The organism is Bdellovibrio sp. KM01 (assembly GCF_013752535.1).
GTDB lineage: Bacteria > Bdellovibrionota > Bdellovibrionia > Bdellovibrionales > Bdellovibrionaceae > Bdellovibrio.
On record NZ_CP058348.1, the window covers coordinates 1,720,670 to 1,778,340 of the forward strand.

The 57,671-nt window shown below is 43.1% G+C and carries 54 protein-coding genes (2 of these 54 running past the window's edge); 25 read left to right on the forward strand and 29 right to left on the reverse strand.

Annotated elements, in window-relative coordinates:
• A protein-coding gene (locus HW988_RS08385) for an AarF/ABC1/UbiB kinase family protein (protein ID WP_181607168.1) crosses the window boundary here: on the reverse strand, nt 1-454 show its beginning. 977 nt of this gene lie to the left of the window's left edge; only the first 454 of its 1,431 coding nucleotides appear in the window; it begins with the start codon at nt 452-454; its stop codon lies beyond the left edge, outside the window.
• Nucleotides 455-542: 88 nt separating this feature from the next.
• Between HW988_RS08385 and HW988_RS08390 the strand changes: the two genes are divergently transcribed.
• The 3 genes from HW988_RS08390 to HW988_RS08400 all read left to right on the forward strand — a co-directional run bounded on the left by HW988_RS08390 (nt 543) and on the right by HW988_RS08400 (nt 4,263).
• Nucleotides 543-1,841, forward strand: coding sequence for a deoxyribodipyrimidine photo-lyase (locus tag HW988_RS08390; RefSeq protein WP_220128833.1), 1,299 nt, complete (start codon nt 543-545; stop codon nt 1,839-1,841).
• A gap of 12 nt (nt 1,842-1,853) precedes the next feature.
• Nucleotides 1,854-3,218: a TIGR01777 family oxidoreductase gene (locus tag HW988_RS08395; RefSeq protein ID WP_181607172.1), complete on the forward strand. Its 1,365-nt coding sequence runs from the start codon at nt 1,854-1,856 to the stop codon at nt 3,216-3,218.
• A 379-nt stretch (nt 3,219-3,597) separates the two neighbouring features.
• The gene (locus tag HW988_RS08400; protein WP_181607173.1) at nt 3,598-4,263 is read left to right on the forward strand and encodes a hypothetical protein; all 666 of its coding nucleotides are present in this window, start codon (nt 3,598-3,600) and stop codon (nt 4,261-4,263) included.
• An 87-nt stretch (nt 4,264-4,350) separates the two neighbouring features.
• Here the strand turns inward: HW988_RS08400 and adeD are convergent, their stop codons facing one another.
• The 5 genes from adeD to HW988_RS08425 all read right to left on the reverse strand — a co-directional run bounded on the left by adeD (nt 4,351) and on the right by HW988_RS08425 (nt 11,362).
• Complete coding sequence (adeD, locus tag HW988_RS08405; protein WP_181607174.1) at nt 4,351-6,111, reverse strand: adenine deaminase; 1,761 nt, start codon at nt 6,109-6,111, stop codon at nt 4,351-4,353.
• 13 nt (nt 6,112-6,124) lie between these two features.
• On the reverse strand, nt 6,125-6,928 hold the full coding sequence (xdhC, locus tag HW988_RS08410; protein WP_181607176.1) for a xanthine dehydrogenase accessory protein XdhC: 804 nt from the start codon (nt 6,926-6,928) through the stop codon (nt 6,125-6,127).
• Complete coding sequence (locus HW988_RS08415) at nt 6,915-9,248, reverse strand: xanthine dehydrogenase molybdopterin binding subunit (protein ID WP_181607177.1); 2,334 nt, start codon at nt 9,246-9,248, stop codon at nt 6,915-6,917. Before HW988_RS08415 ends, xdhC begins: the two co-directional genes overlap by 14 nt.
• The gene (locus tag HW988_RS08420; RefSeq protein ID WP_181607178.1) at nt 9,239-10,717 is read right to left on the reverse strand and encodes a xanthine dehydrogenase small subunit; all 1,479 of its coding nucleotides are present in this window, start codon (nt 10,715-10,717) and stop codon (nt 9,239-9,241) included. The genes HW988_RS08415 and HW988_RS08420 overlap by 10 nt, the downstream gene beginning before the upstream one ends.
• A gap of 126 nt (nt 10,718-10,843) precedes the next feature.
• Nucleotides 10,844-11,362 carry a hypothetical protein gene (locus HW988_RS08425; protein ID WP_142700040.1) on the reverse strand — a complete coding sequence of 173 codons (519 nt, stop codon included), beginning with the start codon at nt 11,360-11,362 and terminating at the stop codon, nt 10,844-10,846.
• Here HW988_RS08425 and HW988_RS08430 point away from each other — a divergent pair.
• A complete protein-coding gene (locus tag HW988_RS08430; protein WP_181607179.1) occupies nt 11,361-13,745 on the forward strand; it encodes a fatty acid cis/trans isomerase in 2,385 nt (794 codons plus the stop codon). The genes HW988_RS08425 and HW988_RS08430 overlap by 2 nt on opposite strands.
• Nucleotides 13,746-13,779: 34 nt before the next feature.
• On the opposite strand, the gene HW988_RS08435 is transcribed toward HW988_RS08430, so the two are convergent.
• Nucleotides 13,780-14,259, reverse strand: a complete 480-nt coding sequence (locus HW988_RS08435; protein ID WP_255490278.1) for a Fur family transcriptional regulator — start codon at nt 14,257-14,259, stop codon at nt 13,780-13,782.
• Nucleotides 14,260-14,284: 25 nt separating this feature from the next.
• On the reverse strand, nt 14,285-15,010 hold the full coding sequence (locus tag HW988_RS08440; RefSeq protein ID WP_181607181.1) for an EI24 domain-containing protein: 726 nt from the start codon (nt 15,008-15,010) through the stop codon (nt 14,285-14,287).
• A 54-nt stretch (nt 15,011-15,064) separates the two neighbouring features.
• Between HW988_RS08440 and HW988_RS08445 the strand changes: the two genes are divergently transcribed.
• Nucleotides 15,065-15,655, forward strand: coding sequence for a histidine phosphatase family protein (locus HW988_RS08445; protein WP_181607182.1), 591 nt, complete (start codon nt 15,065-15,067; stop codon nt 15,653-15,655).
• A 1-nt stretch (nt 15,656) separates the two neighbouring features.
• On the opposite strand, the gene HW988_RS08450 is transcribed toward HW988_RS08445, so the two are convergent.
• Nucleotides 15,657-17,150, reverse strand: coding sequence for a PAS domain-containing protein (locus HW988_RS08450; protein ID WP_255490279.1), 1,494 nt, complete (start codon nt 17,148-17,150; stop codon nt 15,657-15,659).
• 131 nt (nt 17,151-17,281) lie between these two features.
• Here HW988_RS08450 and HW988_RS08455 point away from each other — a divergent pair, with 131 nt between their 5' ends.
• The 4 genes from HW988_RS08455 (at nt 17,282) to pstB (ending at nt 21,021) form a co-directional block, all read left to right on the forward strand.
• Nucleotides 17,282-18,298, forward strand: a complete 1,017-nt coding sequence (locus tag HW988_RS08455) for a PstS family phosphate ABC transporter substrate-binding protein (protein WP_181607185.1) — start codon at nt 17,282-17,284, stop codon at nt 18,296-18,298.
• Between the two features lie 74 nt (nt 18,299-18,372).
• A complete protein-coding gene (gene pstC / locus HW988_RS08460; protein ID WP_181607680.1) occupies nt 18,373-19,248 on the forward strand; it encodes a phosphate ABC transporter permease subunit PstC in 876 nt (291 codons plus the stop codon).
• A complete protein-coding gene (gene pstA / locus HW988_RS08465; protein ID WP_142700046.1) occupies nt 19,249-20,166 on the forward strand; it encodes a phosphate ABC transporter permease PstA in 918 nt (305 codons plus the stop codon).
• A gap of 81 nt (nt 20,167-20,247) precedes the next feature.
• Nucleotides 20,248-21,021: a phosphate ABC transporter ATP-binding protein PstB gene (pstB, locus tag HW988_RS08470; protein WP_142700047.1), complete on the forward strand. Its 774-nt coding sequence runs from the start codon at nt 20,248-20,250 to the stop codon at nt 21,019-21,021.
• A 235-nt stretch (nt 21,022-21,256) separates the two neighbouring features.
• Here pstB and HW988_RS08475 read toward each other — a convergent pair whose 3' ends face one another.
• A complete protein-coding gene (locus HW988_RS08475) occupies nt 21,257-22,138 on the reverse strand; it encodes an HNH endonuclease (protein WP_181607187.1) in 882 nt (293 codons plus the stop codon).
• A 45-nt stretch (nt 22,139-22,183) separates the two neighbouring features.
• Nucleotides 22,184-22,558: a hypothetical protein gene (locus tag HW988_RS08480; RefSeq protein WP_181607189.1), complete on the reverse strand. Its 375-nt coding sequence runs from the start codon at nt 22,556-22,558 to the stop codon at nt 22,184-22,186.
• 200 nt (nt 22,559-22,758) lie between these two features.
• Between HW988_RS08480 and HW988_RS08485 the strand changes: the two genes are divergently transcribed.
• The 5 genes from HW988_RS08485 to HW988_RS08505 are packed head-to-tail and all read left to right on the forward strand — an operon-like array spanning nt 22,759 to nt 27,008.
• Complete coding sequence (locus HW988_RS08485; RefSeq protein ID WP_181607190.1) at nt 22,759-23,580, forward strand: hypothetical protein; 822 nt, start codon at nt 22,759-22,761, stop codon at nt 23,578-23,580.
• Complete coding sequence (locus tag HW988_RS08490; RefSeq protein WP_181607192.1) at nt 23,580-24,980, forward strand: glycosyltransferase; 1,401 nt, start codon at nt 23,580-23,582, stop codon at nt 24,978-24,980. The genes HW988_RS08485 and HW988_RS08490 overlap by 1 nt, the downstream gene beginning before the upstream one ends.
• Complete coding sequence (locus tag HW988_RS08495) at nt 24,977-25,663, forward strand: hypothetical protein (protein ID WP_220128834.1); 687 nt, start codon at nt 24,977-24,979, stop codon at nt 25,661-25,663. The genes HW988_RS08490 and HW988_RS08495 overlap by 4 nt, the downstream gene beginning before the upstream one ends.
• A gap of 41 nt (nt 25,664-25,704) precedes the next feature.
• On the forward strand, nt 25,705-26,010 hold the full coding sequence (locus HW988_RS08500; protein WP_142700052.1) for a hypothetical protein: 306 nt from the start codon (nt 25,705-25,707) through the stop codon (nt 26,008-26,010).
• Nucleotides 26,007-27,008 carry an NAD-dependent epimerase/dehydratase family protein gene (locus HW988_RS08505; protein WP_181607196.1) on the forward strand — a complete coding sequence of 334 codons (1,002 nt, stop codon included), beginning with the start codon at nt 26,007-26,009 and terminating at the stop codon, nt 27,006-27,008. The genes HW988_RS08500 and HW988_RS08505 overlap by 4 nt, the downstream gene beginning before the upstream one ends.
• A gap of 77 nt (nt 27,009-27,085) precedes the next feature.
• On the opposite strand, the gene HW988_RS08510 is transcribed toward HW988_RS08505, so the two are convergent.
• Both HW988_RS08510 and HW988_RS08515 read right to left on the reverse strand, forming a co-directional pair.
• Entirely contained in the window at nt 27,086-27,391 is a 306-nt protein-coding gene (locus HW988_RS08510) for a helix-turn-helix transcriptional regulator (RefSeq protein WP_181607198.1), read from the reverse strand.
• A 438-nt stretch (nt 27,392-27,829) separates the two neighbouring features.
• Nucleotides 27,830-28,540: a glycosyltransferase gene (locus tag HW988_RS08515; protein ID WP_181607199.1), complete on the reverse strand. Its 711-nt coding sequence runs from the start codon at nt 28,538-28,540 to the stop codon at nt 27,830-27,832.
• A gap of 178 nt (nt 28,541-28,718) precedes the next feature.
• On the opposite strand from HW988_RS08515, the gene HW988_RS08520 reads away from it, so the two are divergent.
• Entirely contained in the window at nt 28,719-29,876 is a 1,158-nt protein-coding gene (locus tag HW988_RS08520; protein WP_181607201.1) for an acyltransferase, read from the forward strand.
• A gap of 4 nt (nt 29,877-29,880) precedes the next feature.
• Here the strand turns inward: HW988_RS08520 and HW988_RS08525 are convergent, their stop codons facing one another.
• Both HW988_RS08525 and HW988_RS08530 read right to left on the reverse strand, forming a co-directional pair.
• Complete coding sequence (locus HW988_RS08525) at nt 29,881-31,344, reverse strand: glycosyltransferase family 39 protein (RefSeq protein WP_181607203.1); 1,464 nt, start codon at nt 31,342-31,344, stop codon at nt 29,881-29,883.
• Nucleotides 31,345-31,400: 56 nt separating this feature from the next.
• Complete coding sequence (locus tag HW988_RS08530) at nt 31,401-32,387, reverse strand: glycosyltransferase family 1 protein (protein WP_220128835.1); 987 nt, start codon at nt 32,385-32,387, stop codon at nt 31,401-31,403.
• Between the two features lie 239 nt (nt 32,388-32,626).
• Here HW988_RS08530 and rfbB point away from each other — a divergent pair, with 239 nt between their 5' ends.
• The 6 genes from rfbB to HW988_RS08560 are packed head-to-tail and all read left to right on the forward strand — an operon-like array spanning nt 32,627 to nt 39,400.
• Nucleotides 32,627-33,691, forward strand: coding sequence for a dTDP-glucose 4,6-dehydratase (rfbB, locus tag HW988_RS08535; protein ID WP_181607207.1), 1,065 nt, complete (start codon nt 32,627-32,629; stop codon nt 33,689-33,691).
• The gene (gene rfbA, locus HW988_RS08540; protein WP_181607209.1) at nt 33,691-34,563 is read left to right on the forward strand and encodes a glucose-1-phosphate thymidylyltransferase RfbA; all 873 of its coding nucleotides are present in this window, start codon (nt 33,691-33,693) and stop codon (nt 34,561-34,563) included. The genes rfbB and rfbA overlap by 1 nt, the downstream gene beginning before the upstream one ends.
• Nucleotides 34,563-36,113 (forward strand): glycosyltransferase family 39 protein, encoded by a 1,551-nt coding sequence (locus HW988_RS08545; protein WP_181607210.1) that lies wholly within the window; start codon nt 34,563-34,565, stop codon nt 36,111-36,113. The genes rfbA and HW988_RS08545 overlap by 1 nt, the downstream gene beginning before the upstream one ends.
• A gap of 57 nt (nt 36,114-36,170) precedes the next feature.
• A complete protein-coding gene (locus HW988_RS08550; protein WP_181607212.1) occupies nt 36,171-36,998 on the forward strand; it encodes an N-acetylglucosaminyltransferase in 828 nt (275 codons plus the stop codon).
• Between the two features lie 59 nt (nt 36,999-37,057).
• Complete coding sequence (locus HW988_RS08555) at nt 37,058-38,224, forward strand: glycosyltransferase (protein ID WP_181607215.1); 1,167 nt, start codon at nt 37,058-37,060, stop codon at nt 38,222-38,224.
• Between the two features lie 12 nt (nt 38,225-38,236).
• Nucleotides 38,237-39,400: a glycosyltransferase 87 family protein gene (locus HW988_RS08560; protein ID WP_181607217.1), complete on the forward strand. Its 1,164-nt coding sequence runs from the start codon at nt 38,237-38,239 to the stop codon at nt 39,398-39,400.
• Here HW988_RS08560 and HW988_RS08565 read toward each other — a convergent pair.
• The 6 genes from HW988_RS08565 to HW988_RS08590 form a co-directional block, all read right to left on the reverse strand.
• Nucleotides 39,339-40,487, reverse strand: coding sequence for a hypothetical protein (locus tag HW988_RS08565; RefSeq protein WP_181607219.1), 1,149 nt, complete (start codon nt 40,485-40,487; stop codon nt 39,339-39,341). The genes HW988_RS08560 and HW988_RS08565 overlap by 62 nt on opposite strands.
• Entirely contained in the window at nt 40,465-41,715 is a 1,251-nt protein-coding gene (locus tag HW988_RS08570; RefSeq protein WP_181607221.1) for an O-antigen ligase, read from the reverse strand. The genes HW988_RS08565 and HW988_RS08570 overlap by 23 nt, the downstream gene beginning before the upstream one ends.
• Nucleotides 41,716-41,725: 10 nt before the next feature.
• The gene (locus HW988_RS08575; RefSeq protein ID WP_181607223.1) at nt 41,726-42,463 is read right to left on the reverse strand and encodes an SDR family oxidoreductase; all 738 of its coding nucleotides are present in this window, start codon (nt 42,461-42,463) and stop codon (nt 41,726-41,728) included.
• Entirely contained in the window at nt 42,460-43,764 is a 1,305-nt protein-coding gene (locus tag HW988_RS08580) for an FAD-binding oxidoreductase (protein ID WP_181607226.1), read from the reverse strand. The genes HW988_RS08575 and HW988_RS08580 overlap by 4 nt, the downstream gene beginning before the upstream one ends.
• Nucleotides 43,761-45,173, reverse strand: a complete 1,413-nt coding sequence (locus tag HW988_RS08585) for a UbiA family prenyltransferase (RefSeq protein ID WP_181607228.1) — start codon at nt 45,171-45,173, stop codon at nt 43,761-43,763. The genes HW988_RS08580 and HW988_RS08585 overlap by 4 nt, the downstream gene beginning before the upstream one ends.
• A gap of 72 nt (nt 45,174-45,245) precedes the next feature.
• On the reverse strand, nt 45,246-45,971 hold the full coding sequence (locus tag HW988_RS08590) for a hypothetical protein (protein WP_181607230.1): 726 nt from the start codon (nt 45,969-45,971) through the stop codon (nt 45,246-45,248).
• 88 nt (nt 45,972-46,059) lie between these two features.
• Here HW988_RS08590 and HW988_RS08595 point away from each other — a divergent pair, with 88 nt between their 5' ends.
• From HW988_RS08595 to HW988_RS08610, 4 genes are read left to right on the forward strand one after another with little or no spacing between them, the layout of a single operon-like run.
• Nucleotides 46,060-46,842, forward strand: coding sequence for a hypothetical protein (locus tag HW988_RS08595; RefSeq protein WP_220128836.1), 783 nt, complete (start codon nt 46,060-46,062; stop codon nt 46,840-46,842).
• A 34-nt stretch (nt 46,843-46,876) separates the two neighbouring features.
• Complete coding sequence (locus HW988_RS08600) at nt 46,877-47,761, forward strand: methionyl-tRNA formyltransferase (protein ID WP_181607233.1); 885 nt, start codon at nt 46,877-46,879, stop codon at nt 47,759-47,761.
• 35 nt (nt 47,762-47,796) lie between these two features.
• Nucleotides 47,797-48,996 carry a glycosyltransferase family 4 protein gene (locus tag HW988_RS08605; protein ID WP_181607235.1) on the forward strand — a complete coding sequence of 400 codons (1,200 nt, stop codon included), beginning with the start codon at nt 47,797-47,799 and terminating at the stop codon, nt 48,994-48,996.
• Nucleotides 48,993-50,435: a polysaccharide biosynthesis C-terminal domain-containing protein gene (locus HW988_RS08610; RefSeq protein WP_181607237.1), complete on the forward strand. Its 1,443-nt coding sequence runs from the start codon at nt 48,993-48,995 to the stop codon at nt 50,433-50,435. The genes HW988_RS08605 and HW988_RS08610 overlap by 4 nt, the downstream gene beginning before the upstream one ends.
• Here the strand turns inward: HW988_RS08610 and HW988_RS08615 are convergent.
• The 8 genes from HW988_RS08615 to HW988_RS08650 all read right to left on the reverse strand — a co-directional run.
• Complete coding sequence (locus HW988_RS08615; RefSeq protein ID WP_181607239.1) at nt 50,422-51,648, reverse strand: hypothetical protein; 1,227 nt, start codon at nt 51,646-51,648, stop codon at nt 50,422-50,424. The genes HW988_RS08610 and HW988_RS08615 overlap by 14 nt on opposite strands.
• A 12-nt stretch (nt 51,649-51,660) precedes the next feature.
• A complete protein-coding gene (locus HW988_RS08620) occupies nt 51,661-53,241 on the reverse strand; it encodes a hypothetical protein (protein WP_181607240.1) in 1,581 nt (526 codons plus the stop codon).
• Nucleotides 53,242-53,246: 5 nt separating this feature from the next.
• Complete coding sequence (locus tag HW988_RS08625; RefSeq protein ID WP_181607241.1) at nt 53,247-53,948, reverse strand: hypothetical protein; 702 nt, start codon at nt 53,946-53,948, stop codon at nt 53,247-53,249.
• On the reverse strand, nt 53,948-54,676 hold the full coding sequence (locus HW988_RS08630; RefSeq protein ID WP_181607681.1) for a glycosyltransferase family 2 protein: 729 nt from the start codon (nt 54,674-54,676) through the stop codon (nt 53,948-53,950). The genes HW988_RS08625 and HW988_RS08630 overlap by 1 nt, the downstream gene beginning before the upstream one ends.
• A 6-nt stretch (nt 54,677-54,682) precedes the next feature.
• Nucleotides 54,683-55,405, reverse strand: a complete 723-nt coding sequence (locus tag HW988_RS08635; protein WP_181607242.1) for a glycosyltransferase family 2 protein — start codon at nt 55,403-55,405, stop codon at nt 54,683-54,685.
• A gap of 1 nt (nt 55,406) precedes the next feature.
• Complete coding sequence (locus HW988_RS08640; RefSeq protein WP_181607244.1) at nt 55,407-56,042, reverse strand: HAD family phosphatase; 636 nt, start codon at nt 56,040-56,042, stop codon at nt 55,407-55,409.
• Between the two features lie 11 nt (nt 56,043-56,053).
• Nucleotides 56,054-56,626 carry a hypothetical protein gene (locus HW988_RS08645; RefSeq protein ID WP_220128838.1) on the reverse strand — a complete coding sequence of 191 codons (573 nt, stop codon included), beginning with the start codon at nt 56,624-56,626 and terminating at the stop codon, nt 56,054-56,056.
• Between the two features lie 149 nt (nt 56,627-56,775).
• Nucleotides 56,776-57,671 carry the 3' portion of a glycosyltransferase gene (locus tag HW988_RS08650; protein ID WP_181607247.1) on the reverse strand. 97 nt of this gene lie beyond the right edge of the window, so the window shows 896 of its 993 coding nt (coding positions 98-993); its start codon lies beyond the right edge, outside the window; its stop codon occupies nt 56,776-56,778.

The window sequence follows — 57,671 nt, forward strand, 5'->3', positions numbered from 1 at the left end:
CCAGGGCTTCTTTTTCGATTTCAAGCTGTGCCAATTTCTCAGGTGGCAAAAGTTCCTTTAGGCGCTTCTCGATGGCGGCCCAATTCAGTGAAGGGGAGTCCGACTGCAAGGACTTCAGAAACTCATTCGCCTCCGGCGGCAGAAAGTGCTCCCCATACATGGAAAGCATTTGCCCGGCCTTCATCAGGCTGCCTTTAAGCTGACCCAATTCGGTGCTGATATTGGAGGCTTGGGTTTCTAAGAGCTTTTTCCAATTGGCTTCTTTAAATTCTTTGGATTTTAAAACCGTTGTGACTCCATGCTGCGCCACGGATGCCCCGGTCTGTAGGGTGAGCTTCGCGATAGAAAGACCTCGAGAGAAAACTGAGGACTTAATTTTATGAAGCCCCAGATCTTCTTTCTTGGATGCCTGCGCATCATTATTTTGTTTTTTAGCAGACTTTTTCTCATCCATGCTTCAGAATTTTACCCGTAACTTGATCAATGTTAAACCTTAAATGTCCACGCGCCGCATGAGTGTGTTACTGGGCAAAGAGGATCCCATGGTTATTTTCTGGTTTCGTCGCGATTTAAGGCTGAATGACAATGCAGGCCTCTATCACGCCTTAAAAGAGAACACGGCCGTTCAACCGCTTTTCATTTTTGATTCAGATATCTTAGATAAAATCGAAGATAAGGCCGACGCCCGGGTGTCGTTTATTTACGACACCGTGTCGGATATTAAAGCCTCCCTCCAAGAAAAAGGATCGGACCTTTGGGTGCGCCATGGGAAGCCGCAAGATATCTTTAAAGAGCTCTTTGAAAAAAACAAAATCACGGCAATTTATACGAATGGTGATTATGAACCCTATGCCCGAAAAAGAGATAAAGAGATCGCAAATATTTCTAAATCCTTCGGTGCTGAATTTAAATCGTACAAGGATCAAACTCTTTTTGAAAAAGATGAAATTCTAACTGGTCAAGGTAAGCCCTATACGGTCTATACTCCCTATAAGAATAACGTGTTAAAAAGTCTGACGCCTTTTTACTTGAAGTCTTATCCGAATGATAAGTACGAGTCAGCGTATCTAAAAAGTAAAATGGCAGAAAAGCTTCCGAGTCTAAAAGACCTGGGATTTAAAAGAACTGCTATTCAGTTTCCACCTCTCCAGATTTCGGCAAAGACTCTCAAGAACTATGCAAAAAACAGAGATCTTCCTGCTATGGAAGGTGGAACATCGCACTTGGGCCTGCATCTAAGATTTGGAACGGTCAGTGTTCGCGAACTTGCAAGGGAGGGAAATAAATTTTCCCCAGTGTGGCTCAGCGAATTGATCTGGCGGGATTTCTTTATGCAGATACTTTGGCATTTTCCGGAAGTTGAAAAACGCAGCTTCCGTCCTGAATACGATAAGATCGCTTGGCGCAATTCCAAAGCTGATTTTAAAAAGTGGAGCGAAGGCCAGACCGGGTATCCGCTGGTGGATGCCGGTATGCGCGAGCTCAATGCCACGGGTTTTATGCACAATCGCGTGCGCATGGTGGTCGCAAGCTTTTTATGCAAGCATCTTTTAATTCATTGGTCGGAAGGCGAGAGATACTTTGCCAAAAAGCTTTTAGATTATGATTTGGCTGCCAACAATGGCAACTGGCAATGGGCGGCGGGCTCGGGTTGTGATGCGGCTCCTTATTTCCGAATTTTTAACCCTGAAACCCAGGCGAAAAAGTTTGATCCTGATAATGAGTATATAAAAAAATGGGTGCCGGAGTTTGAAACAGAACAGTATCCTAAACCCATGATTGATCACAACGAAGCTCGTGGTCGTTGTCTGCAGGAATTTACGAAAGCGCTTAAAAAATAAAGGACGTGCCCAGTGAAAATATTGATGACCGGAGCTACAGGCCTGATTGGTAAAGAACTTGGAAAAAAACTTGCAAGCGAAGGACATGAAATCACGGTGATCAGTCGCAGTCTTGCGAAAGCTCGTGAAGTCCTCCCTTTCCCCTGCGAAGTCGTGGTGGGAGATTTAGTTCATGGGAAAATCGAAGATAAACGCCTCGAGCACATCGAAGCAGTGATCAATCTTGTGGGCGAACCCGTGGTCGGCATGCGCTGGTCTGAGGATAAGAAAAAAGCGATCTACCAATCCCGAGTTCTTGCGACCGAAAACCTCATTAAAAGTATCCCGCAAGATGTTCGTGTCTTTGTGGCAGGTTCCGCCATCGGCTATTACGGGAGCTGTGCTGATGCGATTTTAAAAGAAGATCATCCTGCCGGTATGGATTTCCTAAGCGAAGTTTGTAAAGAGTGGGAGCGCGCCTCCAGTCACGCTCCAGGTCGAAAAGTTTTTATTCGCACCAGTATCGTACTGTCAAAGCATGGCGGTGCCTTGGATGAAATGCTCTTCCCTTTTAGGGCGGGTGTTGGCGGTGTTTTAGGTGATGGAAAGCACTGGATGAGCTGGATTCATATCGACGACATTGTTGCGATGTTTGCCGAGGCATTGACGAACAATAGCTACGTCGGTCCTATTAACGGCAGTACTCCGCATCCGGTTACGAACCGGGAGTTTTCTCAAACCTTGGTAGATGCTCTGGGTAAATCGCTAGGCCCAGCCGTACCACCCTTGGCGCTAAAAGCTCTCTTTGGAGAAGCTGCAGAAGTGGTTTTATCTTCTATTCGCGGCAGTGCTGAAAAAGCCATGAGTTTGGGGTTTACATTTCAATATCCCAATCTGCGTAATGCTTTAGAGGAGATCTGTGCTCCCTATAAAGAGGGTGAAGAAATCTTTTACGCAGAACAATTTATTCCGCAACCGCCTGATGAAATCTTTCACTTCTTTAAAGATCCAGGAAACCTGGAAACAATCACACCGCCGAGTTTGAATTTTCATATCGAATCGGTTTCAACCCCGGAAATCGAGCAGGGAACAGTGATTGATTATAAATTAAAGATTCACGGTTTTCCCGCTAAATGGAAAACAGAAATTGACGAATGGAAGCCACCATTTCGCTTCGTGGATAATCAAAAAAAAGGTCCTTATCAGCTATGGCATCACACGCATGAGTTCAGACCGTTTTTAGGCGGCACTCTGATGGTGGACCGAGTCCGCTACCGTTTGCCATTGGGATATATCGGGTGGCTGACTGCAAGTAAGTTTGTCAGAAAAGACGTCGAGGAGATCTTTAAGTACCGCCGCAGTTATATTTCGCGAATGGACACGCCAAGAAAGCCTTAGAAGAATAAAAAAATGCCACCTTCAACGAAGTTCGCCCCAGAAAATCCGGACGGAAAAATGAAAATCCGTCGCGGCGTTTGGGCTATTCTGTGTAAACCTAAAAAATACCTGGTAGCCAGGAAACGTAGCATTGCTTAAAGATATTTAAGAATAATTTGTTTGACCAGAGTTGGTGCTTTCATAGAGCGACCTGGTTGAATTAATTTACGCCGAATCAGCAGCGTCTCGTTTGTTTGAAGATCACGCCTTGGTAGGCCCCTAACGCTCTTTTATATGTTGTTTTTTGCAACTTACACATCTTATTTTATCGGTGAAAAACACCAGAAAATAGAAAAATAAAACCCATGTTATAACTCCTTCATAAAAAGGAGTTTCCTCTATGGATCTATCAAAATTCTCAAACAATGAGCTTGTCGGTCGACTTGAAAGTCTTTGCCACAGTGAACGTAAAATCACGCATTTAATTTTGTGGCATATCGTAGAAATTGAAACTCGAAAACTTTATTTGGAAATGGCGTACGATTCGATGTTTTCTTATCTGACGAAAAAACTTGGTTACAGTGAAGATGCGGCTTATCGTCGAATAAGTGCAGCCCGAGTCTTAAAGAAAGCTCCGGAGATATCTAAAAAAGTGGAAGAAGGTTCGGTGACATTGACTCAATTGGCGCAAGTTCAAAAGTGTCTTAAACAAGAAAAGAAATATGGTGGCGAAGTCACAGAAGCCCGCACCTTGGAAATCGTCGAGCAGATCCAGAATAAATCCAATTTTGAAACTCAAAAAGTTTTGGCAGTTGAATTCAATCAACCGGTTCAAGCGCGTGAAACCTTAAAACCGCAGAAGGATGATTCTGCTCGCTTAGAACTCACTTTTAATTCAGAACAGATGGCGTCGCTTAAACAAGTTAAAGATCTCCTATCTCATGTACTGCCAGATCCGACTTGGGCTGAGCTGATCTCTCACTTAGCGAATAAGCAAATCCAGAAAATATTAGGCAAACAAGATGCGACCGACGCGAAGCTTCTTGGTAGCCAGGTTGCTGTGTAGTCAAAAAAATTTGCAAAAGGCGGAAAAGTCTTTGAATTCCTTTTCCGCCTTTTGAGATTCCGATTAAGAAAAAGGTGTCGATCTTATTTAAACCGTCGCTTCCAGCGGAATGAATTTAAACTGAGTCACATCGACCAAGCCCTTATCCGTAAGTTTCAAGGTCGGAATCACTGGTAGTGCCAAAAATGCCATTTGAATAAAAGGTTCTTCTAAAACCACACCCTGACTTTTAAAGGCAACTTTCAATTTCTCGATACCAGCTTTGATGTTATCTGCACTTTGCAGACTTAAAAGACCCGCGATTGGAAGTTCGACGGATGCCTTCACTTGTCCCTGATCCGCAACGACAAAACCGCCACCTGTGCGAATGATCTCGTTCACGGCCACGCACATATCGCGAAGATTGGTTCCGATCACCATAATATTATGGGAATCGTGGGCTACGGAACTTGCCAGCGCCCCGGATTTTAAACCCGTTCCCTTAACGAATCCCAGTCCCGGTGGAAGGTTTTGACCATAGCGTTCGATATTTGCCATATACAAAACATCATTTTGATCGAACTGCACACCATCATAAAAGCTCTTTACATGCTTCGTTATGATTTCGTTGTGCACGATCTCGATCACGTTATAGTGACCTTGTTTAGTTGGATATTTCAATTGGCTCTCTTTCAAAAGAGAGCGTTTAATCGTATTTTCCATTGGAGGCTGTGAAGCCTGCAATTTTGCCGGAACTTCGTCGTGTAAACGCAGCTCAGAAACAAAGCGACCGCCAATCATCACATCCGTGATTTTCACTTGCGACAGATCACTCAAAAGAACCAAGTCCGCTTTTTTGCCCGGCGCTACAAGTCCCAGACGTTTCAAACCAAAATGTTTCGCAGCGGAATAAGTGGCTAACCGATAAGCGACATGAATCGGCACTTTGTGGGTGTTGATTAATTCCTTAATGATATAATTGATATGACCTTCATGCGCGATCTCAAAGGGGTTGCGATCATCCGTGCAAAGAAGACATTGAGGAGAGGAGAAATCACTCACCAGTGGCGCCAGTGTCTTGAGGTTTTTAGCCACACTGCCTTCGCGAATGATCAGGCCCATTCCTTTTTGCAGTTTTTCTCGGCCCTCTTCCAAGGTGACGGTTTCATGACAATTTTGAATTCCCGCAAGTAAATAAGCATTTAATGCTTTTCCGCGAAGCAGGGGAGCGTGACCATCCAGATTCAGATCAGAAAAGGCTTCCACCTTGTCTAAAACATCTTTGTCGGCATTGATCACGCCTGGAAAATTCATCATTTCAGCCAGTCCCAAAACGGCTGGATGGTCTTTGAGGTGTTTCATCTCGCTTAAAGTAAAATCAGATCCCGTGGTTTCAAATCCAGGTAAAGCTGGCACGCAAGAAGACATCTGCACGAAAAGATTTTGCTTCGTCAGTTCCGCGCACCTTAAAAACCACTCAAAACCACGAGCGCCCAGGACATTCGTGATTTCGTGGGGATCACAGATAGCAGTCGTCGTACCCAGAGGCAAAGTGGCGGCTTCAAATTCAAAAGGCGACATCATCGAAGATTCAATATGCAAATGCCCATCGATAAAACCAGGTGTGATAAAGGCCCCGGCACCATCAATCACGCGCTTTGCTTTCGCATCCTGGTAATCAAGACCGACGCCGACGATATATTCCCCGCCAATGGCGATAGCACTGGGATATGTTTCGCCCGTGATGACGTCTAGAATTTGGATGTTCCGGATTAACACATCCAAAGTTTCATCACCCCGAGCCTGGGCCAGTCTTGTCGGTAATTCAGTGCGGGAAATATTTTGCGTTCTTTTGTTTTGCAAAGACACGGGGAGAGATCTCCTAGTTTTTAGAATTTAATATGGCATCTCGGGTTTTTAAAATTTGCGCAACAATACTAAAGGATATTTCCGCTGGATTATTGCCACCAAAAGTTTCACCCATAGGACAGTAAAATTCTTTGAGCAGGTTTTCAGAAATACCTGCAGACAAAAGATCACTCTCCAGGCGTTTTCGCTTCTGATCGCTCCCGACATTCCCGACATAACTAAAGCGACTGCGATTTTTCATAACCTCAACTAAGACGGGTAAATCCGAAGAATGCCCCATGGTCATGAGTGTGACATAAGAGTTGTCTGGAAGTTTTGCGACTTCGTCTGACAGTTTATCCGTCACCACAGTTTTCAATTTTGAAGATTGGGGCAGGCGGGAAATCCATTCCTCGCGTTGATCAAAGCAAGTGACGTGGCAGTCCAGGAATAAAAGCATTCGAACAAATTCCTGCGAGATATGTCCGGCTCCGAATACGGCGATATGAAAAGGATTTTGCGATTTATGAAGTTCAAAAAAGAAACTTACGACTCCACCGCAGGTCATGCCGATGTCTTTTTGTAAATTCCAATCCACAAAGTGATTCTTATGGTCTTCACGGATCATACGTTGAGCTTCTTTGATGGCAGCAGCTTCTACTTTGCCACCACCCACGGTACCAAACTCCAGTCCATCAAGACTCACCAGGGCTTTTGCACCCACATCCTGAGGAGCAGACCCAATTTGTTTAACCATGGTGACCGCGACAAAGTTTTTTCCTGCTTCTTGCAGTTTTTTATAAGCGCTCAGGAAGGTTTCAAAATTAGGCCCGGTCATAGCGTGAAAGCTCCATCAAAACCACTTCTGGAGTAGCTGGTGAAATGATCTGCGGGATTTTCCCCTGAGCTTTATAGCGAAGAGCATCCTTAATCGCGGTCCAAGCACTAATTCCCAACAAAAATGGTGGCTCGCCCACAGCCTTAGAGCCGTGAATATTTGCCGTATTTCCATTGTTCTCGATGAATTCGACATTAAATACGCGAGGCGTATCTTGCACATTCGGAATTTTATAAGTCGTTGGCGAATGGCTTAATAGTCTTCCGTCTTTATTGTGGTAAAGCTTTTCAGAAGTGACCCAGCCCATGCCTTGCACAAAAGCACCGGTCACTTGCCCGCGATCAATACCGGGATTTAAAGGTCTCCCCAAATCCATCAAGATATCCGTGCGAAGCATTTTGTATTCGCCAGTATAGGTATCGATCTCAACTTCAGTTGCTGCGACCCCATTCGTGAAATACTTAAAAGGTGTGCCTTTGCCCGTGGCTTTGGAATAACCCAAACCTTCGGTTTTAAAGTGAGCATACTCACCCAAACTTACGCGGTTAAAGTAAGCTTTTAAAAGCAATTCCACCCACGAATGCTGCGTCTTAGTCGGCAAATGGGTGACGGTACTGTCTTTGAATTCAAAGTCATCAAATTTAAGAGTCGCCTCATCAAACGCCGGGCACTCCGCGATATCGTCCATCGGAGCCTTGGCCAATACTTGTTGAAAGACCCAAGCTAAACGCTTGCGAATCCCCATGGCCGCTTTTAAGGCGGCGGCCCCATTGATATCGGCACCACTGGATGCAGCCGTCGGTGAAGTATTGTGATTTTTCTCAGTCGAGGTCGCCATCACGCGCACTTGCTCTGCGGGAATTCCAAAGCAGTGTGCAACGATTTGTTGGATCTTGGTGTTTACACCCTGACCCATTTCGGTCGCACCCGTTGAAACCTGCACGGTTCCATCTTTGTGTACATTCACCGAAGCGTTGCCTTGATTTAAGAAGCGCGCAGTAAAGGCAATCCCAAACTTAGTCGCTGAAACAGACAGGCCGCGAATTTTCCCTTGAGAGTTTTTATTAAACTCATCAATCGCCAGACGTCTCTTATCGTAATCACAGTCTTTACGCAGACGAGTGAAGAGCTCTGTGAGGGGAGTGTTTTCAAGCTTTTGTCCATAGTGAGTGGTATTGCGAGTGTGTTCCTGGTAACAATTTCTCTCGCGAATTAACAGGGCATCAATCTTTAAGTGAGCGGCCATTTCCTCAATAATGCTTTCAATGGTCATCGTTCCTTGCGGACCACCGAAACCACGGAAGGCGGTATTAGAGTACATGTTGGTGCGAACGACATGACCTTCAATGAAAGCATTGGGCAAATAGTAAGCGCCATCGATGTGAAACAAAGCGCGATCTAAAATAGAACTAGACAGATCGGCATAGGCTCCACCATCCGCATAAAGATGACATTTAAGTCCCAAGATCATTCCTTGGTCATCAAAAGCCACATCCCAAAAGTTTTTAAACGGATGACGTTTGCCAGTCATCGCCATGTCGTCGTCTTTTGACAATATTAAGCGCGCAGGACGATTCATTTTTTGCGCGACTAAAGCAGCCATTGCTGCAAAAGGAGCGGCCTGACTTTCCTTGCCACCAAAGCCTCCACCCATGCGTTTCACCACGCAGACGACTTGATGAAGTGAAAGTCCCAAGGCTTCCGCCACCAGATGTTGAGTTTCCGTGGGATGTTGAGAACTGGAATGAACTTCGATCTGGCCATCCTCTAATGGGTAAGCGATACAAGCCTGAGATTCCAAATAGAAATGCTCCTGGCCACCACACTCAAAAATTCCACTTAATCTGTGGGGCGCTGAAGTCATCGCTGTATCCACGTCGCCGCATTTCATCGGTCCCGCGTGATACATGAAATCTTTCTTTTCAATACCAGCATCAATGGTTAAAACCGCATCGGCGTTTTCAATATCAAAAGTGATCAACTGACGGGCTTGTAAAAGTTGGTCGTAATTTGTTCCGACCAAAATCATTGCCGGCTCTTCGTAATAACCAATTTTGCTTTCAACCAAAATAGGTTGCTCGACGACGATCGTGCCCCAGGTATTGTGATGCAAATCCTTAGCTGTAAAAGCCGCAAGAACTCCCGGGGATTTCAAAGCTTTTTCATAATGGATGGCTTTAAGTGTTCCCGCCGCAGCAGGCACACCCACGGGCAGGACCAAGACCTCTCCGTGTTGCATAAGTCGATCATCAATAAAAACACTGGTGCCACTGACATGGCCTAAAGAGGAATCATGCGGGATGTTTTTTCCTATGGACATAAAACCTCCAGTGGTGACGACAACTCGGTCTTCATTTCATGGAAACATTTTTTAAACAGATTTTCCGTCACCAGGTGGCGATACTCGGCACTGGCGCGCAGATCTGAAATCGGCTTAATCGATCCGGAAGCCAAAGCCCCCGCCGCAGCAAAGGTCATTTCGTTAAAGGATTTGCCGAGAAAATGAGCTTCAACGGAAGGCATACGCGTAACGGTAGGGCCCACGCCCCCCATCGCGACACGAGCTTCAGAAATATGAGATCCATCTAACTTTAAAACCACAGCACAAGTAACCGCGGAAATATCCAAATCTTTACGCAACGAAACTTTGAAATAGCGATGCAGATAGTTGCCTTTAAGGGTTGGAACGAAAATGCCTGTGGCGATTTCATCTTCTGCTTTATCAAAGACCTTATAGCCCTGGTAGTAGTCATTTAGTTTTACCGTGCGTGCGCCACGAGTCGACTGCAGTTGGATTTCCGCATCCAACACCATCAGTGCCGGAATACTATCACCAATCGGGGAGCCATTCAGAATATTGCCCAGCAACGTGCCCTGGTTTTTGATCTGCGGAGATGCAAAGATATGCAAAAGACGTTTTAGTTCCGGGTGAGCGGATTTAACAAAATTCTCAACATCGGTCAGTGAAGCCATGGCGCCAATCAAGATTCCATGGGTCGAGCCGTTAACTGTATGGACGCCTGAAATTTTATTAAGAACCAAAATCTCCTGCAAAAAGGTTCTAGCCTTATTTACTAAAACACCCAGATCTGTGGCGCCAGCGACCAAGCGCACTTGTTTGGACATAGCTTTAATCTGCAAGGCCTCAGACAGCGTCGCAGGCATATAAAGTTTTTTATTTTCGGAAGTAATCTCAACTCCAGCGTCGATTTCAGATTGGAAGTGAGTCGTTAAGGCTGAAGTTAAATAGCGGGTCGTCAAAGACTCCCATTTATTTAAATCCAAATTCGTTGCTGCTTTTAAGATCGGCTCATAGCCCGTGCAACGACATAAATTTCCAGTCAGGTAATTGCGTGCCTTTTTCTCGGTGACTTCTTGTTTGGACTCTTTGCAGTCCTCTGCCAGTTGAGCCATCGAGCACACCATTCCCGGTGTACAAAAGCCACACTGGCCCCCATGGAATTCGCGCATTTTATTTTGCACTTCACTTAAAGACTCCGCATGCTTCATGCCTTCAACAGTCACGATGCAAGAAAGATCAAAAAGATAAACGGGAGCGATACAGGAATTAATTGCGCGCAAGGGAGTCCAACCGTCTTGACGTAAAGTCGCAGTGACAACGGTGCAGGCCCCGCAGTCGCCTTCAGCGCAAACAACCTTCGTTCCGGGCTTATGAAGAGTATTACGTAAGAATTGAGCAAGGGGCTGAAAAGCCTCTTCGCCGGAGACTTTTATCGTCTCGCCATTGACGTTTACTATAAGATGATTTCTTTTTGCTATTTGACCCATCCTATAGGCGTCTCATGGATTTTGTGAGGTAGCAAGTAGTCTGAAGTATCTAACGAGGCAGAGCGTAAAGAAAAAGGCCCTCCATGGGAGAGCCTTTTTTAATTTATTGCAATAGTGGGGACTAAATTAGTGGCGAACGATATCTGTCGCAGTTTCTTTAGCCACTTCATTCAAGCAATCAGCAAAGAATTTGCAAACCATGAACAGGTGAATTTGTTCATCTTGCTCAAGGGCTGGTTCCAAATCTGGAGACATGAAAAGCTCTTCGATCATATAGTTTACAAGCTCAGGTTGGCCTTCGGCTTTTGCGCGCTCTTGAATTTGCGTGATCATCTCGTCGTTCATTTGCAGGTAAGATTCCATTTCTGGTTCTGCTTTTTCAAAACGAGCCACAACTTCATCTTCAGTGATCGGGCGAAGTTTTTTATATTTTTCTTCAAAGGCGCGGTTCAAGATCAACGCCATCATGAAACCCAAGTCTTGAGCGCTCTCAGACATGTCTTCGATGAATTCCATGAAAAACCCACCCAAATCTGGTTGCACGTCAAATAGGTGCTCGGACGCTTTTTCCAAATCTGCTTCAGTGGTCATGCCGCAGATCACGTCGATAGAATCTTGTACAACTTCAAATGGGATTTTTTCCATGCTATTCCTCTTACTTGTGTTTACTATGGCAGAGGATACAGGGGAGATCGGCACGATGCAATTCTTTAAGACATTAGTTATGATGCTGTTTACGACGCTGGGCTTCTGCTTTTACACTGGGGCATTGGCCGCAGAGACGCTTTCTGAAGACCTTTTCACTCACAAAATTCAGCCCCTTTTTGACAATCGCTGCCTGGCTTGTCACAGCTGTTTCAATGCCCCTTGTCAGCTGAATCTTCAAAACTTTGATGGCTTTGCCCGGGGAGCAAATAAATTCAACGTCTATGATGGCACTCGCAGTAAGAGCGTTGAGCCCTCGCGCATCTGGATCGATGCAAAATCCACCAAAGAGTGGCGTGCGAAGGGGTTTTTCACGGTTCATAATTCCATCGAACCTGAGAAAAATATCTTTTTTCAAGTGCTGAATTTGCGAGCAATTAATACGTCTTCTGTTAAAGCGCAGGTGCATGAGAGCCAAGTCTGCGCAGCCAACAGCGAAGAGTTAAATGCCATGAAATCGGCCCAACCGCAGCTGGGGATGCCTTATGGTCTGCCGGCTTTGCACGAAGGGGAGCTTGAAACTATCAAAGCTTGGATTTCCAAAGGGGCCCCGGGGCCAAGTATGGATGCGGATAAAAAAGCCCATTCCATTCCTACGAAACTGCAGCCTCAGGTGGAAATTTGGGAAAAGTATTTCAATCAAAATGAACTGAAGCAAAAACTGGTCAGTCGTTATCTTTTCGAACATCTTTTCTTGGCCCACATTTACTTTCCAGAGGAACCGCGAACATTTTTACGCCTGATTCGTTCTAAAAATCCGTGTAATAAACCCGACGAAATTGCCACGCGCAGACCCAATGACGATCCGGGCGTTAAAAAATTTTATTACTGTTTCGTGAAATTTCCGGGCACGATCGTTTCAAAAACGCATTTACCTTACGAATTATCCCACCAAAAGCTGGCGCGCTTTAAAGAGCTATTTGATCAAAAGTGGGATGTGCAAACCTTGCCGTCCTATGAATCCGGAGTGGCGGAAAATCCTTTCGTCGCCTTTCAAGATATTCCTGTGAAGCTTCGTTATCAGTTTTTACTTGACGATGCTCAATACCACGTTGCGACCTTTATTAAAGGGCCTGTATGTAATGGCACCATGGCTGTTAATTCCATTCAAGAGCAGTTCTATACGTTTTTCTTAAATCCTGATTCTGACAATATGGTTCTTTCCAGGGACTATGAAAAGCAAGCCGCCCCTCTGTTGGCACTCCCTGGAAAATTTGGCTCTGATGTGGAGTTTACGTCGGCGCCAATAGACTTAAAACGTATCACTGATTATCGTGAGGCCTATCGACTGCTTCGCAGTAAAGAGCTTATTAAAAATCGTCCAGACGGTTATACCCTGAATGATATCTGGAATGGTGATGAGAAAAATAATAACGCCGCATTGACTATTTTCCGTCATGACCAAAATGCCGTGGTGATGAAGGGGGCGGTTGGTGATCTTTCAAAAACTGTTTTCGTTCTGGATTATCCACTTTTTGAAAGATTGGTTTATAACCTGGTCGTGAATTTTGATGTTTTCGGAAATCTCGGGCACCAGCTTCTGACTCGAGTATACATGGATATGATTCGAATGGAGGCCGAAGAGTTGTTCTTAAGATTTTTACCTCCCGAAGAGCGACTTCAATACCGTCGCACCTGGTATCAAGGAATTTTGACTAGCGCAAAAATGGAATATATTTTTCCTCCGGTAGGGGCTGGGGAGCCCACGGGAGTTCGCTTCACCAAGGGCACGCAAACCAAGCGGCAAATGGTTGAAAAAATACTTTTTTATCGTATGAATGAAAAAGTGCGAGGTGAGATTGATGACATTAACTGGAAGAAAGTCACTCCGCCAGCAAGTTCAGGTCTTAAAGTAAATGCCACGGGACTCAACAAAGAATTCCGGAAAATATCTTCCATCGCTGCAGAAAGCAGCTCTCCCTTTGCGCGCTATTTTCCTGATGTGGCCTTTGTGATGGTTAAAGGAAAAGACCAAACTCGAGTCTTTTCACTCATTCATAATAAAGAGCATGAAAATGTCTCTTGGATCACAGCCGAGTCCTTACGCATGTCTCCGAAAGAAGATACTCTCACTGTGCGAGAGGGTTACTGGGCTTATTATCCGAATATGATTTTCCAAGTGCCAGAAAAGGAATTGCCGGCATTTACATCTTTCATCACGCGTATAAAAAATGAACAAGGCTATGAAGCCCTGGTAGACAAGTGGGGAGTGCGTCGACAAAATCCTCATTTCTGGAGTGCCTACGATGAACTACAAAAAGTGTATCTGGATTACGACAGAATAAACGCCGGCTACATCGACCTAACCCGCTACTCCCTCTAGGGTGCCAGGTCCTGTTTCTGTATGCGCTGCAGAACTACTGGCACTTAGAACACAGCCCGAAAAAATCCAAGCGGTGAGAGACTTGTTTGTAACCCATTTTCTCCACCATTTGGATGTGCTGATCCAAATCGCAGATATGCAAAGGTTCCACGCGCTGGCAGTTACGGCAAATCACGTGATGATGATGATGGCCCGATTCCAGTGTCAGCTCAAAACGAGCCACGCCGTCGCCAAACTCCAAACGTGAAACGAGCAAAGTCTCTTCGAATTTTTTTAGAATGCGATAAATTGTAACCAGATCTACACCGGCGTCTTTGCCGCCCAGTTTTTTAAAGATCTCGTCCGCAGAAATAGGTTCAGGATGATGCAAAAGAATTTTAAGCATCTGACTGCGTTGCTGGGTCAGTTTCATGCCCGCTTTGCGCACTCTTTCTTCAAGAGTATCGATATCGATATTTTTACGTTCCTGACTGCATTTATTCACCGGGCCAAGATAGCTGATTTGTGTCCACAAAGCCAGCCCGGTGTTGTGAATATACTTAGGTTTTCTTAGATCTCAGCACTGTAAGTGCGTTTAATGCGTAATAGGTGTAGCAGATGGCTGCGAAGACGGGAATAAAGAACAAAGCAAACGGAATATAGGCGCAAAACCCCAGGATCAGGCCCATGCCAAAAAGAGCTTTTCCCTCTTTTTCCTCAATCAACTGGCGTTCTTCCTCGCTCGCATAATCCTGTAAAACGTCGTACAAAAAGACCCTTTTGTTGAGCCAGGAAGTCAGACTTAACGGCACCAGGACCGGCCCCATAGGCAGCAACCACAGCGGCAAAGTCACTGTGAACCAAAAAATAAATAAAGCCGTCGCATACAGAGTATTCCAAAGACTTCCAATAAAAGTGCCACCACGTTTTTTCTCAAGGTGAGGGAAATCTTTTTCAGCAATCCATTTTAAAGCCAGTGGTAAGACAAAAATCGAAACGAGAATAAGAGCCGACAAAAAGCACGCAGGTACAAAAAGCAGCACTAACAAAATTGCCGCAATCGCATCAATGTAACCCTCTGCCCCCGTGAAATTATGAATCCATTGAAAGGGCCACAATCCCTGTAAGAAACCTTCAAGCCCCACTGTCCAACTGCCCCAGAAAAAAAAGAAAACAGCAAAAACCGCGATGACGGCAAGAATGGGAGGTAAGAATGTCAGAAGCAAAAGGCGGGAGCTAAACAAGGATTCAAAAGACTGTCTGAAAGTTTTGATTATCTTGTGCATGAAAACATTTTTCCTCTTTTAAATTCAGCTTGCAAGTGTTTCAATGAGTCGATCATGAGAAAAACGATTTATCTTTTCAGACACGGACAAACTGACTGGAATCTGGTGCGCAGACTCCAAGGACATTCCGATATTCCTTTGAATGAGGAAGGCCGCAGGCAGGCACAATGCCTGCAAAGTTTTTTCAGCGAAAACCCGGTTGAAATCATGGCAAGCAGTGATCTTTCCCGCGCACAGCAGACAGCTGCTATTGCCAATGAAACCCTCAATGCGCCCACATTTTTCTCTGAAAATTTCCGCGAAGTATTTCTAGGAGATGCTGAAGGTATGTCTCAAGATGAAATCCTAGAGAAACACGGCGAAGACAACTGGAAACGATGGACCTCTCATGAAACCAAACATTTTGATTTTACGTATCTAAACGGGGAGTCAGGTGTTGAAGCTGTTGAGCGATTTAAAAAGGGCTTATTAGATTTCTGTGAAGGCGAAGACTTCACTGTTGCCGGTCTTTGCACTCATGGATTGATGCTGAAAAGATTTTTGCACTCGCTTCGTCCTGATTTACAAGAGCCCCTGCCGATTCCAAACTGTGTCGTTTACAGAATCGAATGGAGCCCGGAAGCAGGCTTCGAATTTAAACTTTAATTTACTGCAGTCGTGGAAGTCGCATCACGAAAGTGGTGTTCGCGGCACCGCGGTCCAAAAACAGACTTCCTTTGTGATTTTTCATAATCCCCGAGGAAATGCTTAGTCCCAAACCGGTTCCTTTACCAAGTTCCTTGGTTGTGAAAAAGGGTTGCATGATTTTTTCAGCCACATCATCAGGGATTCTTGGTCCGGAGTCGACCACGCGAATATCGATATAGTCTCCATACTCGACCGCGTCGACACGGATCCATTTTTCCTCTGACTTTTGTGCTGCATCGAATGAGTTATTTAAAAGGTTTAAAAGCACTTGCTCCACTTGAATAACACGGCATTCGATTTCGAAATCTTCGTCGATAGGGGAAACTTCAAGTTCCACACCGTAATTGTAAAAACGCGTTTTACAGAATTCCAAAGTTTCTTCAACCATCGCTTTGGCCGAAACAAACTCAAACGGATCTTGTTCGCCTTCACGGGAAAAGGAACGTAAGGATTTAATGATTCTAGCGATTTTATCGGCGGTCTTGCTGATGCTTTCAGCGGCCTGTTTTATTTTTTCAGGATCTAGTTTTCCTTGCTCCACCATTTGAGCCAGTTGAAAGGAACGCGCCTGAATAACGGTCAAAGGGTTGTTGATTTCGTGAGCGATGCCCCCGGACATTTCACCAAGTGCTGCCATTTTCGCTGCGGAAATCATTTTCGCTTGGGTTTCCGCAATTTGTGTTTCGTTTTGAATTTCACGTGTTGAATCCCAGGCTACGCCATAAAATCGAGTGCCCATCTGTGATTCTTGTTTTCGGCCATACATGTTGATGTGATGAACCGAGCCATCATCGTGGCGAACTCGATAGCGAACATAGATTTCGGGATCGTTGCGATTATAAGCATCCATAAATGATGTATAGGAAGGCTCACGGTCTTCCGGCAATACCCGACGTCGGAAGGTCTCTAAAGGATCGTCATTGGGTTCTTCTCCGTGAAGCTCAAACATGCGTTTGTCCCAAACACCAATCGGGCCCACCGGGTCGTACTCAAATGTCGCCATCTTTGCAGCTGACAACGAGAGATTTAGTTTCTCCAAAGTTTGCGAAAGCTGCATTTCGTGTGCTTTTTGATCGTCAATGACCGCTGCAATTCCGACAACGCTGATCGGAACACCTTTATCATCGCGCTTAAAAACAGAGATACGATCATCAATCCAATGATACTGCCCCCATACATCTTTAAAGCGATACTCAAAGTGCATGACTTGGCCATCGACCATTTTGTTTAAAACATAATCACGGGTTTTCTCCAGTGTTCCCAAATCGTCAGGATGCATCACTGTGGGCCAATAATTTTGGCCCATGGCTCGAAGCTGTTCTTGAGTCCAACCAAAGCGACTGGCGACATTTTCGTTAAACCACGCCATGGTTCCTGCTTGTAAATCAAACAGATAGACCGCACTCGGCAGGAATTCGAAAACCTGCTCCACAAGATTTTTTTGATTCTTCAAAATTTCTTCAGCCATATGGCTTAAAATGATAGCTTGAACCACCTCATAACGCAAAATGGCTAAATCATAATCAAACCTTAACAATACACAAAAAATACCCCGTGCTAGATTCCGTTCGAATGGGAAAGTGTATGAAATACCTTCAGTTACTGTCAGCTTTGCTTATATTTGCAGCATCTTTGATTTTTAGTTCGCGCGCGCACGCTCAAGTGCCAGTGATTCGTATTGATGGATCCAGCACTGTGTTCCCAATTACTGAAGCCATGGCCGAGGAGTATCAAACTTCCAAGCGCGGTAAAGTCCGTGTGACAGTGGGAATCTCCGGTACCGGGGGTGGTTTTAAAAAATTCTGCCGTGGTGAAACGGATATTCAAAATGCCTCTCGTCCGATTCAAACCGCTGAAATTGAAAAGTGTCGTGCAAAAGGTGTGACGTTTATCGAGCTTCCGATTGCGTATGATGCGACAGCCATTATCGTCAGTCCTAAAAACACATGGCTTAAATCCATCACAGTCGAAGAGCTTAAAAAAATGTGGCAACCAACAGCACAGGGCAAAGTGATGCTGTGGTCTGATGTGAATCCAGCTTGGCCGAAAGAAAAAATGAAACTTTACGGTGCGGGTTCAGATTCAGGGACATTCGATTACTTCACGGAAGCGATCGTGGGTAAAGCCAAAGCTTCCCGCGGTGATTACACGGCGAGCGAAGACGATAATACGTTGGTCACGGGAGTTGCAAACGACCCCAATGCGTTGGGATATATTCCTTTAGCCTATGCCGAAGAGAATGTTTCAAAACTTCGCATGGTGCCAGTTGTGGGGGGCGAGAAGTCGCCGAAGAAAATGGAAGCCGTCATCCCGGCTCGCAAAACTGTTGAAACCGGGGAGTACTTTCCGCTTTCAAGACCGGTTTTCATTTACGTTAATGCAAAATCTTTAGCTAAGCCGGAAATTTTGGAATTCGCTAATTTCTTTCTGCAACAATGTCCAACCATCGTGCCTGAAGTTAAGTATGTTCCACTTCCAGGTGCTGCTTATGCGATCGGGCAAGACCATATCAAAATCAAAAAAGTGGGAACCGTATTTGGTGGTCACACTGAGATCGGGATTAAGATCGAAGACCTGATGAAGCGTGAAAGCGCACAGTAAGAAGTCACACCGTGAGTAAAAAACAACTTAAGAAACTTTCTGAATTTACCTCTGCGGACCATCCTGTCCGCCGCATGCGCCGCTTGAAGGAACGCCTGATTGAGGGCGTTTTGTTCCTGGCGGCGGCAAGCTCTGTTTTTGTGACCTTGGGGATTGTCGGCATCCTGATTACAGAAAGTATTCCGTTTTTCCAGCACGTGAGCATTTGGGATTTCCTGACAGACCGTGAGTGGACTCCGTTATTTGAGAATGCCCATTATGGTATTTTGCCCCTTCTTTGCGGCACGTTCTTAACGACAATCATCGCCTTGATCATCGCAATTCCCTTGGGAACAGTGGCAGCAGCATTCTTAAGTGAATATGTACGTCCGAATGTGCGTGAAGTTTTAAAGCCGGTTTTAGAGCTATTAGCCGCGGTGCCAACGGTCGTTTATGGTTACTTCGCACTTTTGTTTGTTACTCCACTTTTACAAAAAGTTTTCCCTTCCATGGGGGGCTTTAACGTATTAAGTGCGGGTCTGGTGATGGGCGTGATGATTATTCCATACATCAGCAGCTTAAGTGAAGATGCCATGCGTGCAGTACCTGGGCATTTGCGTGAAGCTTCGTTTGCAGTGGGTGCTTCCCGTATGCAGACGGCATTTCGTGTGGTTATTCCTGCGGCTTTCTCGGGGATCACTTCCGCTTACATCCTGGGGATTTCCCGCGCGCTGGGCGAGACGATGGTCGTTGCGATCGCAGCCGGCATGCAGCCAAATCTAACTTTAAATCCTCTTGAGCCCTCAGCTACCATCACAGCCTTTATCGTGCAAGTCAGTCTGGGAGATCTTCCGCACGGATCGATTGGATATCAGTCGATCTATGTCGCGGGATTAAGTCTTCTGTGCTTAACTTTGTGCTTTAACGTGATTGGCTTGTGGCTTCGTAAAAAGTTTCAGGAGAAGGAATAGATGGAATCCAGACAAGACCTTCTTGCCAATATTAAACGTCGTCAGCTGTGGGATTTTTTCTTTGCGCTGGCGGGACTATTGGCTTTGTTGTTTGCCTTGGTGACGTTGCTTGCGTTGATTGTCGATCTGGCGATGACAGGTGTTCCGCGTATCAACTTTGATTTCTTCACAAACTTCCCATCACGTTTCCCGGAAAAAGCAGGGATTTTGTCTGCGTGGGTAGGCTCTTTTTGTATCATGCTGACCACGGCATTCTGTGCGATTCCCTTGGGAGTGGCGGCCGCCGTTTACCTTGAAGAGTACGCCAAAAAGAACTGGGTTTCCTCTCTTATTGAACTCAATATCGTGAACCTGGCGGGGATCCCATCTATCACTTACGGTTTGATGGCGCTGGGACTTTTTGTCTACAAATTAAAATTAGGTCAAAGCATTCTGACGGCAGGTCTAACTTTAGGATTATTGGTGTTGCCAATTATCATCGTAACCACTCGGGAAGCAATCAGATCCATTCCTAATATCATCCGTGAAGCAAGTTACGCGATGGGTGCCAGTAAATGGCAAACTATCCGCTATCACATTTTGCCGTACTCTTCGGGTGGTATTTTAACTGGTGTGATTATTTCCCTTTCGCGTGCGATCGGTGAAACAGCTCCCTTGATCACCATCGGTGCCTTGACGTTTATCGCATTTTTGCCAACGTCACCGGTGGATACGCACTTACCTTATTTAAATTTTAAATGGCTGATGGATCCGTTCACAGTCATGCCGATTCAAATGTTTAACTGGTTGTCTCGTCCTCAAGCCGCGTTCCACACGAACGCCGCAGCCACAGGGGTGGTGCTCCTGTTGATGACGTTGATTATGAATGGTGGGGCTATCTGGCTTCGTTCACGCTTCCGTAAAAAGATGAAGTGGTAAAAGGTACGGACACACTTTCTCCATTTGTTTTTACAAAGGAAAATGTCCGAAGAAGTTTAGTTTTAGAGTTTAGGAAGTTTTATGAGTAACGAATTAGTACTAAGAGCCGAAGTGAAAGATCTAGTTTTCTCTTATGGAGAGAAAAAGGTTTTAAACGGTATTACTTTGCCCATTTACGAAAACCGCGTGACGGCACTGATTGGACCTTCCGGTTGCGGTAAGACGACGCTTCTTCGCTGTTTTAACCGCATGCATGACTTGTACGCCAATGCTCACTATCAAGGTGAAATCACGCTACACCCTGATGGCATCAACATCCTGGGTAAAGACATTGATCCGATGGAAGTGCGCATGCGTATCGGGATGGTTTTTCAAAAACCAAATCCGTTTCCAAAAAGCATTTACGAAAACGTGGCTTACGGTCTAAAAGTTCGCGGTGTGAAAAAGAAAGCCTTCATCGAAGAGCGCGTTGAAAAGTCCCTTCAACAAGCCGGTCTTTGGACGGAAGTTAAAGATCGCTTGAGTTCTTCAGCAACGGCATTATCCGGCGGTCAGCAGCAACGTCTGTGCATCGCTCGCGCATTAGCAACAGAGCCAGAAATCTTGCTACTAGATGAACCAACTTCAGCCCTGGATCCGATTTCCACTCGTCACATCGAAGAACTTATTCAAGAGCTTCGTAAAGACGTGACGATCGCCATCGTCACTCACAGTCTGCATCAGGCAGCCCGTGTTTCAGATTATACGGCGTTTATGTACCTGGGTGATTTGATTGAATTCGGTGGAAGTGATCAGGTCTTTACAAATCCTAAAGATCAAAAGACAGAAAATTACATCACTGGCCGTTTTGGCTAATGAAAAAGGAAGCTTTAAGCTTCCTTTTTTTATGAATAAAAAAGGAACTCCATGGCGCACCAAATACCAGCCATCGATGCTTCTTGTGAAAAAAAATAGGATCGACTTTTATCTGTCCGTTGGCGCAATGCGGAACCGCAGCGGAAATAACATTACAAAGTGATTATCGGAGGCTGATGCTCACGAATGAGCTTACCCTCAGTCCCCGGATCGGCACCCTCAGATTGCTCCTTCTTCAATGTTTCTTTATTCCACTCTCAATCTGATATTTGAACTTATTATGAGCCGAGCAAAACGCCTGCAAGTTGTTAAGTTCATGATTTCCTCCTGCCCATCGGGGAACCCGATGATCAGCTTCCAGGCCATAAGTGCTTTCACATTTTTTTCCTGTTTTTGGATCTATGTACTGACAGCTCTGGTCCCGGGTCAAAACCATATTCCTTGTTTTTACGGTCAAGGTTTTGTTTGTTCTTGCTGGGCGTTTCAAACTCAACCGATCAAACAGATAGCTTTTTGCCAGGATTTCAAAGAATGACGAAAATGAATGATCTCTCCCATTTTCGTTGGTCATTAAATGTGCCGCTTTATCACGAGCTTTTATAACGAGCTCATGTTGTGCTCGGGTGAATGTTATCGCCAGATGGACAGACTCGTCTTTCTGCATTCGAACTTGTTCTGGTTTTTTAAGTTTAATATTCAATCCCTGTGCGATCTCACGCTGAGTATCTAGAGTGTTTTTTCCAAGGACATTGCGAAGAATATCAATTTTCCTCTCCCTTGAAACCTCTACGCCTAATTTTTCTTTCTCTCGAAGTGCACGAGAAAGCTCAGACAGTTGTGACAAATTAACGGAGCCTTTATGGATCTGCCCCGCGATACCGGGGATTTCCCGAAGCAAGCGAGCAGCTGAAAGCCTTCTCATCGCCGCAGCTCCTGAATATTGGAGTTCCTTTGTCAGGTATTCGTACATTGTCGAATGGCCGCGTGCTAAAAATATTCTGCGCGTCTCAATTTCATTTATATGAGTGAGAACTAATTGCAAAAGTTCCCGTTCTTTGCCCGCCAAATACTTTAGCCGAGATTCGACCTCGTCATCGCACATTGCATGGATATCCATAAGCACCACCTTTTTTAAAGTCAGTAGTGCGAGAGCCGTGCCAGATTAAGCTTCCTTTTTTTCCATTCGTACTACGCGTGCACAGCTTTGGCAAATCTCGGTGACGGGCCAGTTGAGTTCACCTTTTCCGACGTTGACAGGGTTGCCACAATGAGGGCAAGTGGTCCTGCCATCCAAGACTTGTCCTTCGGACTTAAAGCCCTTCCAGGCAAAGAAAAATCCTAAAAAGAAAAACAGTGGCACTAAAACAAAGTGAACAACTGGCAAAAGAACTGAGATCAAAGATAATCCCCACCACAGTGCGAGTTTTTTTAAAGCCGTACGAGTTTTATCAGCTTGATTAAAGACTTTGATTTCCAGTTCACCGGATGTGCGGCGCTCATCCATTACATTTGATTCGATATTAATTTTTTCACTCATGTCATGAAGCTTACGCCTAACAAATGATAATAGATATACGCGCCGTTTCGATGCAGCGCCCAACAATGAGGGTTGCTAAGAATTTTGTATTCCAGCAAGTGATTCGGACTTTCACGTTCGTAACTCCTCTTTAGAAATGGCTTCTTTTAACCTCATTTTTCGTCGGAACTTTCAAATTTCCAACCAACTCGGAGAATGAAATGCATCAGATAAAAGTGGCCTTCATGGTGATGGCACTTGTCGGTTTAACACAGTCAGTGATGGCGCAATCTCAAGGTGGAAGTGCAGAGGCTGCGGCCCCGGATGTACCCGCAACTATTTCCATGCCCATGGATTCATCCACTACGATTCTGAAAAAAGGCTTTTTCGATTTTTATTCTGAAAACAGCTATTACTACGACTATGACTTCGTAACGGATTCACGCCTTCGTTATTATCTGCCGGTAACGGAACTGGGCTCGGTCGGCGTTTCTGCCTATATCGGCGCCAATATTCAGTATCAATCACCCGGTGCGAGCGAAAAATATTACGACAATACTTTTAATCCCAATGTGGGGTTGCAGTTTCAATTTGTACCAGGAGTGAAACTCAATGCCCAAGTCGGTTATCGCACGGTGACGGGAATGAACGATGAACCGCGCCAGACAACATGGGACCCGCGTCTGGTATTTAGCGCCGGCGATATTTTAATGTGGGGAATGACGAAAAACTTTACCGAGGGATATCTCGAGTCAGCCTTTGTTCCTCGCTTGGATCGCACACCAGTGACTTTGGCTTGGATCAAGCAGGGATATCGTTGGTTCCCCCATGCAAAGCTTTCCCTGGATGCCTATGGTGAAGGTTATCAGCGTGTCAGCAACAGTGAAGACTTGGGGCCGACGATGACAGAGTGGCGCGCCGGGGGACGTTCAACCTGGACTGAAAAAGCCTGGAACGTCAGCGCGCTTATTTACCATCCGTTTCCAAAACATGTCTCCAGTGGAGAAATTGAAGGCTTAGTAACATTGGGAGGCCAGTTCTAATGGAGAACGTGGGACTAGCAGATCTATTTTCAACTCTTACATATTCCGTCGTCATCGCGACCAGCGTTTTTATTTTGGATGATCTTTTTATCGATCTGATTGCCTTAATTAAACGTCTTCGTCCACTGGCGATTTCAAAACAGACTTTGCAGCTGATGAAGCAAATGGATCAAAAATCCATCGCCATTATGATCGCAAACTGGAAAGAGGCCGAAGTCATCGGTCCCATGATTCGTGGAAATATCCGAGGTATTGATTATCATAACTATAAATTCTTTTTGGGGGTTTACCCTAATGACACCGCAACTTGGGAAGAAGCCGCTCGCTTAGAAAAGCTCTATCCTGATAAAGTAACGGTGGTTGTGAATTCAGAACCAGGACCCACTTCTAAAGGACAAATGCTGAACGAGATCGCCCGCCAAATTCTGGAATCAGAAAAACAGACGGGTAAAAGAATGGATCTGTTCTTGCTGCAAGACTCCGAAGACGTTTTGCATCCCCATGCTTTTTCGCTTTTGAATTATTTCAGCCGCGAGGCCGACTTTATTCAAATTCCGGTGTTCTCGTTTGATGTTCCAAAAACCTCCTTGGTTGGGGGAGTGTACATTGATGAGTTCAGTGAGTCCCACACCAAAGATCTTTTAGTGCGGCAGGCTCTCGGTGCAGCAATTCCATCGGCCGGCGTGGGAACGTGTATTTCTCGTGAATTCGTCAAGGCCATGATGCTTCGTCAAGAGGGCCAATTGATGAAGGAAGACACTTTGACCGAGGACTATCACTTAGGAATCACTGCAAAGCCTATGGGTTTTAAATCGAGATTTGTCTGTGCTCAGTTGGTCGATGAAAATGGCGGCAGAGAATTCATCGCGACACGCGAGTATTTTCCGAATAAGTTCACGGCCAGCGTTCGTCAAAAATCCCGTTGGACCTTAGGCATCGCCTATCAGGGGCTTGCAAATCTGCAGTGGTCAGGTGGATTAACGGATCGCTATTTTTTACTGCGTGATCGAAAAGGTCCTGCATGCAGTGTACTGACTGTTTTATCACTGGTCGTACTTTTGGGGATGATCTCATTGCAAATGGTGGACGGTGAAATTCCACCTCTTTTACGCACGGATTTTTTCTCGGTGCTTTTGTCTTTTAATGCGCTCGCGATGTTTTTACGAATCATGCAAAGAATGTCTGCCGTGAATCGCGTGAATGATTTCAGTCAGGCCGCCATGGTTCCGGTTCGCTGGCTGGTGGCGAATGCTGTAAATGTTCTGGCGTCATTGAAAGCGCATTTGCAGTATAGGGAAAGTGTTAAAACAGGAAAGAGACCGGTGTGGATTAAAACTGAACACCAGATGCCGGCCCATTTTGGAATGGAGCTGTCCGAGGTCGAGGTTCAAGTCAAATGACGAAATATATCTTCGCTTCGATGTTGATTTTGATGGCGGCCTTCGCGACTCTTGCGGGGCTTAAGCTTTCAAGTCCATCCGGCGAAAGATGTATTTCCGTGATTTATGATAACGCAAAAGTACTCAGTGGCATGCGCAGCTCCCTCGCGCATTTTCCCGAATTTCAAAGCCATATGATTCCCATGGCTGACTATGAAGCTGGAACCATAGAACGTTGTCAGGCCACTTTTATCGTGAATACCGAATTTGATAATCAAGTTCCGCGCCGTCTGGTGGAAGACTATCTGGCGGCGGAAAAGCACGTGGTATGGATGGGATATAATATATGGTATTTGGGGGAGCAGTTAAATAAAAAGCTCGGCCTTCGCTATATTGGATCCCTCTCGAAAGTGCGTAACCAGTCTTGTGCCTATTTTTATATGGGACGTTCGGTTCGCTGTGATGAGGAGGGACTTTCCATGCAGCCTGAAATAGTGCCAACCAACGAGGTGCGAATTGAAATCATGGCGGAAAGCCGCACCCGAGGGCGGGAGCTAAGTCCTTATGTGGTGCGCGCAAAAAACCATTTTTATATGGCCGATGTCAACTTCGGAAATGTCTTTCAGGCATTGCTCACCGAATTTGTGGGCAGTCCAATGCGGGTTAAAACCTTAAAACCACAGCAAGTCGCTGGCCCCAACTGAATTGGCCTTGACCTGGTCCTGTCCTTTTTTAGAATAAAGGCATGACATCATTTCACTCAGACAAATATTTTATCCGTGATTCTGTTTATAACTTGGTCGAGCTATCTTTGCTGGCAAGAATGTATGAAGAAAACTGTCTGCCAACCTCAGGCAACGGCGTTCTGAATAAAACCTCTTTGTCCCAGACGCTTTTAAAAATGAAAGCAACTGAAGGCAAAGGTCAATTGCGCGTAGCCATTCACGACACGGATCCTGTCGGCTTTTACTGGAACTACGAAGGTCATGAAACGCTGTGGGTTCATCCCACGCATCGTGCAGAAGGTGTTGAGCAAGGGCTTCGTGGATGAGTTCTGATTTCTGGCGGGGTCGCAAAGTTTTTATCACCGGTCACACGGGCTTTCGCGGCAGCCACCTGGCACTTGCTTTAAAAAAAGCGGGTGCCGAAGTTTTTGGATTTTCTTTAAGTCCTTCTACCAATCCGAATTTTTTCGAAGTGGCCAATGTCGGCCAAGGCATGAGCTCCACCTTTGGAGACGTGCGCGACGGCACAGCTTTAAAAGCTTCCCTGGAATTTTCTCAAGCCGAAGTGGTTTTTCATTTGGCCGGAGGCGGCGGTTTACGGGATTCCTGGGATAAAGTTTCTGAAACTTATTCCTCCCAAGTTATGGGCTCTGTGAACTTACTTGAATGTCTGCGAGAGACAGCCACAGTTCGCGCGGTCGTGTTTTTATCCTCTGATAAAGTATATCGTCCTTCAAAAACAGAACTCGTCGAAAGCGATCCTCTGGCCGGGGGAGCTCCCGCTGCGACGGCAAAGGCCTGCGTTGATTTGATTCTCGAATCTTACCTTCAAGGCGTATTTGCGCCTGAGAAATACAATAAGCATAAAATTGCTCTCGCTTCGGCCCGCATGGGATCCGCGATCGGCGGAGGAGATTTTTCCCCCGAGAGTTTCATCTGGCAGTTAGCTCAGGCAAATCAAGCAGGCTTGGATTTGCCTTTAAAAAATCCTGATTCTATTCGTCCGTGGATGCATGTGGATGATGCTGTGTCAGCATTGAGGACGCTTGCTCAGGGTTTGCTAGAGCAGGGGCCAAAATTATCAGGGGCGTGGAACTTAGGTGTTGGAACTTCTCACCAAATGTCTGTGGGGCAAGCTACCGAAATTTTTAAAGCGCAGTATCGTAATTCCTCAGTGAAGGAATTTACACTGGCGTCTAAAGGCTCCACTCACGGTTTATTAAACAGTGAAAAAGCACTCAATCAGTTGTCGTGGCAGCCGCATGTTTCCGTGGAAGTGAGTATTCAGAAAACCGCAGACTGGTATAAGCAGTACTTCGCCTGAATGCCCATCTCCCCAAATATAAAACGATGCTCTGCGGAACCGCAGGGGAAAATGAATTCTACCATAGCGGCCCCTCGTTAAGATGACTTACGAACAGTTATGGCCATTTTTAGTCCTGCGCGCTTAAGCGCATCCTGAATGACACACTCGACAGCGAGGATTTCGGAAAGGCCGCATCTTTTTGCTATTTTTGCAGCAAGCTCAATACTTACGTTTTGCCGGCCTTTTTCAATGTCGCAAAGAGTGCTTTTAGAGATTGCAAGAAGTTTCGCCATTTCTGTTTGAGTGAGATCCTTACTCGTTCTTGCAGAACGCAGAAATCCTCCAAAAGAAAGAGGACCGACATCTTTCTCAAGTAATTTCGTAAGACTTTTAGTACTCATGATTGACCACCTCAATAACAACAATTTCGATGCCAGATTCTGCTTCGACGTAAATTGCTCGATAGGAGCGATTAAGTCTTACCGAGCGCTGTCCTTTGCGTGAGCCTTTCAGTGGCTCATCATGATATCCTGGGAGTTTTCGAGTCTCGCTTAATCCTATAAGTTCAATCGACTTTGCCCAATAAAATAGGCCTCTTTGATATACAAAGGAATTTTCTTAATTTGCTTCTCTGCAAATTTGGAAATACGTACTTTCACGAGCGTCTTCCTGTACGGTAATTTGCCGTACTTCGTTTGGGATGTCAAGTGGAGAGAGGGCTTCATGTAAAAGGCCTGGTTTAAAAGCAATATAACGAGTTTCCGAGTAGGACCTTGACCTTAACTCGGATCGAACAGGATAAAATGATTAAGCTGATTTATATGGATCGACCTAAGCCGTTATTTAATATATTTTTTGCGAATCTTTAAAATTTCCCAGAACACACGGAAAATTTCCCGACTGATTTTAACTTTAGACCCCGGAACGTCTCTCCAGATGGTGACGGGATATTCAACGACGTTGTGATTTTTAAGCCGTAATAAGATCTCTACGTCAAAAACCCATTTGCCAATGAATGTTTCTTTAAAGGCCACGGGGACAATCGAGGGTCTGAATAATTTAGCACCACATTGAGTGTCGTAACTTTTCACGTGCAAAAGCTCACCCACCAAAGTTGCAAAGCCGCGCCCCAGATAGTGACGAAGCGGAGATCTTTTCACATCAGCACCCAGGCGATAAACGCGGCTGCACCAGATGGAGTCTACATTTTCATAAAGATTGGAATACTGAAGCATCTTGGGGATTTCAGAAAGCGGCGTCGCTAAATCGGCATCCCAAAATCCAATCCACGATCTGTCATCCCAGCTCAGTTTTTTATAAACTTCCAGCATTCCATGGCGAACAGCTTCCGCTTTGCCGCGATTTTTATCCATGCGCACCAGATGGATAAAGGTATGCTTTTGTGAGGCCTGTTCGATGATTTCCGCGGTTTTGTCCTTGCTGCCATCGTCGACAAAGAAAAAATCAATACCCAGATCGTGGTGCTGGATAAAGTTTTCAATGTGCAGACGCTTTTCTTCGTTATAGCAAGGAACAATCAGTGCAATCATGGGCTCTCGATGGTTGTTAAATTATGCTACCACACGTCAGACCTATTTCAACGCATTGGGTAGTGAGGGGCCAGAAGATCGTTCCCGCAAAGACGTTCCCTACGCGCTGCAGCAGTCTGCGTGAGGTTTGGAAATTACCAAAAGTTCATCTATATTCGGCATCTTTCGAGAGTAAGAAATGAAGACGATTGAATTCTTTAAAAAAAGCTTTTTCAGTGCGGCAAAGTACCCGGCGTTAACGGGTTTGCGTGCACTTGCGGCTTATCTGGTTTTCACTCGTCATTATCCCGTCCTTGAAGATGTTTCTCCGACACTTTCTTCGATGCTTACTCAGGGTTACTTGGGTGTGGCGATCTTTTTTGTTCTTAGTGGCTTCTTAATTCATCAGACCTATGGACTTACGCGCCGACTTTCTGAAGAAGGCCTCTTTGTTTATTTCGGCAGACGTTTTGCCAGAATCTATCCTCTGTACTTTGTGGTTTGTATTGCGACGTTTGTGTATGCGAATAACTACGAGCCTTTTGATCTCTTTATTAATCTGACAATGTTAAAGGGTTTCTTTAACGATGTCATCTTCACCGGCGTTGCTCAGGCTTGGTCCTTAACAACGGAAGAGACCTTTTACTTCTGTGCTCCAATTATTTTCTTTTTCGCCAAGGGCTGGCGACGTCTGGCATTGGCTTTGGGTGCCACTTATTGCGTCGGCGGTTTGCTAACGGTTATCGGTTCTCAACTTAATTGGTTGGGCTTCTTCGAAGATATCTACTTCACCTTAGAGTGGAGTTTCTTTGGTCGAGCCTTTGAGTTCTTTGCGGGCATCGGGCTATCGATGTTTCTTTCAGCGCGTAAATCCGTTCGTTCCTGCAAACTGCCGCTTGCAACCTATATAGGTGTTGCCGGTGTGATGCTGACTTTGTACTTGTTGGCGCTAGTAGGGCAGGAAAGATCCGATGGACTGGGTATTTTCAGCCCTCAAGGGATTTTCCTGAATAATTGGTTCTCGGTGGTTTTTATCGTGTTGCTGATTTATGGACTGGCGACAGAGTCGAGCCTGTTTTCAAAATTGCTTTCCACTCGATTGTTCAGTCTTTTGGGTAAAAGTTCCTATGCGTTTTATTTACTTCAACAGGGGCCGCTACAGAACATTTGTGACGGCAATGATCTGACCGTCGCTGAAACTTTCGGTGTGACTATTTTGGTTTCGATTGTGGTATTCGCTCTGATCGAAGAGCCGATTAATCATGTTATCCGTAGTCAGCTTCTAAAATTTAAGAAAAGACCTGTGCGACTGATTCCCACGCCGGTTCCTGCATCAGCTCCATCGCCGGCGACTTAATTTCCTATCTTGTAAAGGTCTGCTTTTTCGCCTCAATCGGACGATAGCTTTGTACCGACGAAGGACATTGTTCTTCAGTCGCAAGGAGGATCAATTCTTCATTCCACAGGCATTTATGGTGAATATCGCCATCTTCTTTTTTAAATGAAAGTTCGTTAAACGCCTTCGTTTCAACGATCGCTAAAACCTCCGGATGCTGTCTTAAAGTCTCTTTGAATTGACTCGGTTCCACGCGAACTGGCGTTTTATCCAAATACCAGGAAATGAATGACCCCGTAATTTCCCACATATCCTGATCTTCGATAGTGCTTGGGAAGTATATTTCCTGAACTTTACTAAATGAACCCATCGCGGGCATAAAAGCTCTGAAAGGAACTTCATTTCCAGAGTGAACGCGAATCGGTAGCAGATCGACTGCGACGAAAAAGAATAAAGCAATGCTGGCTAAAACTTTGGAAATTTTAAGGGAGTTGGCATTTGCAAATTTTGTCGCCAGGAAATAGCCCGCTGTGATCGCAAGCCAAGGGTAAATCGGCAAGGTGTATTGGTCATAGTGACGGGCACTTGTTGAATAAACCGCAATATGAATAAGCAACTGACCCAGAATCAGAATGCACAAAGGGCGCTGATCTTGCCAAAGTTTTCTAATGGCGAAAGGGAACAGTAATAAAAGAATGGCCGCTCTTTCCCAAGTCGCGCGGAAATACCAAAATGGCTCGTGCGCAGACTGCTGAACCACGTTTTGACCAAATTGACGTTTCAAATAAGCGGACCAAAAAATGAAACCCTCTTGCTGATAATGAAAGAATGTAAAAAGCGACAGGGGAGCAAGAATCCCCACCGCAAACGAAGCTAAGGCCTTCGGTGTTTTGAAATTATAAATCAGAATGAAAAGCCCAACCGGAATCGTTCCTAAGGCACCTGCTCCTTTGGTCAAAACGGCACAAGATAGCGATAGTCCCGCCAGGAAAACGCAAAGGCTGCGATTTTTACGTTCCGCCAAAGTTGCAAAATAAAATCCGCCAAGGGTGAAAGCCACCATGGGCATATCCAGCCAACCACTCGCCATAAAATTAAAAAATGTCGTTACAGGAATGATGATTAAATAAGTAAAAACAGCATGGCGTTCGTTGCTAAGGTTTTTTACAGCGCCAAACATCGCCGCAATTGCCAGGATTCCGGAAATGGAAGAAACCAGACGGATTGTTTGTGCCGAAATTCCAAAAAACTTAAAGACCAAAGCATCAAGCCACAATGCCAAGGGCGGGTGATCCACAAAGGGATCATAAAGTCCCGGGCCTAAATTGAAATGAAACAGATTTCCAGTCGACAGAATGTTTTTAGCTAAAGCTCCATAAGTGGTGCTGCTGACACCAATGCCGGGCTCCCAGTTCTTCGCAAAAACCAATAAAAAAACACCAGTAACAATATATAAGAACGTGCGAAGACTGTTTTTACTCTCTGTCATGCCGTCATTTAAGCACGCTAAGTTCGGACAAGCCAAGTCAGAACGGGCGCTAAGGATTAGATTTTTTGATAAACTTTTAACGTCTCTTCTGCGCAGGTTTTCCAGGTGAAACGACGCGAATGCTCTTTGCCAAGTTTGATCATTTTACTGCGAAGTTCTTCAGATTGAATTAACTGTTGCAGCTTTTCCGCAATTTCTTGGGGGGAGTGAGGGGAGGCATGAAGCGCAGCCTCGCCAGTCACTTCTTTTAATACACCTTCGTTCGAAGTGACCACGGGGCAGCCCAAGCTCATCGCCTCTAGAACAGGAATTCCAAACCCTTCATACAGACTTGGAAATACAAAGGCTGTGGCATTTTTAAAAAGCACTTCGATTTGTGCATTAGGGACATAGCTTAAATGAATCAGTTTTTCTGGAAACGGAAACTTCGCAATAGCCGTTTTGATTTCTTCATCTCCAAAACCCCAAGTCCCGGCTAAGACCAGTTTGTGATTTGTTCCCTTTTGGCAGAGGATTTTAAAGGCTTCGAGTGCTGCCGTTACGTTTTTGCGTTTCTCAAGTGTTCCTAAAAACAGAATGTATTTTTCTGTCGCAACCGAGCTGATTTTCTCTGGTGGAGGATACGAGCGATCGCAACCCAAGTAAGTTACATAAGTTTTTGAAGCGAGTTCTGGGAAGTATTTAAGTACTTCTTGCTTGGTGAATTCCGAGTTCACGATTACCGCACTCAGATCGCTTCTTAAGACGTCTGTGAGATCGTTGATCCCCTTGTTGTAAAAGGCCGGAGTGTTATAGGACTTTTCAAAAACAACCATATCGTGAATCGTAACGATCTTAGGAATGCTTGAGCCCATGGATATTTTGAAATCAGGTCCATGATAGACAGCGTTCTTTGTAGTGGCTCCCGTCCAGGGCCATAATGGTTGAATTTTTCGTCCCAAGTAGGCTTCAAGCTTCTTCCTGTTTTTTAGGCGAGAAAGCTTTATGACGGGGATGAATTTTACCCCGGGATGGTCTTTCAAGTGCTGCCACAGTTGATTCATGTACACGCCTATGCCCGTGACCTTGTCTGGGTTTAACGTGCTAACGTCAAAGAAGACCGTTCGTGGTACTTGATGCGAGGTGTTGGTTGTCTGTGAATCCATAGGCATATGCTTTGGTATCATAGAGATTTGGGGTGCGCCTAGAAAGAATCTTTCTGCATTGCATTCTAGTACAGCTTAGTAACTAAAAAAGCATAGAGTATTTGCCTGATAAAAAAGTGTAATTCGGGGTTTTTGACATGATTTTTGTTACGGGCGGCGCGGGCTTTATAGGTTCAAATTTTATTCTAAACTGGATCAAGAAACATAACGAACCTGTCGTTAATATTGATAAATTAACTTATGCAGGGAATTTGGAAAACCTTAAAGAGGTTCAAGATAATCCCAACTATATTTTCGCCAAAGTAGATCTCCTAGATCTGAATGCTTTGGAAAAATTAGTCAAAGAACACAAGCCCCGTGCGATTTTAAATTTCGCAGCCGAAAGTCATGTGGATCGTTCGATTCATGGTCCGGGTGAGTTCATCCAAACAAACATCGTTGGAACGTTCAACCTTCTGCAAGTTGCAAAGGAATACTGGTCACAACTTCAAGGCAGCGAGAAAGAAAAATTCCGCTTCTTGCACGTTTCAACAGATGAAGTTTACGGAAGCCTTGAGTTAAATGATCCTGCTTTTAGCGAAACGACTCCCTATGCGCCGAACAGTCCCTATTCTGCTTCTAAAGCCGCGAGTGATCACTTGGTGCGTGCGTATCATCATACATATGGTCTTCCGACGGTGACGACAAACTGCTCGAATAATTACGGTCCGTATCAATTCCCTGAAAAGCTAATTCCTCTCGTTATTCACAATGCTTTGAATGGTAAAAATTTACCAATCTATGGTGATGGCTCAAACATCCGTGATTGGTTGTATGTGGTTGACCATTGCGAAGCTATTGAGCTTGCTCTTGAAAAAGGTCGTTTAGGTGAGACCTACAACGTCGGTGGTTGGAATGAAAAAAAGAACATCGAAGTGGTCGACACTATTTGCAAAACGTTGGATCAAGTTCGCCCTCGCGCTGATGGTAAGAGTTATTTGACTCAAAAAGTGTTCGTGACGGATCGCCCGGGGCACGACAAACGCTATGCGATTGATGCGACAAAAATTGAAAAAGAATTGGGCTGGAAACCGAAAGAGAATTTCGAAACCGGTCTGGATAAAACCATTCGCTGGTATTTAAGCAACGAGACTTGGGTTTCTAATATTGTTTCAGGCAGCTACCGTGAGTGGTTGGATAAAAACTATGGAGGACGTCAATAATGAAGGGAATCATCTTAGCTGGCGGCTCGGGAACGCGTCTTTATCCTGCAACGACTGTGGTCAGTAAACAGCTTTTACCGATTTACGATAAGCCGATGGTTTACTACCCATTGACGACTCTGATGATGGCGGGGATTCGCGATATTCTGGTTATTTCCACTCCTCAGGATACTCCTCGCTTTGAACAGCTTTTGGGTGATGGCTCGCAGTGGGGGATCAAAATCTCTTATGCGGTACAGCCTTCTCCGGATGGTTTGGCTCAAGCATTTATCATTGGTGAAAAGTTTATTGATGGTGATGAGTGTGCTTTGGTTTTGGGTGACAATATTTATTATGGTCACGGCTTCATGCAGCTACTTAAAGAAACTGCGAAACAAAAAACTGGTGCGACGGTGTTTGCAATTAAAGTTCCAGATCCTGAAAGATACGGCGTTGTTGAATTCGATAAATCTTTTAACGCAGTTTCTCTTGAAGAAAAGCCAGCAAATCCTAAATCCCACTATGCAGTAACGGGTCTGTATTTTTACGACAAGCATGTCGTTGAATATGCAAAATCACTTAAGCCTTCACCAAGGGGTGAACTTGAGATTACGGATCTAAATCGTATTTATCTAGAAAAAGGCAACCTGGATGTTCAAGTGATGGGTCGCGGTTTTGCGTGGCTTGATACTGGAACACACGAAAGTCTTCTTGAGGCGAGTATGTTTATTCAAACGATTGAAAAGCGTCAAGGAGTGAAGATTGCGGCGCCTGAAGAAGTTGCGGCTCGTATGAAGTACATCAACAAGGAGCAACTATTGAAACTTGCTGAGCCCTTAAAAAAGAATGCATACGGCCAGTATCTGATTCAGCTTAGCCAAGAACTTGAGTAATGGATAAATTGGATTCTATATCCTCTATATTAACTAACTTTGTTCTGGTTTTAATTATTGGAGGTTGGGCTCAACGTTACCAACCTGTTCGTTTCTTTTTTAAGAAACTTTTGGTGGTCGTGTTGTTTGCCTGCCTAGGCTGGCATTTAGTAACAGCTTTAGCCTACCTTTGTGTGCCTCAATTCTTCGATCATGTAGAATTAAATATTGCAGCGGTTGCTAGTATCTGGAGGCTGGGAAATCCAATTTATACGCTACCGGATGCTGCCTCCAGATATTCATTATTGTATGGGCCCTGGCCCTATTTGGTGAATGCCGGCTTTCAATCCTTGGGTGGCTCCGTTTATTTCTTAAGCAAGCTTCCTGGTGTTTTGAATTTCTTCATTTTGTTTTCGGGATTTTACCTGACAATCAGAAAGCTGAATCTGTTTGATCGTTTGCTCAGCATGGGTATGTTGAGCAGTGTCCTGTTGGTATTTTACCATTTCAGTTATTGGAATCGACCTGATTCCTTCCTGATGACCTATGCTTTTCTGGCGCTGATGCTCGTTGTCTACAGTGAAAAGGTCGGAGATCTGGCGACTTATTTGGGAGTGGGGCTTCTTTGCGGATTGGCTGCGAATTGTAAGATTCATGGAGTCGTTTATTTCATTCCGCCAGTGGTTTATTATTTTGAAAAATCAGGGAGAAAGATCAATTGGTCTTACCTGTTTTTTGGTGCCTTGCTTGCTGTCGCAGGACTTTTGTTGCCGTTTTTTCTTAAAAACGTCGGAGAAGAGAACTACCTCGTCTGGCTTAAGCTTGCTTCCAAGCATGGTCTTGATGCTCTGGATTTTGTTAAGACCACAACATTCATTTTTTGCTTCTTGCTCTTCCTGTTCTTGTTGAAGTTTCATAAGCAGTATCGTTGGACGTATTTATCGTTGTGTATCACCGGATTTCTGGTGGCGATTGTTGCCAGTAAGCCTGGGGCCGGTACACATCACTTTATGCCATACGTTCCGGCAATAATATTCTTTGCAGTAACAGCGTATTTCGACACTCCAATTGAGGAACGACGTCGTTTGAACTACATTTTGGCGGCGTTTGTGATTTCAATGGGTTTGGAAGCTCATCATAGGCAAAGGCGTGTGGTTAAAGAGTTTGGACAAACCAAAAAGGCGAAAGCTGAGCTTCGAGAGTTTGAGAAACTGCTCAAAGAAACCTCTGGTCCGGTTGAAATGGGTTACTCCAATAGCGATTCTTATGGTGCCACTTTCTTTAGGCTTGCAGCTATTGCTGGGAAGCGCGCAGGTTTATTGATCGAGGGATCCGCACTCATGGATATGAACGCTAGTGGCTTAAGTATTCCTGATGCAACTTTGGTGGCTATTAAAAATTGTCAAATTCCAACTTTCGTATTTCCGAATGAGGGAAATCCTTGGGACATCACAAGTTACTACACGCAAAGGCCATTGTATCCCCAGGAATTTAAGGATGTCTTTGCTGAGAAGTATAAAAAGGTCCTCGAAGGTGAATACTATGTCATATACAGTTGCATAAATAATTAGCATCTTTCGCGGGAGTTTCACATTGCAATTTCAAGGGACGAGGATTAGGTTTTTTGCATGATTTACGACTGTTTTGCCTTTTTCAATGAGCTGGATTTACTAGAGATTCGTTTGAACACGCTAAACGATGTAGTAGATCGTTTTGTTTTGGTCGAAGCGACACGAACATTTCAAAAGAAAGAAAAACCACTCTTCTTTGAATTGAACAAAGAACGTTTTAAGCCTTTCTTGCATAAAATCGAACATGTCGTCGTGGATGAATATCCGAATTTCTTTTCTAAATGGCGTGTTCCAAAAACGTGGGACTACGACGATCATCAAAAAGAAGGTATTTTACACGGGTTGAAAAAATGTCAGCCGAACGACGTGATTATCGTTTCGGATGTTGATGAAATTCCTCGTCCTGAGCTTGTTCGTGAGTACGCTAGTAAGCCGGGCGTTAAAGTATTTCAGCAAAAACTTTACTATTACTATTTAAACTGTTTCATCAAAACATATCCAGAACCAATTCCATTGGTTGATGGCTATATGCCTTGGTACGGAACTGTCATGTTGAACTATCAAGACATCAAAACGATCAAGAAAACACGTTTATACCGTGAAACTCGTCAAAATACGGATTTGGTGACAATCGTTCCAAATGGAGGCTGGCATTTCAGTTATCTTGGCGGCGCTAAAAAGGTGATCGAAAAGATCGAGGCGTATGCGCACAAAGAACACAATCGCGATGAGTTCAAGGATCCAAAAAAGGTTGAAGACATCATCCGTAAGGGTGGCAGTCTTTATGGGGATAAGCTTGATTCACAATTTGTGAAGATTGATGACAGCTTTCCGAAATATGTTCGCGATCAAAAAGCAAATCTGTCTGAGCTTATACTGGAATGACGCCATTCTTAATTTAAAGCGAGTTGATTTGGCATGCTATTGAAAGTTAATATTAAGCCGTGAAACATATTGTATTTTTAGCGGAACATTTGTCTTTTGGGGGCGCCGAGCGCGCTCTTGTCGAGATTTTGAATCACATTGATACTCAAAAGTATAAAGTCACTTTAATTATTAGAGATGACTTTGGTGAAGATAATTACCTTCTTAAACTTGTACCGAATGCGGTCCAGGTCATGTTTCTTTATAAGAAGGAAGAAAAGTATATAAATAAAAAGAATTTAAACTGTTTCCAGAGATTCCATAACTATCTCCGTAAAAAGTTTCCGAAGTATGATTTAAAAATCCGTTTTGATGAAGCGTTTGATCTAATTGGTCATATCGATTTAATTATCGACTTCACTTCCGTACTTATTAAGCAAGCGTACTATTTCCGTCGGTATAGAAAAGTATATTGGATCCATGGTCCAAAAACACACATGGATAGAATCGAGCTTGCAAAATTCGGAATGCGTTTAAGAAGTTACGACTTGGTAGCCGCTGTAAGCGGACATCTAAAGGCGGAAGTTGAACAATTAATTCCTCGACTGCGTGGTCACGTCGTTACGCTATACAATCCATTTGATTTTTCTAGAATTGCATCCAGCTCCGTCGATGAAACCGAGCTTTCCCCCGATGATCTAAAGCTACTCAATGAACGATATATTCTGGCGGTGGGGCGTTTTGCGCTCGAAAAAGACTATCAGAATTTGATCAAAGCATTTCAGATTTTGAAAAGTGAGGGTGTTAACTACAAGCTCTTTATTATCGGAGACGGAACTGAAAAGGGAAATGTTGAAGAGTTCATAAAGAAGAATGACATGGCTAACGATGTTATTCTACTAGGGCGCAGGAAAAATCCCTATATTTGGATGAAGCATTCTATTCTTTTCGTTCATTCTGCAAATGTGGAAGGCTTCGGGCTAGTCATTGTTGAAGCGATGGCATTAGGAAAAGCAGTAGTGGTTACTGACAGTCCAGTTGGTCCACGTGAGATCTTGAGTAATGGTGACTACGGCGTTCTTGTTCCGCCAAAAAATCCTGTTGCTATGGCGGAAGGAATTAGAAAGCTAATTAAAGATCCCGGGCTTATGAACGAGTATCAGGAAAAGTCACTGCAGCGGGCGGGACAATACTCGACAGATTCCGTTATGCCTGAGTTGTATAAAATGATTGATTCATTAGTCTAAGGATGGCTGTATATGATCAATCGGAATAGAGAAATATCTAAGTATGCTTTTCTATTCGTTGTTGTTGCAGCCTTTATTAGCAACATCCTGAAACTCGTAGCAAGACCAACAACAGGATGGGATCACGATATATATTGCAAGGCTGCCGAAGCTTGGAATGCGGGTCTCGATCCATTTATCACTGAAAATCTTGGTTTAAAACTGTCGTATACTTATCCAGTGCTGTTTCTTTCTCTTTACCAGTATGTATGTGGCATTAGATTTGTATTTATATACATAGATGCGTTACTGCTTATTGCCATAACGTGGCTTTTGGTTAGAAAGCTATCTAGTGATTGGGTGATTGCAACGCCGTTTATGTTGTTGGGATATAATTCTGCATATTCGAATGTTGAATCTGGAAACCTAGGCATTATCGAAGCATTTCTATTAGTTTTGGGGATAGTCGCAGCGATCAATCATAAGAAATGGTGTTCGCTATTTTTAGTTCCGATGTCCTTTTTAAAAGTTGTCCCGGCGGTTATGGTAATACCTTTATGGCTTTCCAACATTAAGTGGAAGGACCGTTTCGTACAGGTTTTCATATTTATTTGTGGGGTAGGAAGTTTAGTTTTTGCAAACTACTTTCTTTCTCCAGGTCTGTTCTTTTCATTTATTAAGCAGGCGACGGGTGGATATTCGAATCAGCACAGTCCCATTAGTGAGATGGATTCGAATGCATCGAATCCAACGGTTATTATATTTTTAAAAAATCTTTCCATTATGATTTACAGTCAATTTTGGTTGCCAGTATTCTTGATCTTTATTGTAGGGTTGGGTTGCTTAACTTATTGGGTTTGGAAAAGTACGATTCGATTTGAAAAGGAGCCACTTTATAAAATATGTTGGAGTTATCTCCTTATTTTGTTATGGATTCCTCGCCTTAAGCCCTACGCTCTGATTCTTCTTTGTGTGGTAATGGTGCCGATTTTATCAAAACTGCCTAAGAGGTTTTCTATTTCAATTTTATTGCTGACGATTTTTCACCGTGTCATTAACGGAACCAAAACGAATCCTTGGTGGGAGCTCATTTCAAATAACACGGCGATTTATACGATGATTGCCGTTCTGATTCTTATGACTCTTCGTTGGCGCGAACATCGGTTTTCAATTGCTTCGACTGCTGAAGCCAAATAAGTAACTGCAGTCCTGCGATAGCCGCACACCACGCAAAAAATCTCTGATAGTAAGCTGGAAAAAGGGTCATGTGTGCTAGCACGAACCCTGTAATAATAGCAACAAGCCCGTTTGCTTCCAGTGATTTTCTGTTTCTTTGAAGTTTGAGCCATCCAAAGATGAATAACGCGAAAATGATAAAATGCTTATGCCCAATCATAGTGCTAAAGCCATTTTTATATGCCTCAAGGTAAGGGGCAATTTCTTTGTGAACATCCATTTCTGCCGGTAATGGATTGTTTGCGATCAGTGTAAAATCAAAAACCTTCAGGTATCCATAGTTTGGAAAAAGTTTATTAACTAAAAAATATACAACTAGGGGTAGAACAAAGAACAGCGAATGCTTTAATTTGCGTTCAGTCCACAATAGATAAGCAGCAATGAATGCTGGTAAAATAATAAAGTCCGTTCTGATAGCTGGCAGTATCGTCAGTGGCAATACTGCCCACAAACTTCTTTTCATCGCTAATAAAAGGCCAAGCACGGCAAATAATGCCGTTGTTCCATCAGGCGTAGAGAAAGTAGATAGCTCCATAAATCCAGCGATTTTTAGGACATACGGGAAAAGTAGTAAAATCCAAAGCAAATTGGGTGTCAGTAAAAAGAAAAGAATAAAAATAGTTAGAGCGGTAAATGTAGCACTTACGACATAAGTTGCCTGAGCAAATGAAATTGAGAAATTCTGCGAGACCGTTCTAATTGCCTGAAGATATACCACTCGTCCTTGATAAAAAGGAATTTGTTGGGTTAGCGCTACGTCGTTGCTATAAATGGTTTTACGATAGTCATTTTCTTCGGTGAGTGCTCTAAAAGTTTCCGTTGAAGTGTGGGCCTTTACTTCTGCAAATGTTCTTTCGAGAAGCTTCTGATCACGTAGTCCTTCGTTGTAATGAAGAGTCGCAACATAACCGATTACATCCCAATTCATTTCCGGTTTCACAATGCCGCAGACCAAATAAAAAATCGCGATGGCTGCTCCGAACAGTAGAGCAACCTTCCTTTTGACAGGAGTCATCGCAATAATTTTAAGCCTTGCTGATAGTTTCATCTGTTACTTTCGTGTAGTTCAAGTATCCAAAAGCGGTGCCTAGGATAAGGAATAGGTAATTTCGACATTCTTGCAATCTAAAAGGAGTGTCAGTCAACGAAGAAATCATAAATGCACATAGTACGAGAAGTCCGCCTAGAGCTACTTTTTGTTCTGGGCCTGAAGATCTTTTGAATGTTTTATAGAAATAAATAAGTCCCATTACTAGTGTCGCTAAATAGCTCACAAACCCAATGATGCCCGCTCCGGACAAAATCTGAAAATATTGATTGTGTGCATTTCCGACGACCATAGCATCACCATAACCTATAGCTTTGTAGTATTCAGGGTAGAACTTTGCAGCTCTTTCTAGTCCGACTCCAAAAATCGGGTGATCTAAAAAGATGTGCCAGTTTACTTTCCAGGCTATTAAACGACTTACTTGGGCTCCATTTGTTGAAGTATCAAATGAATAGAGAATTCTGTCTTGGATTCCTAGGGTGTTCGTAAAGAACGCGACAACGGCCATGATAGCCATGCCTAAAGAGGCTTTCAGCATTGCCTTATGTTTAGTTAATACAAGCGAAATAAATGTGGCTGCGATTGCACCAATCCAAGATGTGCGTGAATAGGTCGCCATTAAAGCTATTGTAACTGACAAGAGGCTTACTGATGCAAGAATTTGGTTAGTGCGTACTTTCTCGTAAAGTAAATTAGCTAGAATGTAAGACCAAATCAATATAAGCGCTAGTGCTAGGTGGTTCGTATTGTCGAAATGGCCCTGTAGTCTTTTATCAAAATTGATAAAGGTATTCGTATCGAGATAATGTTTTGTAAATAGATAGATCATGCAGATCAAAATGACGATATACGAGAATTTGAAGTCGATCTTGGTTTCATGAAGTTTGAAGCCAATATAAACACAGGCGTAAAAAGAAAATACCCATCGCAATGCTAAGACATTCTTTAATAAGTTGTCCGTAGCTGGAGTGCCGAAAAAATATCCTAAAGCAGAAGCCAGTATGAATACGATCACAAAAATGTTGAATGTATTCCATGTCAGAAAGAATTTACGATTCCAAGTCGGATTTCTTTGTTTAATAGCTTCAGCAATACCGACAATGAAGGCCAATGTGAAAATAATGTCCACTGCGTGATAATTCAATAAATCCAGAACAATCCCTAAGTTAATGAGGACTAGCCAGAAAAGGGACGACTTAGGGGGAGTTTTTGTTAGTACTGTTGTCATGAAAAATACTTTATAGACTTAGTTTTTTGAAAATAGATTCTGGAATGGAGCAGATAATCCACATGATATAGCGCCAAAAGAATGGAAGGTAGACTGTATTCTTTTTCTTTTCGATTGCGGTAACTATCCCGGCACCCACTTGAGGAGCTTTTCCGAAAAGAGGTCCTTTTTTATGGTCTTTAGTCATTGGCGTATCGACAGGGCCTAATTTCAAATTTAGGACATGAACCCCTGTTTTGAAAAGCCGATTTCTCAGCCCGTCCACATACGCCGTCATTCCGGCTTTAGCTGATCCATAGACATAGTTAGACTGTTTGCCACGATCGCCAGCCACTGACGAAATAACGGCGATAGTACCATGACCTTGATGAATCATCTCTGTTGAGATAAATGCCAGTAAAGAGGCGTGGCTAACAAAATTGCTATTTAGAAGCTTGAAAAGCTCCGACTGAGTCGTTTCAGCTTTTCTTGGGTCACCTAAGACTCCATGGGCTAAAAGTGCGATGTCTATTGTTTTTGAGTCTTTCCAAATATTCGTAACGAATTCCTCGTGGCGAGAAAAGTCATTTAAATCATGAGCAATAACTGAAACCTTGCTAGCGCCGCGAACTGTGAGGTCTTGGGAGATTGCTGTTAGCATCTGGGAGTTTCTCCCCCATAAAATCAATTCGTGCTTTTGAGTTGCATATATTTTTGCCACTTCTTGTGCAATTGCTGATGTGGCACCAATGATTAGGATCTTTTTCATCTTACACGTCTCCAAAAACTAGATGAGAACTTAGGATCGATATGCTTTTCGAAGCTTTCGATCTGAGGATAAAATGTTGAGAAACTTTGTTTCGACATCCGCGCATCCTTCGCTGGATAAACGGAACCATTCGCAGATCTTACGATGCTGTCGCAAGTTTCAAGTACTTTTAAAAGGGAATCCCCATAGTTTGCAAAATCCAATGCCAGCGTGACGCCTTCTTTCGGAAATGACATAAGGCCTTCGGGTTGAAGGTTTCCAAAAGTCTTTAAGACGGCAAGGAAGGAACCCATTTGAGATTTTTTTAATACTTGAAAAATTTCATTAAGAGCGGCACCCGCGTCGTTTTTGTAAGGAACAACAAATTGATACTGTAAGAATCCACGTTTGCCATAGATGCGATTCCAGTTATGAATTGAATCTAATGGATAAAAGAAAGGTTCATAGTGGACTAGTCCCGCTTTGTGTGACGAAATATTTTTATGAAAATACAGTTCGTTGAAAGCGCGGATTGAAAAGCGATTTAATGTTTGTTCGGGTAAGAAAACGGGAACATTTTTAAGGCTTTTTTCTTTGTGAAGTTTAAAATTATCTTCCGATTGAGCATTCGCGAAGTTTCCACGAATGAAAATACCTCTGACATCTGAGCTGCTAACGCAGTCTACCCATGAAACCGTATAGTCGAAATTCTCTTCGGACTCTTCGGCAATTGCAAAAAAATCATTCAAATTGTGATATTGAATTTGTTCCTGGTCGACCCAAGAAGAATCGATTTTGATCAATTGAAACTCCGCCCATGTGATAAAGCCGGTAAGGCCTAAACCACCAATCGTTGCTTTAAACAACTCTGGGTTACTATTCCTTGAGCAAAGAAGGCGCTCACCCGTCGAGCGGAGAAGTTCAAACTGAGTGACGTGATTACCAAAGTTGCCAGATTTGTGATGATTCTTTCCGTGAACGTCATTTGCGATTGCGCCGCCCACAGTGACGAATTTAGTACCCGGGGTGACGGGCAAAAACCATCCTTTGGGTACAGCCAATTTGATGACATCCTCAAATGTAACTCCGGCCTCACAACGAATAAGTCCTGTCTCGGAACTAAATGAGATAAACTTATTAAGGTAGTTCGAGCAAATTAATGTTCCGCCGTTGTTAAGGCATGAGTCCCCATACGAGCGCCCAAGGCCTCTTGGTAAAATAGTAGAATCGGGCAGAGGCAAAGATGCAAAACGACTCTCTAGAGCTTGAGATGCCTGATTTTGTACTTTTGGGTATAGCCCCCAGCTTGGTAAAAGCATCATACGGAAATTCCGAGAATTATAGCTAATAGAGCAAAACAGGCCCAGCTCACTTTATCTTTAACGGCGAAAACGACAGGATCGTCGTGAACTTCATCACGATTTGTTAATATCCAAATGCGCGAAATCCAAAACAAAAGTACGGGCGTCGAAAACCAAAGGTTTTGGGCATGAGTATATAATGCGCGAACTTCTTTACTCTGAAGATAAAGTAAAATTATAAGAATTGAGATAAGGCCTGAGCCAACTCCCAATGATTGGATCATTGAGTAATCAATTTGACGATAGCCACGGCCATCAATCGTTAGTTTGTTTTTGCTGCGAATGATCTCAGTATAACGTTTCACGCAGGCTAAACTGAAAAAGAATAAAGTCGAAAAGCTCAGAAGCCATTCTGAAACGGGAACACTCGTTGCCTCTGATCCTGCGAAAATACGTAAAGTGTACATCATTGAAAGGATAATGATGTCTACAACGACAGACTGTTTTAGGTAGAGAGAGTAAGCAACATTTAGTACCAAATAGGTTGCGATCCAAACTGAGTAGAGGGTTGGCAAGGGAGCCGCGAACAGTGCTGATCCCACTAACAAACTTGGAAGCAGGATTAGTCCCCATTTGATCGAAAGATTCCCGGAAGCAAATGGGCGGTTCTTTTTTGTGTGATGATTGCGATCGGAGTTAAGATCTAAAAGATCGTTAAGGACGTATACGAAAGAGGCCGCAAGGCTAAATCCAGCAAAAGCACAAAGGCACTGGATGATTACATTGATGTCGAAAATTTTGTGTCCGGCAAGGGCAGGAAGAAAAACTAAGGCATTTTTAATCCACTGGTGTGGACGCATTTGTTTAACGATTAATCGTAGAGTGCTAACTTTGTTATCGTAAATATATTGGGTAGGTTTGTTCAGTTGCTCAATTTTTCTACGTAGTCGGGCAGACGGATTTACTGCAATAATTTCTTGAGCGTCCTTCCAAATTTTCAAATCTGCTTCATGGTCTCCCAAATATGCAAAATTCTGATCTCCCAAGGCTTCTTTGATAGCGGATAGCTTGCCCGTTCCCTTGTAGTTTTTATGATCTGTGGATCCAAATGAGCGATTAAAAATATCCAGATGGTTGGCAACGTCCTGTACCCAAGAGTTTGGGCTTGCTGAGGCAAGAACAAGCTCTTTGCCCTCAGATTTTGCCACCTTCAAAAGATCCAAAACGTTTTGGCGGTATGGTAGGAGTTTGGCTTTTACGGGCACATGATGTGCCAACTTGGTTTTGAAATGAGCCCTACCTTTAAGTAGCCAGAAAAAACTCTTAATAAACAACAGAGGGCTCATTTTGAACAGGATAACCCATTGCTCGTAAAGCAAATCAGTTTTTATTAGGCAGTCATCCAAATCGCAAACCATCACATTTTTCATGGTGGCAAGCTTATCTATTCATCTCAACTAGAGCAAGGATCTATAAAGCTCCTCGTTTAGGGGAGCGAAGTGTCATCTAAGGATTTGAATCAACTCATTGATCGGCTGTTCGCAAACAATTCCAAGATCCGCTTCAAGTCTATCGATGCTCGAATCTTGTAGGCCAATATAGTTAATGGATTTCTTTTGATTGTCTAGAAGAGGAATGATGTTCTCTCTAAAGTAACTTGGTTCAACTATAGCCCCAGCAAGAATAACAGTCTCAGTGGGGGCATTTATAATTCTCACAGCAGTTTTGTTGTTAGCCGAGATATCATTCATCAGAATGGTTCTTGAGCTCTCTGTGTCGACTAGCGAGGGGTGGTTATTTAGGCACACTTCTAGGCTGAATGCTGCTTTGCGTGCATCGAAATTATAATAGGATTTAGGTGTTTGCTCCTGAGCATGCTTGAAAAGTATGCATTTACGTGGAGCTTTCATCCCAGCGCAAGCTCTGACGTATTTAAAAATGCATTTTACGATTTGAAGGACTCGTCTTTTTCTACCGGCAGAATAGCGATAGAAATCCAAATTTACCAGGTGAAAGAAGGAATTTATTGTGAATCCATCGTTAAGAATAATGTCTTTTGATTCAGTGCTGAATTCAGAAAGGGGTTGAAACGCGCATCGGTTTTCTGGCCAGCGTTCATTTCCGTAAAGGCGGGCAGGCATCCCCGCATCATTGAGGCTGTTGATAAGGAGAATTTTAGCAAATGTGGCAATGCTGGGCCCAGTATTTGTGGAAATTAATTTAATCATGATGCCGTACTCTAAAGCATTATCCTTGTTTAAACTAGAAATTTTGTGTGAGATAATTGGCAATCTTGGATTTTGCAGCGAGAGCCGGATGAAGAATTTTGAGCAAGACTTTTATAGAATTTTAGATTTGTTGAGGAAGAAAGTTCCTTTTGCGTTCAATCGTTTTTCAGACGGCGAGCTTTTCATTTTCCAAAATAAGGAACTAATCTTAGGCGACAACCTCATTAAAATTGGGAATGAAAGTCGAGGCGGTCCTTATAAGAAAGAGGATCACAAGCATTTCGATCCGAATCAGCATTCTTTCTACCGCGACAGGCTACTGGATGCATTCTTGTTTCGTAAAGATAACTATTTCAAAGGCATCAGTTGTCGTTGTTGTGTTGGTACTGAGAATTTAAATTGGCAGTTGCAACATTTGCAAGAACCTGCTGACGATCAATTTCTTACTTGGGCCAACCTTCTCGTAAACGGAAACTATCCGAAATTCATGGCAGAGATGCTTCCGCTTTTTGCGTCCTATCCAACAGTTTTCATCTGTAATGAAAAAGCTGAGTTAAAGAATTTGCCATACGTAGTGAAGGATTTCCGGGTCGGATATAATGCGATGATTAATGACTATCATAAAATTGAAGAAATCAAATCTTGGATTGAGAGAAACAGTATTACAGGGCATCTGTTTCTATTCTCTGCATCTTCATACAGTAAAATGGCAATCCACCAACTTTACGATAAGTTCCCGCTAAATACGTATATTGATGTTGGCACAACAATGAATGCATTTATGAATATGAGTATTGAGCGTGTCTATTTGGGTGATTACTGGTTTGAGAAACCAAGTCCATCCGATATGTATAAAATATGTGTATGGTAACAAGGTTAATAAATAAATAGGCTGGTAGGTTTTTGTGAAAATCGGCATTTTTTCATTAGGGCAAAAGGGTTTTTCTGTTGTTGAGGCTCTGTCTAAGTGTCTTAAAGATGGACATACCGTCGTTGTGGTAGTCGGAAAAGATCACAACGTTCTGTCAGATTATTCTCTAGAGACAATTACGTTGTGTGAAAAGCTTGGATTGAGGTTTGAAGTCGGTAATACGTTTAATATGCAAGCTGAGAATTGTGATTTAGTTTTTGCAGCTGGTTGGAGATGGATGATTCGAGACATTCCTCAAGATATATTGATTGTGTTTCATGACTCACTTTTGCCGAGATATCGTGGTTTTGCTCCTTTAGTGAATAGCTTGCTTAATAGAGAGAGCGAGGTAGGTGTCACTGCATTATACGGCGGTGAAAAGTTTGATACAGGAAACATTATTGCGCAACAGAGAATGAAAATCGAATACCCGACATTCATTCATCACGAGATCCAAAGAATTAGCAAAATGTACGGTGAGCTAGCGGCACATGTCTATAATATCATGATTATGCAGAATAATAGACCTTCGGGCGTGGTTCAGAATGAGGATCATGCAACTTATAGTCTTTGGCGTGATGATGACGACTATCGTATCGATTGGTCACTTGACGCAACTGAGATAGCACATTTTGTTTCGTGTGTTGGTTATCCGTATTTGGGCGCTTGTTCTAAAGTCGGAGCCGAAAAATATCGGATTTTGGAGGTCGTAGTTGTTCCCGACGTGAAAGTTGAGAATAGATCAAGTGGAAAAGTTATTTTTATTGAAAGTGGAATGCCGATTGTTGTGTGTGGATCAGGTTTGCTACGAATCGAGAAGATGGTCAGCGAGGATGGGGAACGCGTTAATTGGAATAAAATTAGAACGCGATTTACCTAAATTGATCCCAGTCCTTGTCGAAAGTTAAAGTTTTCATGAATATTGCAATCGTTTCTTTAGATAATTCGGATCGTATTCTCGCTGGTGGTAAGCACGTACATCAGCAGTTGCTGAAGAAGGCTTTGCAGAAGCAAGGTCATTCCGTTTTCATGATCTTTCCCAAAAGAACGTTGGTCTTTTTGGTTGGAAGAATTATTTTGGCAATTTTGACGAAGTTGCATTTATTAAATCGGTCTTTTAGTTACACTTGGACTCTGAAATGTTATTGCAAAAGCTTAAGTCGGCAGTTGATGTTAGTATCGCAGGAAATTAATGTGGTGTTTGCGCAAGACCCAGTTTCTGCCGTTGCTGCTGGCCATGTCTTAACGAATGCAGTTCCAATGGTAATGACATTGCATGGTTACCTAGCTCGTGAGTCGGTAAACTACGGAAATTATTCAGCAGATGAACAGAAAAAGGTGACTAAAGAGGCACTTTGGTATGAAAGGGAGTCATTGAAATTTGCTAGAAGAGTGATCACCGTTGACAGCAAAATCAAATCTTACTTATCAGAGTTTTTTGACTCCCAAAAGCCCGTCACAGTCCTGAAAAATGCAGTGAACCCTGAATTGTTCCGATTACTCGATTCAAACTCGTCTAAGATTCTAAAAAACGAACTTGGATTGCCAGAAAATAAAGAAATTGTATTAGTGCCGCGTCGCCTGGTTCGTAAAAATGGCGTAGACATCGCAATAAGGGCCTGTGCTGAGTTAAAAAAGAAAAATATTTCTTATTATTTCGTAGTCATTGGTGGTGGCCCTGAACATTCAAACCTATCCGATCTTATTCGACAACTAGGGTTGTCCTCTGAGGACATTGTTCTGAAAGGAGACACGAATCACGATCTTGCTATTAAATATTACGAAGTAGCAGACGTGGTCTTGGTTCCTTCGGTTGTTCGAGATGGGGTGGAAGAAGCTACTTCTTTAAGCATGTTGGAAGGTATGGCTGCCCGAAAAGTCGTCGTTGTATCTGCGATTGGTGGAATGAAAGAAGTTATCGTTAATAAAATCAATGGATTTTCCTTTGAACAAGGAAATGTGGGGGAACTCACTAAACTATTGATTGGTTTGAAAAAACTAACTAACGAAGAGAGGTCCAAAATAGCTGATAGGGGCTACCACGATGTGTGTGAACACCATCACTACGAAAGACATGCTGAGAGCTACCTCCTGGAATTTGAGAAATCAAAATGAGCAAAAACAGTATCAAAATTAATGTAATTGCTCGAAGTGTTGTAACAATTGTTGAATTGTTGTTTTCGCTCTTCTCATTTCCTTATGTCGCACGTATCTTGGCACCCGAAAGTATTGGACATATTGATTTCGTCAATGCGGCTGTGGCCTATTTTATAACTATCGGTTCATTTGGCGTGGCTGAATACGCGGGCCGAGAGATTGCTCAACACAGAGACGACCTTAACGTGGTAAGTTCCGTGCTGTCGAAATTTCTTGGATTACGACTGAAACTAGCGTCTGTTTTAATTATTATTTACCTTGTTCTGGTTGTCCCATTTTATGGGCACAACACGCCGTTGTTTTATTGGTCGACAATTCTTATTCTGACGTCTGCATTCAATTTGGTCTGGGCCTTGGAGGCCTTGGAAGATTTTTCTTATCTAGCAACTGCGCGTGTTTTATCTAAAGTTGGACTTTTAGTTTATCTTCTTACAATGGTAAGAACCAAAGAAGACGTCGTTACCTATTTTCTGGGAATGATACTGTTCGACTTCATTTATTATATTTTAGCCGTATTTAGATTGAAGGCTACCTATCATGTGAAGTTTGGCTTAAGGGTTCTACGCGACAAAATTGATACTAGTGAGCTTAAGAACCTGTTCCGAATATTTATAATGGTGCTTATTCAGGGTTCAATTGCGGGAGTACCTTCTCTGGTGATGGGCCATCTGCATTTGTTCCATGATCTCGGACTGCTATCGACAGCTATGAGATTTTTTTGGATGGGCTATTATTGTATTACACCGCTCTCAACGGTTTTACTTTCCAGAAGCATGAGCTTTAAGTCACACATTCATAAGAATGAAAGATTTGATCATTTAGATGGAGCTGCATTGTCATTGTTGACTCTTGGTGTGCCAGTGACATTTGGTTTGATTGCGACCGCTGCCGACGTAATTCCACTACTAGTCGGTGGAGATTATACTGGATCGATTCTTCTTTTGATTATGCTGTCACCGCTGATTTTGCTTTTTGTATTAAATAATTTCTGGAGTATGCAGGTCGTTTTTTCTCACAGGGGTGATCGTGCCTTGATTATTTCGAATTCCTGCGGATTGGCGACCGTGATACTGTCATCCGTGATATTGATCCCCTGGTTAAGCGCGACAGGTGCTGCAATTTCGTATTTTTTGACTTACGCAGTTATGTGTGCAATTCCATATTTCTATGGCCGAGAATATTATCGAATGTCAGGGGTCGTATTGGATATCGGTAAAACCTTAATTGCTGGTATCGTAATGTGTGCTGCAATTTACTTCATTCAGGCGACGTCGTTTGCCAAATTAGGTGGAAAGATTGCGATGGGGGTTGGAATATATCTCTTGGTTCTATTTGTCTTCCGCCATCGCATGGTCGTCTCGTTTTTAGACAACTTTAAGAGTGCTAAAGCTCAATAATTTTTTCAGCCTGTTTTAATGGATTGATTGTTGTTGTGTAGGTCTTCAAACTGTTGCGCTGTTCATAAATTGAATAAACTTCGTTGGCGATCGCTTCAATATTCGAAATATTCGCATGGAAATGACCTTGGGAGACCAATAGCGCTTCTAATTCCTTATTGTTGGTAAGGCCAAGTATTGGCTTACTAGAATTTAAGTAGTCATAGAATTTATAGGGAATCGTCGTCGCGCTACGTTCGTCAGTATGTTGAATTAAAACACAAACATCATTTTCCTGAATAAAACTAATTGCCTCTGTGCGTGGGCGAATCGGAAATTGCTTAACATAGCTTTTTTTTAAATAGGACTCTTTATACTCACTATAAATTTCACCTAAGTTAATCAGTTCAATATCGCTTTCTTTAAGTTTATCGTTTTTAATCAAAAGTTCTAGTGCGGCTATAAGGGTATTGAAGTTTCTATTTGAATAAAGTGTTCCGAGATGAAGGAGTCTAAATTTATTATGTGAGATAGGGGGGGCTGAAACTTCAAATTTGCGAGCACCTGGATACACACAAATAATATTGTCAGATTTGTACTTCTCGCGAGCCTCAGTGGCGGCTTGTTCTGTAACGAAGATAACTTTCTTAGAGAATTTAACGATGAAACGTTCAAGAAGAGCAAGAAGTTGCGCAGATCGAGAGTTTCTACCTATCCCGCTGCCGCTTAAAGGGTCTTGGAGTTCTACTGTGATATCTTTTCTGAAAATAGTCCCGGCAGCCACAGCAGATAAATGTGAAGACGCCGCTCCGCCTGTAGAAAAGACAACATCGAATCGGTTAGTTAACAAAAGCCAAATGGACGTCAAAAACGAAGTTACTGCCCAAGAAATTTTTCCTCCGCCCAGTCCATTTGTGAACGCGATTAATAGCCAATCAATTGGGTAACCGATTAGAAGGATTAACGGGGACCATAGCCATGCAGATACGGGGATTGTGCGGTGAGTACTTTTAAGTTCACTGCTCTCCGTTTTGAAGTCCGTCGGCGAAAGGCTCGGAATTCGGTAGTGCTTGACGTTCGGGTTGGTATTTTTTGCAGAGGACATTCCTGAAATTAAAGTCACTTTATGGCCTAGTTTTGTCAAGCTATCGACTTTATCGTCTAGCCATTCAGCAGGACAGCAGCCCGTGATTCCAGCAAAATAAGATACGACTAGGATATTTTTTGATGTCATGCTCAAGTACCTTTAATCTTCAAATTTACCGCGAGCATTGGCATTGATGCCGTACTGGGGGAGAAGTGTCTGAAGTTCTTGTTTATATTCTTTGAAGTTCCATTTACCTTTTACGATTGCAGTTGCGATGTAGGGGTAAATATTATTATCCCAGTGGTGTGTGCCACGTTTCACGCCATTTCTATGCATATATCCACAGCGTAGATTCAATTTGCGGCACGTCTTTTGAGCTTTCTGCTCAAGTTCCCAAATAGTGTTTCCTTTGTGCTTGCTAAGTAGGGCGATAAAGGCGTCAATATTCCAAAGCGTCGGTTGTACAGAAAATAGCCATTTTGAAATGGGTAGCATTCGATAAATATTTTTACGACGAAGCACTGGAACTGAAAAGCTTTGTGAAGCTTTAATTAAGCGGATACTGTCCAAGCCTTTCATTAAAATACGCGGGTGTTTTCTGCGGATTAATAAGTTTATTGCCGTTTCAATCTGCTTATAGTCTATGTCCGCAACTAGTGGCATATCTTCATGTTCAAAAAGGCAATATTCAAATCCTCTTTTTTTGAGCTCACCAAAACAATGAAGTAGACGTTCAGGATACGATTGCTTGTCGTCAAATATGACTTGCTCAAAACCTTCAGGAACTAGATCCGAATGTTTATTCACGAACACGAAATTAGTGCCCAAATTTGGACGATGCTTTTTTAGTTGTCCGAAATAAAGGGGCCATACATCTGAATAGTCCGTATGACTATACATAACTGTACAAACAGTGGTGGAAGGACGACCAAGAAATTTTGATTTTTCGTAAAGGCCTGAATCCATAAAAAACCATTTGTGTAAAAGATGGTTGTTCAATCCTTGGGATGGAGAGAACGTGACTAATGTTTTAGGTGATTTATCACTTTCAGAGAGCATTTCGTTGCTGAAAGGATTGTCACGATTGCTGTCAGGTAGTCCGATCTCAATTGTTTTTAAGAACTTGCTATCCGGGGCAAGGTATTCCAAAGATCGCTGGTACATTTCACCAAGGGTGTCTATGTTTTCGCTAGAGGAATAGAACCACATATCTGCATATCCCTCATTAAGCTGGTTCCACATCGCGGAATAAACAAATTTCATGTCTTTGTTCACATCGAATACAATTTCAGATACTTTGTAAGGCTGATACTGATTGTATTTGTCCATTTGGCCAAGATCAAATCGCGACACCACGACGACATCATATTTGAAGTTGTTTTTCTGCTCGTATTCAGCCTTTAAAGAAATAGATTCCTTACGCGAGAAAAAAAAACTTAAGGAATTTTCAACGGTGCGAAAAGCTTGTCCTCCAGGAGGAATAAAAAATTCTTCGGTCACGCCCGCGGATGTCATATCTTGTTTAAAGGACTTCTGTTGCTCAAATGTTGAGGTTTTTAGATAAGCGCCATAGCACTTTTTAATAACATTTTCGTTTTCAAGATCCCACGAGTGAATAAAGACATCGACATTCTGATTATTTAGAATGTGTTCTTTGATATATTCGAAGCCATCCATGCCGGAGTTTTTAGACAAACGATTGTTGAATTTTCCATAGAGGCAAAGTGCAATTCTTTTCATAAGACCTAATGAAATAATAGACTAAGGTTTACGACGTCAGTGACATCATGGTTTATGACTTTTAATTTATCGTCGATAAGAAAGTTAAATGACGGACAAAGGAAAAGGCTGTTCTTAAATGCCACTCGTTCAGGATTCTTAACGCTGCCCATAGCGGCGTGCAAAAATGTTGGTAAGTTTCGAAAGAAATAGGTACCAGCTGAGGCAACGTCAGAAATGACTTTTTTTTCTGCGCACTCAAGAACTACATTGTTTTTCATTTTAAGATAACTGAACTTTGGGTTCGAATCTTTGAATGTAGGAATGATTCCAAACAGTGTTGGATCCAAAGCAAACAGATTGCCTGGTGAAAAGCCCGGGGCCGAATAATCAATATCGACAAGATCTACGGCGATTGGCTTCTCGAAATCTTTAATTAGAGATACTCCGGCCAGGGCTGTGTTTAGTGCACCACGTGTCAGTTCATTAAGTATGACTTGTTTTGATCCTGGAAAAATACTTTTTAAATAATCTTGGAGTTCAGATAGTTTTTCAACCTCACGAAGTACAAAGATAAGATCTTCTGCTTTAGTTTCTCCAGATTTGAACCAAGGGCGGCTATTGATTATTTGTGCAATCATAGGCTTTCCTTGATATGGAAAAAACGGGCGGAATGTCCCGTCTTTTAATACTAGATCCGGTCCTGCTAAAGGGACAATGATATTCATTAAGTAGTCTCTTTAAGTAATTTCAGGTAAACATCTAGATCTTGAGGTGTACCGGTGCCGTGCATTTTGTGTTTATCGATTTCGTAAATACCAATTTTAGCACCGTCGTTGATGCAATAGTTGTAAGTCGGGCAAACATAGAATTCGTTATTTACGCGATCGTTTTGAGTGATCATGTCGATTGATGCGTCTACAAACATTTTTCCAGATTTATATAGGTAAATGCCCACAGTTGCTTGATCGCTGATAACTTCCTTTTCTCGTACCATAGTTACATGGTTTTTAGCATCGAGCTTTGCATAACTCCATTTTGGATCGTTATCGACGAAAGTCATAATTGATCCATCTAAAGAACGATCAAACATATCATCAACATAGGCTTGGATGTCGACGTCGACGATTTGATCACTGTTTGCGATTAACAATGGTGAGTCGTTGTTGATATGTTTTCTGGCGTGAAGAACTGTGATTGCAGCGCCTTCGGTAAGGCGATCAATAGTTACAAAGCTGGCATTGTAGTTTTGTTGGATTTTATTGGCAAGCTCGCGCTCCTGCTCAAGATGTTCCTTACGAGCAATCAAAATGTAACGAGCATCTTTGACCTTAAGGTTGTTCATGACTCTCTCGATCATTGGAACACCCATAACGTCAATAAATGGTTTTGGCTTTTTATAACCAGCATTTGCGAAACGGGAACCGGCACCTGCCATGGGAATCAAAACATTAATGCTCATTTACTTTTCTGCCTTTGCGTAAGTGTCGTAAGCGCGAGCACCTTCAACGGTTGCTAGCGAATGATATTGGTTGCGGTCGATTTTGAAGGTGCCCAGTTTCTTCTGTTCTAGGATGAGCTCATTGAATACTGGGCATACATAGTAATTCCCATTTACATGGGCATCTTTTTTGATCATTGCAGAGGCACCAGATACGAAGTCCTTACCTTTTTTGAAGTAATAAACACCGGCGGTAGCATTGCGACTGATGGGACGCTTTTCTTCTGCCTGAACAATGTAGCCATTCGAATCTAGGCTTACGTAAGACCAACGTGGGTGAACGGAATCGAAAATAACAGTGCCGCCGTCATATGAACGGATCGCTGTTACAAACTCCTTTAGGTTGATGTCCAAGATCTGGTCGCCATTAGTGATCAAAAGTTCTTCGTCGTTATTTATGCTATCGATAGCATAAAGCGCAGAACAAGCTGCGCCTTTCGTGCTTCCTTCGACAACCATTACTTCCGCTGTAGGACATAGCAATTTAATAACGTTGTCCATATGCCAGCGTTGTGCGTCTTCCTTGTTGATTAAAAAGATGAACTTGGAAGCGACTGATGAAAGGTTTTTGACCACGCGTTCAACAAGGGGAGTTCCATTTACTTCAAATAGGTATTTCGGGTACTTTAAGCCTTCTTTAAAAAATTCTTCAGAATTTCCGGCCATTAGAACTACGATATTCATTTTACATCTTTCCCGCTGCTGAGTTAATCTCGTTGATGCGTTGACGGATTTTTTCATACGAAACATCGTAAACAGTCTCGATTTTCATAAGGTGAGCACCACTTGCTAACGCGGCCTTGATCCCGTTCTCATTATCTTCCAAAATCAAACACTCTTCGGGCTTCAATTCGAAGTGCGCCATCATTTTTTCATAGATTTCAGGATGTGGTTTCGAGTGAGTAACGTCTTGATTACTTAATGTGCGATCAAGATATTTTGCTAAGTCACTTTTTTCCATCATCAAATCGATTGTCTGGCGAATCGAGTTGGAGCATACGCCTAGCTTGTAATTTTCAGACTTCAATGTCGATAAAGCACGTTGATGGCAAAACATAGGCTTACAACGTTGATAGATCATTTCCATGGTGTAGATTTGCTTCAAATTATTGATTAAGCCGTGCAAACCTTTGGGAAGTGCTCTTTCCATGCTAAGCATTTCAAGTTTCTTTTTGGTCGGAAGTCCATCGTACGTTACTAAGTGATCATAGCGGCTGATTTGAAAGCCAAACACGTCCAAAGCTTTGTTCAAAGACTCGTAGTGCCAGTCTTTTGCATCGATGAGTACGCCGTCCATGTCGAAAATAATGGCCTTAATCATTCCAATTCCTTTTATTCTTTAATAGCCAATTGAAGATCTTCCGGGATGTCGGTGCAGATCCATAAGTTTTCTTGTTTATGCATGTTGTTTTGAATGAGCTCACTCCAGAAGGGTTTATGGTCTCGGCCATGAAGTTCGGGAGATACGAGACATACTGTTTTATTCTGTCCCAGGTAGGAGTGAATGCGTTCAAGATTTAAATAGCTTTTGCTAAAGTGATCGTACCAAATTCCTTTCACACCTTGAAGCAAGGTTGGAGTGGGAACTTCGTATTCGCTTTCTCTTGCGAAACAAGTCAGGCCTTTTGCCAAGCTTTTTACCGTATCTGGAATAGACATATCGAAAAGAAAGTAGTTTTCTATCGCATACTCATTCAACGCTTTTTTCAGAATATCCTGTAAACCGTCTGATTTGATGTTGATAGCTAAAGGCAAATTTTTAAACGGTTTAAAAATTTCTAGAAATTGCTCGAGTGGCATTTCTCCGCCAGTTGGTAAATCGTGGCAGATAACTAATTTGCCGTTTGCATCTCTGAAGTCGGTTTCAGTTCCATACCCCAGTTCGAAAGATCTACGAAAGGCCACTTCCGTATTCTTTTCGGACGCAATTTTCCAATAGCCTCTATGACTTAAAATTTTCATGCAGCCAAAATACATTGCCCGATTAAGTTTCTCAAGAGATCTAGATGCTTTATGATTGTTTTAGTGACGTCTTTGCGCCTGGCGTAAATAGGTTATGGGTTTTTATTAAGGAACGCCACTACCGCCGTCGCGATGCTCTCTGTCGACATGGGGTCAAACGTTTCTTGAGGATCGCAAACGTCTCTGACGAACTCGCGATCTGAAGCAACAATCGGAGCGTTCAGTTGATTAGCCTCAACCAATGGTAATCCAAATGATTCAAATAGTGACGGATAAATAGTGACTGAATTAGCTATAGCATTGAGCAAATTTGAATGTTCCATTTCATCTACGATGCGGACATTGAGACGTTTTTGACTTGCAATGTCGACAAGTGTCTTGTGAAGGATGGGGTAGTTTTCTGCATTTAAAATAAGCACTAATTCAGGATGTAGTCCGAATTTTGAGGATAGTGCTTCCCAGGCCATGATCAGATTTAAATGATTTTTATGTGGTTCGCCGGACGCCACATAAAGGAATGGCTTTTGATTGTTAGGCTTGTTTTCAAATCTAATTTTCTCCCAGGAAATTTTTTCGGTAAAGGGTAAGACCTTTAACATGGGAGAAAAGTGAAGAGATTGTTTTACCAATGCTGCCATCGTTTTTGTTTGAACAATGAAGGTATGTTCTTTTCTACTGCAAAGTTTGAATAGCGTTTTCTGAAGTGCAACTTTGATGGCGAAGATTTTGGATACTTTTAGGTCAAGTGGTCCGACGATATAGCGGTTCTGGCAGAATACGTAAGTTTTAATCGGTAAGGGAAGAAGTGGTGGGAAGTTGCCAAAATATAAGGCCGCCGTGTTGGGTGTGTTGTAATTTTTAAGAATGACTAGGTCTATCTTCAAACGAGCAAAAATCGAACGAGGCATTCTTATAAATTCAACCCCCGGGAGTGGCTCTATTTGAAAAGTGTCGTTAATTATGCAAACTACACTCTTCTTGGTAGAGG

What these genes read in the sequence shown, in the direction of transcription:
- pstC (WP_181607680.1), top strand. Translation starts at nt 18,373, where the DNA reads ATGCGCCGCTTGAAGGAACGCCTGATTGAGGGCGTTTTGTTCCTGGCG.
- HW988_RS08500 (WP_142700052.1), top strand. Translation starts at nt 25,705, where the DNA reads ATGACATCATTTCACTCAGACAAATATTTTATCCGTGATTCTGTTTAT.
- HW988_RS08565 (WP_181607219.1), bottom strand. Translation starts at nt 40,487, where the DNA reads ATGAAACTATCAGCAAGGCTTAAAATTATTGCGATGACTCCTGTCAAA.
- HW988_RS08415 (WP_181607177.1), bottom strand. Translation starts at nt 9,248, where the DNA reads ATGTCCATAGGAAAAAACATCCCGCATGATTCCTCTTTAGGCCATGTC.
- xdhC (WP_181607176.1), bottom strand. Translation starts at nt 6,928, where the DNA reads ATGACCGGGCCTAATTTTGAAACCTTCCTGAGCGCTTATAAAAAACTG.
- HW988_RS08610 (WP_181607237.1), top strand. Translation starts at nt 48,993, where the DNA reads ATGAGCAAAAACAGTATCAAAATTAATGTAATTGCTCGAAGTGTTGTA.
- pstB (WP_142700047.1), top strand. Translation starts at nt 20,248, where the DNA reads ATGAGTAACGAATTAGTACTAAGAGCCGAAGTGAAAGATCTAGTTTTC.
- HW988_RS08425 (WP_142700040.1), bottom strand. Translation starts at nt 11,362, where the DNA reads ATGGAAAAAATCCCATTTGAAGTTGTACAAGATTCTATCGACGTGATC.
- HW988_RS08550 (WP_181607212.1), top strand. Translation starts at nt 36,171, where the DNA reads ATGATTTACGACTGTTTTGCCTTTTTCAATGAGCTGGATTTACTAGAG.
- HW988_RS08390 (WP_220128833.1), top strand. Translation starts at nt 543, where the DNA reads ATGGTTATTTTCTGGTTTCGTCGCGATTTAAGGCTGAATGACAATGCA.
- HW988_RS08530 (WP_220128835.1), bottom strand. Translation starts at nt 32,387, where the DNA reads ATGAATCAACTGTGGCAGCACTTGAAAGACCATCCCGGGGTAAAATTC.
- HW988_RS08510 (WP_181607198.1), bottom strand. Translation starts at nt 27,391, where the DNA reads ATGAGTACTAAAAGTCTTACGAAATTACTTGAGAAAGATGTCGGTCCT.
- HW988_RS08440 (WP_181607181.1), bottom strand. Translation starts at nt 15,010, where the DNA reads ATGCACAAGATAATCAAAACTTTCAGACAGTCTTTTGAATCCTTGTTT.
- HW988_RS08480 (WP_181607189.1), bottom strand. Translation starts at nt 22,558, where the DNA reads ATGAGTGAAAAAATTAATATCGAATCAAATGTAATGGATGAGCGCCGC.
- HW988_RS08635 (WP_181607242.1), bottom strand. Translation starts at nt 55,405, where the DNA reads ATGAATATCGTAGTTCTAATGGCCGGAAATTCTGAAGAATTTTTTAAA.
- rfbB (WP_181607207.1), top strand. Translation starts at nt 32,627, where the DNA reads ATGATTTTTGTTACGGGCGGCGCGGGCTTTATAGGTTCAAATTTTATT.
- HW988_RS08570 (WP_181607221.1), bottom strand. Translation starts at nt 41,715, where the DNA reads ATGACAACAGTACTAACAAAAACTCCCCCTAAGTCGTCCCTTTTCTGG.
- HW988_RS08420 (WP_181607178.1), bottom strand. Translation starts at nt 10,717, where the DNA reads ATGGGTCAAATAGCAAAAAGAAATCATCTTATAGTAAACGTCAATGGC.
- HW988_RS08520 (WP_181607201.1), top strand. Translation starts at nt 28,719, where the DNA reads ATGAAGACGATTGAATTCTTTAAAAAAAGCTTTTTCAGTGCGGCAAAG.
- HW988_RS08640 (WP_181607244.1), bottom strand. Translation starts at nt 56,042, where the DNA reads ATGATTAAGGCCATTATTTTCGACATGGACGGCGTACTCATCGATGCA.
- HW988_RS08515 (WP_181607199.1), bottom strand. Translation starts at nt 28,540, where the DNA reads ATGATTGCACTGATTGTTCCTTGCTATAACGAAGAAAAGCGTCTGCAC.
- HW988_RS08605 (WP_181607235.1), top strand. Translation starts at nt 47,797, where the DNA reads ATGAATATTGCAATCGTTTCTTTAGATAATTCGGATCGTATTCTCGCT.
- HW988_RS08545 (WP_181607210.1), top strand. Translation starts at nt 34,563, where the DNA reads ATGGATAAATTGGATTCTATATCCTCTATATTAACTAACTTTGTTCTG.
- HW988_RS08485 (WP_181607190.1), top strand. Translation starts at nt 22,759, where the DNA reads ATGCATCAGATAAAAGTGGCCTTCATGGTGATGGCACTTGTCGGTTTA.
- HW988_RS08455 (WP_181607185.1), top strand. Translation starts at nt 17,282, where the DNA reads ATGAAATACCTTCAGTTACTGTCAGCTTTGCTTATATTTGCAGCATCT.
- HW988_RS08625 (WP_181607241.1), bottom strand. Translation starts at nt 53,948, where the DNA reads ATGAATATCATTGTCCCTTTAGCAGGACCGGATCTAGTATTAAAAGAC.
- HW988_RS08445 (WP_181607182.1), top strand. Translation starts at nt 15,065, where the DNA reads ATGAGAAAAACGATTTATCTTTTCAGACACGGACAAACTGACTGGAAT.
- HW988_RS08590 (WP_181607230.1), bottom strand. Translation starts at nt 45,971, where the DNA reads ATGATTAAATTAATTTCCACAAATACTGGGCCCAGCATTGCCACATTT.
- HW988_RS08575 (WP_181607223.1), bottom strand. Translation starts at nt 42,463, where the DNA reads ATGAAAAAGATCCTAATCATTGGTGCCACATCAGCAATTGCACAAGAA.
- HW988_RS08475 (WP_181607187.1), bottom strand. Translation starts at nt 22,138, where the DNA reads ATGGATATCCATGCAATGTGCGATGACGAGGTCGAATCTCGGCTAAAG.
- HW988_RS08400 (WP_181607173.1), top strand. Translation starts at nt 3,598, where the DNA reads ATGGATCTATCAAAATTCTCAAACAATGAGCTTGTCGGTCGACTTGAA.
- HW988_RS08505 (WP_181607196.1), top strand. Translation starts at nt 26,007, where the DNA reads ATGAGTTCTGATTTCTGGCGGGGTCGCAAAGTTTTTATCACCGGTCAC.
- HW988_RS08430 (WP_181607179.1), top strand. Translation starts at nt 11,361, where the DNA reads ATGCTATTCCTCTTACTTGTGTTTACTATGGCAGAGGATACAGGGGAG.
- pstA (WP_142700046.1), top strand. Translation starts at nt 19,249, where the DNA reads ATGGAATCCAGACAAGACCTTCTTGCCAATATTAAACGTCGTCAGCTG.
- HW988_RS08615 (WP_181607239.1), bottom strand. Translation starts at nt 51,648, where the DNA reads ATGACATCAAAAAATATCCTAGTCGTATCTTATTTTGCTGGAATCACG.
- rfbA (WP_181607209.1), top strand. Translation starts at nt 33,691, where the DNA reads ATGAAGGGAATCATCTTAGCTGGCGGCTCGGGAACGCGTCTTTATCCT.
- HW988_RS08595 (WP_220128836.1), top strand. Translation starts at nt 46,060, where the DNA reads ATGAAGAATTTTGAGCAAGACTTTTATAGAATTTTAGATTTGTTGAGG.
- HW988_RS08620 (WP_181607240.1), bottom strand. Translation starts at nt 53,241, where the DNA reads ATGAAAAGAATTGCACTTTGCCTCTATGGAAAATTCAACAATCGTTTG.
- HW988_RS08525 (WP_181607203.1), bottom strand. Translation starts at nt 31,344, where the DNA reads ATGACAGAGAGTAAAAACAGTCTTCGCACGTTCTTATATATTGTTACT.
- HW988_RS08560 (WP_181607217.1), top strand. Translation starts at nt 38,237, where the DNA reads ATGATCAATCGGAATAGAGAAATATCTAAGTATGCTTTTCTATTCGTT.
- HW988_RS08585 (WP_181607228.1), bottom strand. Translation starts at nt 45,173, where the DNA reads ATGAAAAATGTGATGGTTTGCGATTTGGATGACTGCCTAATAAAAACT.
- HW988_RS08580 (WP_181607226.1), bottom strand. Translation starts at nt 43,764, where the DNA reads ATGATGCTTTTACCAAGCTGGGGGCTATACCCAAAAGTACAAAATCAG.
- HW988_RS08495 (WP_220128834.1), top strand. Translation starts at nt 24,977, where the DNA reads ATGACGAAATATATCTTCGCTTCGATGTTGATTTTGATGGCGGCCTTC.
- HW988_RS08490 (WP_181607192.1), top strand. Translation starts at nt 23,580, where the DNA reads ATGGAGAACGTGGGACTAGCAGATCTATTTTCAACTCTTACATATTCC.